We start from the raw sequence: 57,671 nt of genomic DNA on the forward strand, positions 1-57,671 counted from the left end.
CTACCTGGCCGAGATCGGGCGGGTCCCGTTGCTCAGTGCCGAAGAGGAGGTAGACCTGGCCAAGCGCATCGAGGCAGGGCTCTTCGCCGAGCAGATACTCGACAGCGGGGGCAGCGAGCCGCGCATCGGGGACGCCCTCGACGAGGAGCTCAACGCGCTGGCGGTGTCGGGGCAGCGGGCCAAGGACGAGTTCATCCAGGCCAACCTCCGGCTGGTGGTGGCGGTGGCGCGCAAGTACTCCGGGCGTGGCATGCCGCTGATCGACCTGGTCCAGGAGGGGAACCTGGGCCTGGTGCGCGCGGTGGAGAAGTTCGACTACCGGCGTGGGTACAAGTTCTCGACCTACGCCACGTGGTGGATCAGGCAGTCGGTGGGGCGGGCGATCCACGAGCAGGCGCGGCCGGTGCGCCTACCCACGCACGCCGGCGAGCAGATGACCCGGTTGATGCGGGTGCGGCGCGACATGCTGGCCGAGTTCGACGTGGAGCCGACCGACGACGATCTGGCCTCGGTGCTCGAGCTGCCGATCGAGCGGGTGCGCGAGCTGCGCCGCTGGGCCTCCGACCCGGTGTCGCTGCAGCTGGGCGTGGGTGACGAGGACGAGACCGAGCTGGGCGACATGATCGCCGACGAGACGTGGGCGGACCCGGAGCAGCAGGCGATCGACATCCTGGAGCGCGAGCGCCTCGACGAGTGGCTGCACGGGCTTGAGGGCGACACGAGCGAGATGCTGCGCTGGCGTTACGGGCTGGTCGACGGGCGCGAGCACACGCTGACGGAGGTCGGCGAGCGTTACGGCATCGGCCGTGACCGCGCGCGGCGCATCGAGCGCGACGCGCTGGCCAGGCTCAGGAAGATGGCCTCCTCGGCCGCCTGAGCATCACGACGCTCGAATACGCGGAGAGCCCCGCCCGATCCCGGGCGGGGCTCTCCGCGTTTCTCCGGCCTATCGGCTCGGCGTCGGGCTCACCTGGAAGAAGGCGGCCCTCCACTCCCCGTCCCTGCGCACCAGCACGGTCGTGGCGTACAGCCGCATGGTCATCGGACCGGCGCCTTCGGCCAGGACGTCGATCTCGACGGTGCTGCTGTGCACGAGGCTGTCGTCCGTCAGCTTCACGATCTTGTGGTCGGACTGCTCGGTGCGCGTGTACGGGTTCCGGTTCTCGGCGAACCCGCGCAGGATCGCCTCGCGGTCGGTGACCACGCCCCAGTGCGAGACGCTGATCGCGTCGTCGGTGAGGAACTTGTCGTAGAAGACCGCGTCGCCCTCGCGGTTGGCCTGCCATGCGCGATCGGTGAGTTCGATGATCTCGTTGTCCATGACACCAGTTTAACCGGTGTCATAGGATGGTGTCCATGGAGATGGTGCTGACGGGCCGCGACGGCCAGAGCTTCCGCTTCGACGCGGGTGCGTTGTGCCTGGAGTTCCTGCTGTCGGGCGTGCTGGAGCCGTGGGAGCGACTGCACGAGGCCGCGGACCTGGCGGACTGGATCCCGCGCTCGCGCCTGGGCGTCGAGGGACCGGTCGAGGTGGGCGGGCACGAGATCGACGGGGCCAAGCGGCTGCGGGCGGCGATCTGGCGGCTGGCCGTGGCCGTGACCGGCGACAAGGAGATCACGCCGCCGCTCTCGGGGGAGGCGTATCGGACGGGGGAGCGCTCGGCGGACCTGGAGACGCTCAACGAGTTCGCCGCCGCGCCGCCGCCGGTGCCGGTGATCGACGGGGAGCTGCGGCGGTCGTGGGCGGCGCCGGTGACGGGTACGCAGTTCCTGTCGGCGGTCGCGCGTGATGCCGTGGAACTGTTCGGCGGTGATCGGCTGGAGCGGTTGCGGATGTGCGGCGGCGACCGCTGTGTCCTGATATTTCTGGACACGTCACGGCCGGGGGCGCGCCGCTGGTGCTCCATGGACCGCTGCGGCAACCGCCACAAGATGCGAACCCGCCGCACCAGGGCCTGAGGCGGCGATCAGAGCCCCAGGTCGTCCAGCTCCTTGCGCAACGCCGCGCGGGAGTCGGCGGGCGGCGCGGCGGACGCCCGCGGGCGGTCGCGGAACAGCCAGCCGCCCGCCACACCGGCCACGAACCCGAACACGTGGGCCTGCCACCCGATCCCCTCCTGCGGCAGCAGCCCGGTGAAGGTGTAGGCGAAACACAGCGCCATGACCACGCCCACCACGATGTCGATCAGATGCCGGTCGAAGACGCCGCGCACCAGGATGTAGCCGAAATACCCGAAGACCACGCCGCTGGCGCCCGCGCCGATGCTCATCGGGTCACTGGTGAACCACGCCCCGAGGCCGCTGACCAGGATGATCATCCCGGTCACCCAGAGGAACCTGCCGACCCCCCGGTAGGCGGCGAGGAAGCCGAAGATGAACAGCGGTCCCGAGTTGCCGTGGATGTGCCCCCAGCCCCAGTGCAGGAACGGCGCCGTGGCGATGTCGGGCAGGCTGGCGGGGTTCCACGCCTGGACGCCGAACTCGTCGCTCAGGGTGTAGCCGGTCATCCAGTTGACGATCTGCACCGCCCAGATGAAGGCCAGGAATCCGACCATCACCCAGAAGGCCTTTCGTGCCTCCGCGACCATGATCTCCGCTGTCACGCGGTCGAGTATCAGGCCCCTGAGTCACGATCAGGGCTCAGCCCAGGTACTTCTGCAAGTCGTCGAGGATCTTCCCCGCGGCCGTGACGCCGATTCCGGTCATCCAGATCTCGTCGTCGACGTTGTGCTTGGCCGCCTTGAGGTTGCTCCAGAGCGGTCCCGCCGTGATCGAGGCCTGCTGGTCCTGGGCGGCCTTGCCGTACGCGGTGTAGAAGAGCACGTCGGCGTCCGCCTGCGCCAGGTTCTCGGGGGACAGCTTGCCGAACCGCTTGTCGTCCTGGCCGGCGAGCAGCTGGGCCTCGGGCCTGGCCACCGCGGCGTCGCCGAGCACGATGCCGCTGAACGACTCGGGACCGTAGACGCGGATCTCGGTGGGCATGAACCGGACGATGCTCACCTTCTTGTCGGTCTTGATGGTCTTGGCGCGCGCCTCGTAGTCGGACAGGAGCTTGGCCGCCTGCTCCTTCTTGCCCAGTGCCTCGGCGTCGAGCAGGAAGTTCTCCTTCCACGTGATGCCGACCTTCTCGGTGAAGACCGTGGGCGCGATCTTGGCGAGCTTGTCGTAGAGGGCGGCCTGGCGGAACTTGCTGCCGAGGATGAGGTCGGGCTTGAGCGCCGCGATGGCCTCCAGGCTGGGCGCCTGCAGTGTGCCGACGGGCTTGGTGTCGTTCAGCGCGGCGCCGAGGTAGGCGGGCCACTTCTGGTTCTCGCCCGCCTGGGCGGCGCCGACCGGGCTCAGCCCGAGCGAGACCATCGTGTCGAGCTTGTCGGTGTCGAGGACGACCACGCGCTGGGGCGTCCTGGGCACCGTGGTCTGGCCCATGGCGTGCTTGACGGTGGGTCCGTCGGCGGTGCTCGCCGGGCCGGACGAGCCGCAGGCGGACAGGGCCAGGACGGGGAGCACGGCCAGAGCGGCCAGGCGCAGACGCATTTCTGTGAATCCTCTGTCGGTTAGTTAGGTGACCCTAAGTATCCCATAAAGGCCCCTGTGAGCTGTCCGAAACATCCGCGAAACACCCTTCCTCCGAGATTCACGAATGCGAAACACACCTGGTCGTGCCCTGAAACGGCGGAAGAACACAGTTCGGTTCAGCGTCAGTGCGCAGCCGGTCAACGAGGTCCTGGAGGCGTCCACTGCGACTCGTGAACAACCGGCCACAGCCAATCTCTGAAGGAGGGTCGCGTCGATGATCGATGGCGGCACTACCACCTGGATGCTGGTTTGCACCGCCCTGGTGCTGCTGATGACTCCAGGCCTCGCACTCTTCTACGGGGGCATGACCCGCGCCAAGAGCGTCCTGAACATGATGATGATGTCGTTCGCGAGCATCATCGTGGTCACGATCGCCTGGGTGATCTACGGCTTCTCCCTCTTCTTCGACCCCGCGGGCGACGGCAGCGGAATCGTCAACAAGCTGGTCGGCGGCCTCGACTACCTCGGTCTGACCGGCGTGTTCAACGCCGTGTACGAGAACCTCATCGTCGAGGACGCGGCCAAGCAGATCACCGCGGAAGCCGCGGCGGCCGACAACTTCCCGCTGATGGTCTTCTCGGCCTTCCAGCTGACCTTCGCGATCATCACGGTCGCGCTGATCAGCGGTGCGATCGCCGACCGCGCCAAGTTCGGCGCCTGGGTGCTGTTCGCCGGCGTCTGGGTCACCCTCGTCTACTTCCCGGTCGCGCACTGGGTCTGGGGCGGCGGCTGGCTCGGCCAGCTCGGCATCGAGGACTTCGCGGGCGGCACGGTCGTCCACATCAACGCCGGAGCCGCGGCCCTGGCCCTCGCCCTGGTGCTGGGCAAGCGCAAGGGCTGGGGCAAGGAGCCGATGCGCCCGCACAACCTGACCCTGGTCCTGCTCGGCACGGGCATCCTGTGGTTCGGCTGGTTCGGCTTCAACGCCGGCTCCGAGCTGGCTCCCGACCAGACCGCCGGTCTGGCCTTCATGAACACCCAGATCGCCACCGCCGTCGCCGCGGGCACCTGGATCGTCGTGGAGAAGCTGCGCGACAAGCACTCGACCACCCTGGGTGTGGCCTCCGGCGCGGTCGCCGGTCTGGTCGCCATCACCCCCGCCTGCGGCTTCGTCGACCCGTGGGCGGCCGCGGTCATCGGCCTGCTGGCCGGCGCCGCCTGCTGCTACGCGGTGGGCTGGAAGAACAAGCTCGGCTACGACGACTCGCTCGACGTGGTCGGCGTGCACCTGGTCGGCGGTGTCGTCGGCGCCGTCTCCCTGGGCTTCGTCGCCAACTACCCGTTCCTGCCCGGCCAGAACAAGGGTGTCCTGATGGAGGGCGGCCAGTGGAGCCAGGTGGGTCTGCAGATCCTCGGCCCGGTCGCGGTCGGTCTCTACTCGTTCGTGGTTTCCTGGGTCCTCGGCAAGATCATTGACAAGACCATGGGCTTCCGCATCAGCGAGGAGGCCGAGGTCGCCGGCATCGACATCACGTCGCACGCCGAGACCGGCTACGACCTCGGCAGCGTTCACGCCTCCGGCGTGATCTCCTCCAACGGTCCCGTGAGCACAGTTAAGAAGGTGGACGCATGAGGCTCATCACCGCGGTCATCAAGCCCTTCAAGCTCGATGACGTGAAGGCCGCCCTGGAGCAGTTCGGGGTCAAGGGCATGACGGTCAGCGAGGCCAGCGGCTATGGCCGGCAGAAGGGCCACACCGAGGTCTACCGCGGCGCGGAGTACCAGGTCGACCTGGTGCCGAAGGTCCGCCTGGAGGTGCTGGCCGAGGAGGACGACGCCGAGGACGTCATCGACGTCATCGTCAAGGCGGCGCAGACCGGCAAGATCGGCGACGGCAAGGTCTGGTCCGTCCCGGTCGACACGGTCATCCGTGTCCGCACCGGTGAGCGCGGGCCCGAGGCGCTGTAGTGCGGAAGCTTCCGATGCTCGACGAAGCGCTCGGTCGGTAGCACGGTGCGAGGAGAAGCCCGCTCGTTCGCCGCGGCCCGCAAGGAGCGGGCCGCGGACATCGACCGCTGGCTGAAGGATCTGGCCCGTACGGCAGGCGCGATCGGCAAGGTCGCGCTTGTCGCGGTCGGCTCACTGGGCCGCTCGGAGCTGGCTCCCGGCAGCGACCTGGACCTGGTCCTGCTGCATGACGGGAGCCAGGACATCGGCCGGGTGGCCGACCGGATCTGGTACCCGATCTGGGATTCGGGGGTCGGCCTCGACCACTCGGTCCGCACGGTCGACGAGGCCGTCAAGGTGGCCCGCCAGGACCTGAAGGCGGTTCTCGGCCTGATCCAGGCCAGGCACGTGGCGGGCGATCCCGAGCTGACCAGGAGCGTGCGCGAGGCGGTGCTGGCCGAATGGCGTGTCGACTCCCGCCGCCGCCTCGGCGAGCTGCGCGAGGCCGCCGACAAACGCGCCGAGAGCGCCGGGGAGCTGGCCTTCCTCCTCGAACCCGATCTGAAAGACTGCCGGGGCGGGCTGCGTGACGTGCAGGCGATGCAGGCCGTGGCCGCCGCCTGGGTGGCCTCCGCCCCCGGCCCGCGGGTCCGCGAGGCCTACGAGTTCGTCCTGGATGTACGGCACGCGCTGCACGTGGTGACCACCCGCGGCGCCGACCGGCTGGTGTTGCAGGAGCAGGACGCCGTCGCGGGCACTCTGGGGCTGCTCGACGCCGACGCGCTGATGCGCCGCCTGGCCGAGGCCGGCCGTACGGTCTCCCATGCTTTCGACGGCACCTGGCGCACGGTCGACCGCCTGCTGTCCGGCCCGACGCCGCGCGGGCGCAGGCCGGTCGCCGACGGCGTGGTCGAGCACGGCGGCGAGGTCGTGCTGGCCCGCGGGGTCGACCCGCGCAAGGACCCGGTGCTCGTGTTGCGCGCCGCGGCCGCGGCCGCCGAGGCCGGGCTGCCGCTGGCCCCCGCCACCGTCTCCACGCTGGCCGCCCAGTCGCCGCCCATGCCGGTGCCCTGGCCCACGGAGGCCCGCGACGCGCTGGTGGCGCTGCTGGGCGCGGGCCGCGCTGCGGTCCCCGTGTGGGAGGAGCTCGACCAGGCGGGCGTGCTGGTGAAGCTGCTGCCCGACTGGGAGCGGGTGCGGCACCGGCCGCAGCGCAATCCCATCCACCGATTCACCGTCGACCGGCATCTGATCGAGGCCGCGGCCAACGCCGCCGCCTACACGCGCGAGGTGTCGCGCCCCGACCTGCTGCTGATCGCGGCGCTCCTCCACGACATCGGCAAGGGCTGGCCGGGCGACCATTCGGAGACCGGCGAGGTGGTCGTGCGCGACATCGGCTCCCGGCTGGGGTTGCCGGCGGCCGACGTGGACACGCTCGCCGCGGTCGTACGCCACCATCTGCTGTTGCCGGAGACCGCGACCCGGCGCGACCTCGACGATCCGATGACGATCGAGAAGGTGGCCAAGGCGGTCGGTTCTCGCGAGGTGCTGGAGTTGTTGTCGGCGCTGGCGGTGGCGGACGGCCACGCGACCGGCCCTGCGGCGTGGAACAGCTGGAAGGCCGGGCTGGTCGCCGACCTGGTGCGGCGGGTGCGCTCGATGCTGGCGGGGTCGCCGCCGCCCAAGGCGCCCACGCTGTCGATCGAGCAGACCGCGCTCGCCCGTCACGGGGGAGGGGCGGTGCGAGTGCAGGGTCCCAAGGTCACCGTGGTCGCCCCGGACCGTCCCGGCCTGCTCTGGCGTGCGGCGGGCGTGCTGGCCGCGCACCACCTGGTGATCCGCTCGGCGTCGTCGGCCGCCGCGGGCGACACCGCCGTGATCGAGTTCTCGGTGGTTCCTGAGTACGGCTCGCCGCCCGACCCGGCGACGCTGGAAGCCGATCTGCGCCTGGTGCTGGCCGGGCGGCTCGACATCGAGCAGCGACTGGCCCGCAGGGCCCGGTCGATCAGGCCCGCGCGCGTGCCGGTGGCGCCTCCGCGCGTCTCGCTTGTTGACGACGCGTCTGCCACTGCGACAGTTGTCGAAGTCAGAGCGCACGACCGACCAGGGCTTTTGTGGCGGATTGGTCGGGCTTTCGGGGAATGTGGGCTTGACGTGAAAGCTGCGCGTGTGGAGACTCTGGGCGCGGAGGCGGTAGACGTCTTCTACGTGGTTGACCGCGCCGGTCGCCCCCTCAGCGACGACGCGCATCGCAGCGAAGTCCGTGACCAGGTGCTTGCCGCACTGCGATAACCGGACATGCACGGTCTGTGGTCACATTTGTAACAATTGTGTCGGTTTTGCCTGGTCATGCATGTGCTGCGGATACCTTGTGGACGACTTAATACCCGTTTTACTGCGGGATGATCGAGGGGTAGCGAGCAGCGGTGACAACGCGTAACAACGTGCCGGACCCGGGCACAGGGGGTGCCTGGCCGGACCAAGGTGGGGCCCCCAAGGGCAGGCGCGACCGCCAGAAGCGGTCGATGCCCAAGTTCGCGCTGCGTAACTGGCGCGTGAGATGGCGGCTCACGGCGCTCATCCTGGTTCCCACCATCGCCGGCGTCACCCTCGCCGGCGCGCGCGTGGTCACCTCCATCGAGAGCGTCGGCAGCTACACCCGCGTGGCCACGGCCGCCGAGACGGCCGGACGCCTGCGCGAGACGCTCCAGGCCATCGGGCTGGAGCGTGACACCGTCGGCTGGTACGTGATTTCCGGCAACAACAAGTCACTCCGCGAGCACTCGGAAGCCCGCGTCAAGGACACCGACCGCGCCATCGCCCGGGTCCTGGACGACCTGGCCACCATCGACGACTCCTACGGCACCCGCGCCGCCGAGCGCGCCAAGAGCGCCGCCGCCTCACTGCGCGGCCTGCCCAGCGTGCGCAAGGAGAAGAACCCCGCCCGCTACTCCGGCGTCATCGACAACCTGCTGCGTCTGCACGAAGAGCTCAGCCTCACCACCAACGACCCGCAGATCGTCGGCCAGCTGCGTGGCCTGAGCGCGCTCGCCCGCGCCAAGGAAGCCATCTCCCAGCAGCGCATCATGCTGCTGCAGGCCTCCTACCAGGACGGTGCGACCACCGCCCAGCAGGTCGAGGACTTCATCGCGATGCGCGACCGGCAGAAGAGCGCCGTCAGCGCCTTCGGCTCCGAGGCCGGCTCCAAGGCGGCGCTCGACCTCAGCTCCGCGCTGAACCAGGAGAAGTTCTACAAGACCGAGCTCACCAAGGCCCGCGCCATCGTGCTCGCCGGCAGCAAGGGCGCCTCGGGCGTGACGCTCCAGAAGCGCCTGATCGCCGACGACGCCAAGGGCATCACCGCCTGGTTCAACGACAACTCGTGGGTCGTCGAGCAGATCCGCACCCAGGTCGAGAACAAGTACGCCGAGCAGGCCCTCCTGCGCGCCGAGGAGCTGCGCGAGGCCGAGGTCCGCAACGCGATCCTCGCCGGTGTCGCGATCCTCGTGCTCCTGCTGCTGGTCCTGCTCCTGACCGTCGCGATCGCCCGCTCCATGGTCAGCCCGCTGCGCCGCCTGCGCTCCGAGGCCCTGGAGATCGCCGGTATCCGGCTTCCCGACGTGGTGCGCAACCTGCGCGTCTCCGGCGAGACCACCCCGCCCGACGTGCTGCCCATCCCGATCGACGGCAAGGACGAGATCGGCGAAGTGGCCCAGGCCTTCGACGAGGTCCACCGCCAGGCCGTACGGCTCGCGGCCGAGGAGGCCGAGCTGCGCGGCAACATCAGCGCGATGTTCGTCAACCTCTCCCGCCGCACCCAGACCCTGGTGGAGCGTCAGATCTCCCTGATCGACGGTCTGGAGAAGGGCGAGCAGGACGGCGGCCGACTGGCCGACCTGTTCAAGCTCGACCACCTGGCCACCCGCATGCGCCGCAACTCCGAGAACCTCCTGGTCCTCGCCGGTCACGAGCCCGCGCGGCGCCGCAGCCAGCCCGCCCGCCTCGTCGACGTCGTGCGCGCCGCCCTGTCGGAGGTCGAGGACTACGAGCGCGTCCAGGTCCGCGTGCACCGCGCCACCATGGTGGTCGGCAGCGCCGCCAACGACCTCGTCCACCTCGTCGCCGAGCTGGTCGAGAACGCCGTGCAGTTCTCGCCGAAGAACTCCCAGGTCGGCGTCTCCAGCAGCGTCATCGAGGGCGGTGGAGCGCTGCTGTCGGTGAGCGACTCCGGCATCTCGATGACCGACGAGGAGATCGCCGAGGCCAACCGGCGCCTGGCCGAGCCGCCCGTCGTCGACGTGTCGGTCTCCCGGCGCATGGGTCTGTTCGTGGTCGGCCGCCTGGCCCTGCGCCACGGCATCCGCGTGCAGCTGCGCAAGGGCGAGGGCAGCGGTCTGATCGCGATGATCCTGCTCCCGCAGTCGCTCATCCCCGACAGCGGCCAGCAGCCCGCGCCCCAGCGCCCCGCGTTCGGCGGCAACCAGAACTACCAGCCCCAGCCCAACGGCGCCTTCCCCTCCTACGGGGACAGCTGGGACACCACCGGCGGCGCTTCCGCGCAGCGCCAGGGCCTGGGCTCCTTCACCGCCGACACGACCGGCTCCTTCTCCCAGCCCAGCGCTTTCACGCCTGGCTCGCATCCGAGCTTCCCGAGCAACCCGGGCAGCTACCCGAGCCTGGAGAACGCCGCCTTCCCGAGCCTCGACAACGCGAACTTCCCGAGCTTCCCCAGCGGTGACAATCCGCTTCCCCAGCGGGAGCCGCGCCCCCACGGTGACGAAGCCCAGGGACAGCCGGCATTCGGCGATCAGCGCCCCGGCTCCGCCTTCCCGTCGTTCGGATCCAACGACCAGCCGTCCCACAACCCGTACCCGTCGTTCGGATCCAACGACCAGGGCGGCGGATCCTTCCCGTCGTTCGGGCAGAACGAGCCGCAGACGGGTGCCTTCAGCCGGCCCACCGGGGGTTTCCCGAACCCGATGCCCGCGCCGCACTCCGCCGGAGAGCTGCGCAGGCCGCCGCACCAGCCCCCGTCGGTCGAGGTCTCGCCGATGGAGCCGGAGCGCGAGGAGTTCCTGCCGATCTTCGCCGCGGTGGAGTCGGCCTGGTTCCGCAGGCCCGACGCGACCAGCGACACGCAGCGCCCGGCCGCGCCCGCCGCGTCCGGGCCGCCCGCCGGTTCCGCTGCACCCGAGGAGCGGGACTCTCCCGCGCCTGCCGTACCCTCTGGCGAGGACGCCTGGCGTACGGCGGCCGACGCCGGTTGGCGCGCGGCCCAGGCCGCCAGCGACCCCAGCCTCGGTGGCATCACCCAGGCTGGACTGCCCCGCCGTACCCCGAAGGCCAACCTGGTTCCGGGCACGGTCAGCCAGTCGGCCCAGCCGCAGCCGCAACCGGCGGCCCCCGCCCCGCCGCCCTCGGCGGACCGGGTCCGCAGCCGGTTGTCCAGCTTCCAGCAGGGTGTCCGGCGTGGCCGCGCCGAGCTCAACGAGCAGGAGGACTGAGCGTGAGCGAGCTTAAGAATCTGCGCACGCTTGCGATCAAGGAGGAAGTAGCGTGACGACCCTCAGTCATGAGGCTCATCGGTTCGACTGGTTGATCACCGACTTCGTGCGCAACACCCCCGGTGTCGCCCACGCCGTCGTGGTCTCCGCCGACGGACTGTGCCTGGCCGCCTCCGAGGGCTTCCCCCCGGACCGCGCCGACCAGCTCGCCGCGGTCTCGGCCGGGCTGCTCTCGCTCACCGTGGGCGCCTCCCGGGTGTTCGAGGGTGGCGCCGTGACGCAGACAGTCGTGGAGATGCAGCGTGGACTGCTGCTGGTCATGGCGATCAGCGACGGCTCCGTGCTCACCGTCCTGGCCGCTCCCGACTGCGACATGGGACTGGTGGCCTACCAGATGACCCTGCTGGTCGACCGGGCCGGACAGGCGCTGACGCCGTCGCTCCGGGCCGAGCTGCAGGCCGCGCGGATCCGGTGATGTGATGGTGTACGGCGCCGACGGCGCGGGGGAGGACGAACCCCTGTTCCGCCCGTATGCGGTGACGGGCGGCCGGTCGGAACCTCGCTATCACCTCGCGATGGAGACCCTGGTCTCCTCCATGTCGATCCCGGACGACGAGCTCGCCCTGCTCACCCCCGAGCAGGAGGCCATCATGCAGTTGTGCAGGACCTTCCGCTCCGTGGCGGAGATCTCGGCTCTGCTGCGTGTCCCGCTGGGGGTGGCCCGCGTGCTGGTCGCGGACATGTCCGACGAAGGACTCGTCCGCCTGCACCAGCCGCAGCTGAAGCAGGGACAGCCAGACCTCACTATGCTCGAAAGGGTGCTCAGTGGACTTCGCAGGCTCTAGCCCCGGGCTGACTTCCACGAAGATCGTGGTAGCCGGTGGCTTCGGCGTCGGCAAGACGACGTTCGTGGGCGCCGTGTCCGAGATCCTCCCGCTGACGACCGAGGCGGTCATGACCGACGCCTCGGCGAGCGTGGACGACCTGTCGCTCACGCCGACCAAGCAGACCACCACGGTCGCGATGGACTTCGGCCGGCTCTCGCTCGACCGTGACCTGATCCTGTACCTGTTCGGCACGCCCGGACAGCACCGGTTCTGGTTCATGTGGGACGACCTGGTGCGCGGCGCCATCGGCGCCGTGGTCCTGGTCGACACCCGCCGCCTGGCCGACAGCTTCCCGGCGATCGACTACTTCGAAGAGGCCAAGCTGCCCTTCGTGATCGCGATCAACGGCTGGGACGGCTCCTTCCTGCACGGCGAGGACGAGGTACGCGAGGCTCTCGCGCTCTCGCCGCACGTGCCGATCGTGCGCACCGACGCGCGCCACCGCGAGGCGGTCAAGCAGACGCTGATCACGCTCGTTGAGCACGTCGTGCGCATCCGCGCCGCCTACGGGGCGCCGGCCTAGGCACGCACACCCCTCTCACCGGTTCCGGCGCCCGCCGGAACCGGTTTTCGGGTTTTCCGGCCGTCGGTCCCGGCTACCGGCCTGGATAGGGTGAAGGGGCTGATCGAGAGGGGATCGACGTGCCGCGGGGCAGGTTGAGGGTCTATCTGGGCGCCGCGCCCGGGGTGGGCAAGACCTTCGCCATGCTCGGGGAGGGGCGCCGGGCCAGGGATCGCGGGCGCGACGTGGTCGTCGGCTTCGTCGAGACCCACGGCAGGGCGCACACCGCCGAGCTGCTCGACGGCCTGGAGGTCGTCCCGCGCGCGCTGGTCCAGCATCGGGGCAGGAGCTTCACCGAGCTCGACGTGGAGGCGGTGCTGGCCCGCGCACCCAGGCTGGTGCTGATCGACGAGCTGGCCCACACCAACGTGCCGGGCTCGCGCAACGCCAAGCGCTGGCAGGACGTCGAGGAGATCCTCGAGGCGGGCGTCAACGTCATCTCGACGCTCAACGTGCAGCACCTGGAGTCGCTCAACGACGTGGTGCACGAGATCACCGGGGTGCAGCAGCGCGAGACCGTCCCCGACGAGGTCGTACGGCGGGCCGACCAGGTCGAGCTCGTCGACATGGCGCCGGAGGCGCTGCGGCGGCGCCTGGCGCACGGCAACGTCTACCCTCCCGAGAAGGTCGACGCCGCGCTGTCCAACTACTTCCGCGAGGGCAACCTCACGGCGCTGCGCGAACTGGCGCTGCTGTGGGTGGCGGGCAAGGTCGACGAGCAGCTCGACCGCTACCGCGCCGACCACGGCATCCGCGGCACCTGGGAGGCTCGCGAGCGGGTGGTGGTCGCCCTGACCGGCGGGCCCGAGGGCGACACGCTCATCAGGCGGGCGGCCAGGGTCGCCGACCGCAGCAAGGGCGCCGATCTGCTGGCCGTCCACGTGACCAGTGCCGACGGGCTGGCGACAGGCGATCCCGCCCAGCTGGCACGCCAGCGCGGTCTGGTCGAGTCGCTCGGCGGCACCTACCACCAGGTGGTCGGCGACGACATTCCCAAGGCGCTGCTGGAGTTCGCCTCCGCGGTGAACGCCACCCAGCTCGTGCTCGGGGCCTCGCGGCGCGGGCGCCTGGCCCAGCTGCTGTCGCGAGGCGTCGGCGTGGAGACGATCGCCCAGTCGGGCTCCATCGACGTCCACATGATCACGCACGCGGAGGCCAAGCGGGGCAGGCGGCGCCGCCAGCGTTCCAGGGCCGCGCTGACCCGGCGGCGGCGGCTGACCGGCTGGGCGATGGCGCTGCTGGGCATGCCGGGCCTGGCCGCCGTCCTGATCCCGGCCCGCGACGAGCTGTCGCTGCCCAGCCAGATCCTCTTCTTCCTGGTGCTGACCGTGGCGGTCGCGCTGGTCGGCGGCATGTGGCCGGCGGTCACCGCGGCGGTGGCGGGCTCGGTGCTGCTCAACTACTACTTCACCTCGCCGCTGCACGAGTTCATGATCAGCAGTCCCGACAACTTCTTCGCCCTGGTCGTGTTCGTGCTGGTGGCGGTCGCGGTGAGCAGCATCGTCGACACCGCCGCCCGCCGCACCAGAGAGGCGGCCCAGGCCGGCGCCGACGCCGAGATCCTGGCCACGCTGGCCGGACACGTGCTGCGCGGGGAGTCGGCCCTGCCGTCGCTGCTGGCGCGCCTGCGCGAGACCTTCGGCCTGGGCGCCGCGACCCTGCTCGAACGCTCCGCCGACCAGGAGTGGCGGATCGTCGCCACCTCGGGCGGGCCGCCCTGCGCCACCCCCGCGCAGGGCGACACCGACGTGGTGATCGACGAGAACCTGGTGCTCGCCGCCAGGGGCGAGCCGCTGGAGGCCGCCGATCGCCGGGTCCTGGAGGCCTTCGCCGCCGAGATCGCGGTGGCGCTGCGCCACCAGCGGCTGGCCGAGGCCGCGTCGCGCGCCCAGCCGCTGGCCGAGGCCGATCGTATGCGGACCGCGCTGCTCGCGGCCGTCAGCCACGACCTGCGCACCCCGCTGGCCTCGGCCAAGGCGGCGGTCGACTCGCTGCTGTCGACGGAGGTCGACTGGTCGCCCGGCGACCGCCGCGAGCTGCTGGTCACCGCGGAGGAGTCGCTGGTCAAGCTGAACCGGCTGGTCGTCAACCTGCTCGACATGAGCAGGCTGCAGGCGGGTGTGCTCGGCGTGGCCGCGCAGCCGGTGGCGCTGGAGGAGATCGTGCCCCGCGCGGTCGACGAGCTGGGCCCGCTGGCCGACCGGGTCGAGGGCGACATCTCCTTCGAGCTGCCGGAGGTCGTGGCCGACCCGGCGCTGCTCGAACGGGTCCTGGTCAACCTGATGGCCAACGCGGTCCGATACAGTCCGGCCGACCGCACCGTGCTGGTGAGCGCCAGCCGGCACGGAGGCCAGGTGGAGATCCGCGTGGCCGACCGCGGCCCCGGCATCCCGCCGGAGGCGCACGAGCGGGTCTTCCAGCCCTTCCAGCGGCTGGGCGACCGCGACAACCACAGCGGCGTCGGGCTGGGCCTGGCCCTGTCGCGTGGCCTGACCGAGGCCATGGGTGGCACCCTGACACCGGAGGAGACACCCGGGGGAGGCCTCACCATGACCCTGACACTGCCGATCAAGGAAAGACCATGACCCGCGTCCTCGTCGTCGACGACGAACCGCAGATCCTGCGCGCGTTGCGCATCAACCTGGCCGCCAGGCACTACGAGGTGGCCGAGGCCGCCGACGGCGGCGAGGCGCTGCGGCTGGCCGCGGAGTTCCGGCCCGACGTGGTCGTCCTCGACCTCGGCCTGCCCGACATCGACGGGGTCGACGTGATCCACGGCATCAGGGGCTGGAGCTCGATGCCGATCCTGGTGCTGTCGGGCCGGGCGGGCAACCAGGACAAGGTGGAGGCCCTCGACGCGGGCGCCGACGACTACGTCACCAAGCCGTTCAACATCGAGGAGCTGCTGGCGCGCCTGCGGGCGGTGACCCGGCGCAGCGTGCTGCACGAGGAGGGCCTGTCGAAGATCAAGATCGGCGACCACCTGGTCGACCTGACCAGCAAGACGGTCTCGGGCGACGTACGGCTGACGCCGACCGAGTGGCACATCCTGCAGATCCTCCTGCACAACCCCGGCAAACTGGTCAGCCAGCGGCAGTTGCTGACCGAGGTCTGGGGGACCAAGTACCTCAGGGAGACCCACTACCTGCGTCAGTACCTGGGCCAGCTGCGGCGCAAGCTGGAGCGTGACCCCGCGCACCCGGTCCACCTGATCACCGAGCCGGGCATGGGTTACCGCTTCCAGCCCTGAGCTACCGCTGCCAGTCCTGAGCTACCGCTGCCAGCCCTGAGCTACCGCTTCCGGCCCTGAGCCGCGAGAGTCGGCCTCAGTCGCGCACCAGCGCCTCGACGCCGTCGAGGATACGTTCCAGGCCGAACTCGAAGGCGTGGTCCGGGTCGTAGGCCGACTGGTGGGCCTCGCCCGCCGCCTGGCCGACGCGGGTGGCGACGGGGTAGCGGGTGGTGTCGGCGATGCGCGCGAGGAACGGCGCGTGCGCGGCCCACCACTGCTCGTCCGAGAGCCCGGTGGCCTGCTCGGCGCGGGCCACGTCGACGGCACCGCGCGCGCTGCCGTGCACGAAGTCGGTGACGAGGGTCAGCACGGAGTCCATCTCGATGTCGGTCAGGCCGATGCCGTCGATGGCGCGCAGCTCGTATTCGTACTTGGCGGTCACGTTGGGCCCGAGCACCGGCCGGTTGCTGGCCACCTGGAGCAGCCAGGGATGGCGCAGGTAGAGCGCCCAGTTCTCGCGGGCGATGTGGCGCAGCCGGTCGCGCCAGCCGCCGGTCACGTCCGCGGGCCGGTCGGTCTCGCCGTAGACGGTGTCGAGCATGACGTCGAGCAGTTCGGGCTTGCCCGGCACGTAGGTGTACAGGGACATGGTGCCGACGCCGAGTCTCTCGGCGACCCTGCGCATCGACAACGCCTGCAGGCCCTCCTCGTCGGCGACGGCGATGGCCGCGCGGACGATGCGGTCGACGTTGAGCTCCGGCTTGCCCTTGCGGCTGGGCTTCTCGCTGGTGCGCCAGAGCAGCGCCAGGCTGCGGGCGGGGTCGCCCTTGCCTGAGTACTCGGTGGTCATGATTCGTACGGTACACCGTACGCTTGCCTTCAATGAACCGTATGCTGTACGGTACGCCGTATGATTAACGCGCAGGGCTTGAGAAAGGTCTACGGAGACCGGGCCGCGCTCGACGGGTTCGACCTCGAGGTGCGCGAAGGCACCGTCTGCGGCCTGCTCGGGCCGAACGGAGCGGGCAAGACGACGGCGGTGCGCATCCTGACCACGCTCCTGCGGCCCGACGGCGGCAGGGCCGAGGTCGCCGGATTCGACGTGACCCGCCAGGGCGGCCAGGTGCGGCGGAGCATCGGCCTGGTCGGCCAGAACGCGGCGCTCGACGAACTGCTCAGCGGCCGTCAGAACCTGGAGCTGTTCGGCCGCCTCTACCACCTGGGCGCCAGGCGGGCGCGAGTCAGGGCGCAGGAGCTCCTGGAGCGCTTCGGCCTCGACGACACCGGCGGCAAACCGGTCAGGACCTACTCGGGCGGCATGCGCCGCCGCCTCGACCTGGCCGCGGGGATGATCCTCTCGCCGCCGGTGCTCTTCCTCGACGAGCCCACGACCGGCCTGGACCCGCGCAGCCGCAGCGAGGTCTGGAAGGCCGTGCGCGACCTGGTCGCGGAGGGCGCCACGGTGCTGCTGACCACGCAGTACCTGGAGGAGGCCGACCAGCTCGCCGACCGCATCTCGGTGATCGACGCCGGTCGTGTGGTCGCCGAGGGCACGGCCGACGAGCTCAAGTCGGGGATCGGCGGCGACCGCCTCGACGTGGTCGTCCGGCACGCCGGGGACCTGGGCGAGGCGGCGGCGGTGCTGGAGCGGATCGCGGGAGGCGCCGCGGAACACGACCCCGACACCCGCCACGTCAGCGTCCCGGTGCGCGACCGCATCGCCGCGCTGACCGAGGCGGCCGCGGCGCTGAAGTCCATCGAGATCGAGGACCTGGCGGTGCGGCGCCCGACCCTCGACGAGGTGTTCCTCGACCTGACCCAGAAGGCGGAGAAATGATCACGGACGCACGCTGGGCGCTGGCCGACGGATGGACGGTGGCCAGGCGCGACCTGCTCCACTGGGTGGTGCAACCGGCCTCCGCGATCTTCGGGCTGATCTTCCCCGTCATGATCACGCTGGTCTTCGGCTATCTGTTCGGCGGGGCCGTGGCCGTACCGGAGGGCGCGAACTACTTCGACTTCCTCATGCCCGGCATGTACGGCATGACGATGCTCTTCGGGCTGTCGGCCACGATGGTCGCGGTGACCACCGACGCCTCCAAGGGCGTGACCGACCGCTTCCGCTCGATGCCCATGTCGCCCTCGGCCGTGCTGCTCGGCCGCAGCATCGCCGACCTGCTGCACTCGGCGCTGCTGCTGGTCCTCATGCTCGGCACCGGCCTGGCCGTCGGCTGGCGGCCGGTCAACGGCCCCGGCCAGGCGATGGCCGCCGTCGGCCTGCTCCTGCTGCTGCGCCTTGCGCTGTTGTGGGCGGGCATCTACCTGGGCCTGCTGGTCAGGGATCCGGGCGCGGTCGTCGCGGTCCAGACCCTGGAGTTCCCGATCGGCTTCCTGTCGAACGCCTTCGTCGCGCCCGGCAGCATGCCGGGCTGGCTGGGCGCGATAGCGGAGTGGAACCCGCTGTCGTCCACGGTCGCCGCCACGCGGGAGCTGTTCGGCAACCCGTCGTGGGGCGGCGAGTCATGGGTCGCCCAGCACCCGGTGCTCATGGCGCTCGTGTGGCCGTTGGCGCTGCTGGCGATCTTCTTCCCGCTGTCGGTGCGCGCCTACCGTCAGCTGGAACGCCGGTAGAACTCCAGCGGCTCGGGAGGCAGCGGGGTGTTGCCCAGGATGAGGTCGGCCGACTTCTCCGCCAGCATCATCACCGGCGCGTAGATGTTGCCGTTCGTCACGTACGGCATGGCCGAGGCGTCGACCACCCGCAGTCCCTCCAGGCCGTGCACCCGCATGGTCTCCGGGTCGAGCACCGACAGCTCGTCCACGCCCATGCGTGCCGTACAGGAGGGGTGCAGGGCGGTCTCGCCGTCACGGCGCACCCAGTCGAGGATCTCCTCGTCGGTCTCCACGCCGGGGCCCGGGCTGATCTCGCCGCCGTTGAGATCGGCCCAGGCGGGTTGCGACAGGATGCGCCTGGCGTGGTGGACGGCCTCGATCCACTCGCGGCGGTCCTGGTCGGTGGAGAGGTAGTTGAAGCGCAGCTCCGGCTTGACGGCGACATCGCCTGACGTGATACGGACCGAACCCCTCGCATCGCTGTACATCGGTCCGATGTGGAGCTGGTAGCCGTGCCCTCCGGCCGGAGCCGAGCCGTCGTAGCGCACCGCGATCGGCAGGAAGTGGATCATCAGGTTCGGATACGCCACCTCGTCGTTCGAGCACAGGAAGCCGCCCGCCTCGAAGTGGTTGGTCGCCCCTGGACCCTTGCGCCTGAACAGCCAGTCGGCCCCGATGAAGGGCCGCCGCCACATGGCCAGCGACGGTTGCTGCGAGACCGGCTTGAGGCAGGCGTGCTGCACGTAGACCTCCAGGTGGTCCTGGAGGTTCTCGCCCACGCCGGGCAGGTCGTGCACCACCCGCACGCCGGCCGCCTCCAGCACCGCGCGTGGTCCCACACCGGAGACCTGGAGCAACTGGGGCGTGTTGATCGCCCCGCCGCACAGGATGATCTCCTCGCCGCGGATCACCGACCCGCCGACCTCGACGCCGACCGCCCGCGTGCCCTCGAACACGATGCGCGAGACCATCGCGCGGGTGCGCACGGTGAGGTTCTTCCTGCCGCGCACGGGGTGCAGGTAGGCGCGGGCGGCGCTGAGCCGTCGCCCCCGGTGCAGGTTGCGGTCGAAGGCGGCGAAGCCTTCCTGGCGGAAGCCGTTCACGTCGTCGGTCAGTTCGTGCCCCGCCTCGCGCACGGCGGCGAAGAACGCGTCGAACAGCGGGCCCTGCGCGGGCCCGCGCTCCAGCTTGAGCGGCCCCGACGACCCGCGGAAGGGCGAGTCCGGGTCGGCCAGGCAGTTCTCCATCTTCCTGAAGTACGGCAGGCAGTGGGCGTAGTCCCAGCTCTTCATCCCGGGATCGGCGGCCCAGCGCTCGTAGTCGAGGGGGTTGCCGCGCTGGAAGATCATGCCGTTGATGCTGCTGGAGCCGCCGAGCACCTTGCCGCGCGCGTGGTAGACGCGCCGCTCGCCCATGTGCGGCTCGGGCTCGGACTCGTACTTCCAGTCGTAGAAGCGGCTGCCGATCGGGAACATCAGCGCGGCGGGCATGTGGATGAAGACGTCCCACGGGTAGTCGGGCCGCCCGGCCTCCAGCACCAGGACGCGCGCCGAGGCGCTCAGCCGGTTGGCCAGGGCGCTCCCGGCGGACCCTCCGCCGACGACGATGTAATCCCACGTGGTCACCGGGGCATCCAGTCCTTCCAGACGATCTTGTTTTCCTCGACCCACTTCTTGGCCGCCTGGTCGGCCGTCATGCCGCCGTTGACGATGTCGCTGGCCACCTTGTTCTGGTGATCGTTGCTCCAGGAGAAGTTGCGCACCAGCTCGTAGGCGCGCCCGCCCTCGCGGGCGAACTTGGCGCTGACGACCTTGTCGAGCAGGTAGGGCGGGTAGTCGCAGGCGACCTTGACCGCGTCGGCGTCGCAGCCGATGGCGTAGGGCGGCAGCGTCACCTTGGCCAGTTTGACCTTGGTGAACAGCCATTGCGGCTCGTAGAAGTACATGAGCAGCGGTGTGCGGTTCTTGGTGGCGTCCTGGGCCGCCTTGATCAGCGCGTCCTCGCTGCCCGCGTAAACGACCTTGAAATCGAGGCCGAGATTGGTCACCAGGGCCTTGTCGTTGGTGACGAAGCTCGGATCGCCATCAAGCAGCTGACCGAAATTCCCGGATTTGTTGGTCCGGAATAGAGCGGCGCGCTTTTTGAGGTTCCGCCAATCGGTGATCCCCGGGTATTGCTCCGCCATCCATTGAGGGACGTACCACCCGATGATCCCTTTGTTGCCGTTCAGTCCGGCCGAAAGTGCGACCCTCTTGTCCTCGATGTAGATCTTCTTGAGATCGTCGTGCCCCCAGTTCTCGACGATCACATCGGTCTGCCCGTTCTCGAATCCGGGCCACGACTTCTTCTCGTCGGCCACCGGGCGGCGCACCACCTTGTAGCCGAGCTCGTGTTGCAGCAGGTAGGCCATGACGGCCGCGGTGGCCTCGTAGCCCAGCCAGCCGTGTACGTCGATGCGCACCGTGTAGTCGGCCGCCTCCGCCGTGGTCGGCGTCTGCTCGGCGCTGCACGCCGCCAGCAGGACGACCGCCAGGGGGACGGCAAGCAGTCTGCGATTCATAGGGGAGCTCCATGCCCGGGGCCGGAAGAGGCCCCGGGCGGTCAGCGGAAGATCACTTGGGGATCCAGGCCTGCCACTTGGTGGCGTTGGCCTCGACCCACTTCTTGGCGGCTTCCTCCGGCGTCATGCCGTCGTTGATGTCCATGGCGACCTGGTTCTGGTCCGCGTTGGTCCAGCTGAAGTTCTTGACCAGGTCGTAGGCCTTGCCGCCGGTGTCGGCGAACTTCTTGCTCACGATCTTGTCGAGGTCCAGCTCGGCGTAGTCGCAGGCGACCTTCTTGGGGTCGGCGTCGCAGCCCTCGGTGTAGGCGGGCAGGTTCACGCGCACCAGCTCGGTCTTGCTGAACAGCCAGTGCGGGTCCCAGAAGTAGAACAGCAGCGGCTTCTGCTGCTCCTGCGCCTGCTGGGCGCCCTTGATGAGGGCCGCCTCCGAGCCGCCGGTGACGACCTTGAAGTTCAGCTTGAGGTTCTTGATCAGCGCTTCCTCGTTGCTGACGTAGGACGGGTCGCCGAACAGCAGCGCGCCCTTGCCGCCGGACTCCGAGGTCTTGAACAGGTCGGCGTACTTGTTGAGGTTCTTCCAGTCGGTGATGTCCGGGTACTTGTCGGCCATCCACTTGGGCACGTACCAGCCGATGACGCCCTTGTTCCCGGTCGAGCCCGCCTCGACGGCGACGCCGTCCGTCTCGATGTACTTCTTCTTGAGGTCGTCGTGACCCCAGTTCTCGATGATGACGTCGACCTGGCCGTTGGCGAAGCCCTCCCAGGCGAGCTGCTCCTTGATCTCGGGCAGCTCCACGGTGTAGCCGAGCTCGTTCTTCATCAGGTAGGCCACGACGGCCGCGCTGGCCTCGTAACCCACCCACGGGTTGATGGCGATCTTCACGGTGCCGCCGGCCGACGGCTGCGCGCTGGCACTGGCCGAACCCGAGGGGGCCGGCGCGGCGCTCGGAGTGTCCTCCACCTTGGCGCCGCCGCACCCCGCGAGGGCGACACCGAGCATGAGGACGCCCGCGAGCAGGCGAATCTTCATAGCGATTTCCTTCTCAAGGGGGGAGGGCGCCTGTCGGCGCCCTGCGTGATCCGGTCGAGCATGATTCCGAGCAGCACGATCGCGACACCGGCGGCGAAGCCCATGCCGAAGTCCGTGCGCTGGGAGAAGCCCGACACGACGTCGTAGCCGAGCGCGCCGCCACCGACCAGCGCGCCCAGCACGACCATGGCGAGTGTCATGACGATGCCCTGGTTGGCCGCCAGCAGGATGGCCTTGCGCGCCATCGGCAGCTGCACCTTCCACAACATCTGGCGAGGGGTCGACCCCGCCGACAGCGCCGCCTCCACCACGGTGGGCGGCACGTTACGAATGCCCTCCTCGACCAGGCGCACCACCGGCGGCACGGCGTAGATCACCGAGGCGAAGATCGCGGTGAACCTGGTCGCGCCGAACAGCGCCAGCGCGGGCAGCAGGTAGACGAAGGCGGGCAGCGTCTGCGCGGCGTCGAGAAGTGGCCGCTGGAAGGCCGAGAACCGGGCGGAGCGGGCGCCCAGGATGCCGAGCGAGACGCCGATGGCCAGGGTGGCGGCCACCGCCACGATCACCATGGCCAGGGTGACCATGCTGTGCTCCCACAGGGCCAGCAGCACGATCGCCGCGACGCACACGGCCACCGTCACCGCCGGCCGTACGCCGCCGATCCGCCACGCGAGGGCCAGCAGCGCCAGTGCCACCAGCCACCACGGGGCCGAGGTCAGCACCCCTTCCAGCGGGTTGAGCAGGAAGAGGCTGACGGCTTCCTTGATCGCGTCGGTGACCTCGAACCACGAACGCTCGGCCCAGCGCACTGCCTCGTTGACCGGCTGCGCCGTACGCAGCACCCACGGCCACTCGGCGGGCAGCACGAAGGTCAGGCCGGCCCCGGCCAGGCCGGCCGCCACGGCGTACGGCACCCGCGAGGGCCGGAAGCGTTGCCGCGAGGCGGCCATGGTGGTGCGGTCGAGGGCGATGCCGATCAGCACGATGGCCAGGCCCGCGGGCAGCATGAGCCCGACGTTCTCGCGCGACAGGCCCTTGATGATGTCGGAGCCGAGGCCGGGGGAGTTGATCAGGTTGGCGATGACGACCATCGACAGCGCCATCATGATCGTCTGGTTGATCGCCAGCCCCATCGTCGAGCGCGCCAGCGGCAGGTAGACCTTGGTGAGGGTCTGCCGTGGCGTGGCGCCCAGCGACGCCGAGGCCTCCACGGCGGTGGGGGAGACCTGCTCGATGGCCAGCGCGGTGATGCGGATCGCGGGCGGGATGGAATAGATCATCGTGGCCGCCACCCCCGCCGGTGCGCCGATCTGGAAGAACAGCACCATCGGCGCGAGGTAGGCGAAGGTCGGCATGATCTGCATGAAGTCGAGCACCGGGCCGAGCGCCCTGCGCAGGCGCGGTGAACGTCCCGCCCACACGCCGAGCGGCAACCCGATCGCCAGCGACAGCAGCACCGACGCGCCCACCAGGGCGAGGGTGTCGACGGTGAGGGTCCACACGCCCAGCACGCCGCAGGCGGCCAGGCTCGCCATCGCCAGCAGGCCGGTCCTCCAGCCGCCGGCCAGCCAGCCGAGGGCGCCCATGACGCCGATGAGGCCGGGCCAGCCCAGGCCGTGCAGCGAAGTCTGGAGCAGGGCGAACAGGCCGCCGATGAAGAGCCGGACATAGTTGACGAAGTAGAGGAAGAGCGGGCTGTCGTTCTTGTGCGCGTCGACCCACTCGCGCAGCTCGGTGATCGCGGTGAACTGGGGCGCGTCGTCGTCGTGGGGCAGCGTTCCCGAGCCGCGCAGCAGCAGGTAGGCCAGGACGAGGACGAGCGTGAACGCGGCGGGCGCCGCCCAGCGCGGTAAGCGGAAGGCGGGCGGCGGTGCGAGGCCGGGCTCAGCGGCCATGACACCTCCACCGCGTGGAGCTCCGGCGTGCGCGAGGCCGGGCGCTCATGCCGTCACCGGCTGACGGGGCGCCATGGCGGCCAGGATGTCGACCCGGTCGACCACGCCCACGAGCCGCTCGCCGTCGGTCACCCTGATGGGCAGCGCGGTGGCGGTGGCGACCTGCACGGCGTCCTTGATGAGGGTCGAGGCGGGTAACGGCGGACCCTCCATCGAGTCGTGCTCGTCGGGCTCGCGGCAGATCCAGCGCAGCGAGAGCACGTCGCTGCGCGGTACGTCGCGCACGAAGTCGGCCACGTAGTCGTCGGCGGGCGCGCCCACGAGCTCCTCCGGCGTGCCGAGCTGGACGATCGAGCCGTCGCGCATGATCGCGATGCGCTCGCCCAGCTTCAGCGCCTCGGCCAGGTCGTGGGTGATGAAGACCATGGTCTTGCCCACCTCGCGGTGCAGCCGGATGATCTCGGCCTGCATGTCGCGGCGGATGAGCGGGTCGAGCGCGCTGAACGGCTCGTCGAAGAGCATCACCTGCGGCTCGACCGCCAGCGCCCTGGCCAGGCCGACCCGCTGCTGCATGCCGCCGGAGAGCTGGTCCGGGTAGGAGCCGGCATGTCCGTCGAGGCCGACCAGGGTGAGGATCTCGCGCGCACGCGCGTGCCGTGCGGCCTTGGCGACGCCCTGCACCTCCAGCCCGTAGGCGACGTTGTCGATGACGCGGCGGTGGGGGAGCAGGCCGAAGTGCTGGAAGACCATGCTGACCCGGTGCCGGCGCAGCTCGCGCAGGCCGGCGGGGGTGGCGCGCAGGACGTCGTCGCCGCCGATGGCGATCTCGCCCGCGGTCGGTTCGATGAGCCGGGTCAGGCAGCGGACGAGCGTGGACTTGCCGCTGCCCGACAGGCCCATGACGACGAACACCTCGCCGGGCCGTACCTCGAAGCTCACGTCGCGGACGGCGGCGGTGCAGCCGGTCCTCTCGCGGAGGGCGGCGGGTTCCAGGAGGCGGTCATCGCTCGTCAGGACACGTTCGGCCTTCGGGCCGAAGATCTTCCACAGTCCCTTGACCTCGATGCCAGCACTTTCTGGACCAATCCGCACAATTCCCTCCAGAAGGTCGCAGCATGCTGGGGCACAACATATGACCTGAATAGAGGCTTCCTCAACGTCGTGACCTGCTGGAGCCCTGACTGTTACGTAATGGAACGCGCCAATCGCCCATGGTCGGACAGTAAACGTATTAAGTGAATAAGAGGGACGGAAGTGGGGGCTCCAGCTTTCTTCTCGCCTGCCCCATAGCTCGACTTTTGTCGCGTAATGTGTGCTTGGCCGAGCTGGTAGTGATTGTTGAATATTCTCCCAAGGACATTGAGATGGGTGACAGACGGCCTCGAGCGAGGGATGTCGGTGGATGGCGCTTACGCAACTGGCGGGTGCGAGCCCGCCTGGTGGCCCTCATCCTGGTTCCGACAGCGGCGGCCGTCCTGCTGGGCGGCGTGCAACTCCTCAGCTCCAGCAGCGCTGCGGCTGACTACGCGAGGACCAGCAGGCTGGCCCAGCTGTCGTCGCAGACGGGACTGCTGGTCCACCGGCTCGCCGAGGAACGCGCCCGGGTGGCCTGGTTCATCGCGCTGGGCCGCCCCTCCGGCTCCCGCGAGGCCGTCGAGCGGCAGCGGAGTGAGACCGACGCGGCCGTCCTCGACGTGCGCGACGCCATCGCCGAGCTCGGCGGCGACGTCACGGGCCGCACCGCCGACGAGGTCGAGGCCATGACGGCCCGCCTCGACGACCTGACGGGACTGCGCCGCCAGGCCTTCGACGGCGATCTGCTGCCCGCCGCCGCGATCGACTCCTACGGCACGATCGTCAAGGACCTGCTCACCATCCACGACGAGGTCAGCAAGGGCGCCACCGACGACGCGCTGTTCCGTCAGACCCGCGTGCTGCACTCCCTGGCCCTGGCCAAGGAGAGCTTCTCGATCCAGCAGGCGCTGATCACCACCGCCGTGGTCGCGGGCAGGATCGACGACGACCAGCTCAAGCGCCTGCTCGGCGAGCTGGCCACCGAGCAGAACGAGCGCAGGGCCTTCGCCGCCGAGGCGACCGCCGACGAGCGCCGCGTGTTCGACGAGAAGGTCAGCACGCGCGCCGCCGACCAGGCGCTGTTCCTGCGCGAGCTGGTGCTCACGCGGGCCACCGCCGGCGTCCCGCTCGACGACCTCGACCTGACCCAGAACGACGACCCGCGCCAGTGGTTCGAAGCAAGCAAGGTGATCGTCGACTCCCTGCGCGAGGTCGAGACCGCCCACGCGGCCGGGATCGTCCTGCGCAGCGAGCAGCTCAGCTCCACGGAACGCGGGCGCGCCATGGTCGTGGCCGTCGCCGTGCTCGCCCTCCTCGTCGCGGTCCTGCTGATCACCACCGGGGTGGCGCGCTCGCTCGTGCGCCCGCTGCGCCGCCTGCGCCGCGACGCCCTGGAGGTCGCCGGGCGCCGCCTGCCGGACTTCGTCCAGCGGCTGCGCGAGGGCGCCGCCTTCGACCCGGCCATGCTGCCCGCGGGCGGCCACTACGCCCAGGACGAGGTCGGCGAGGTCGCGCGGGCCTTCGACGAGGTGCACAGGGAGGCCGTACGGCTGGCGGGCGAGGAGGCGCGCCTGCGCTCCAACGTCAACGCCATGTTCGTCAACCTCTCCCGGCGCTCCCAGACCCTGGTCGAGCGCCAGCTCACCCTCATCGAGCGGCTGGAGCGCGGCGAGCGCGACGACACCCGTCTGGGCGACCTGTTCAAGCTCGACCACCTGGCCACCCGCATGCGCCGCAACAGCGAGAACCTCCTGGTCCTGGCCGGGCAGGAGACCTCGCGCAAGTGGAGCGAACCCGTCGAGCTGCTCGACGTCGTGCGCGCCGCTCTGGGTGAGGTCGACGGCTACGACCGGGTCAGCGTGCAGATCCAGTCGGACGTGGCGATCGCCGGTCAGGCGGTCAACGACGTGGTGCACCTGCTGGCCGAGCTGATCGAGAACGCCGTCTCCTTCTCCCGGCACGACAGCCGGGTCAGCGTCACCAGCAACCGCGTCGACGGCGGCTCGCTCATGCTCTCGGTCACCGACCACGGCATCGGCATGAGCGCGGAGGAGCTCGCCCAGGCCAACTGGCGGCTGGCCAACCCGCCCGTCGTGGACGTCTCCATCGCCCGGCGCATGGGTCTGTTCGTGGTCGGCCGGCTGGCGCTGCGCCACCAGATCCGGGTCCAGCTGCGCCAGCAGGACGTGGGCGGCCTGGCGGCGATGGTGCTGCTGCCCGATCGCATGCTCACCGAGGTGTCGGCGCACGTGCCGCCCGCGCCGCCGATCAGCATGCTGCCGCCCGACCCCTTCGGCCGCGGGCATCCGTCCTTCGACCACGGGCACCCGTCCTTCGACCGCGGCCAGCCGTCCTTCGGCCACGGCCATCCCTCCTTCGACCCGATGCCTACGGTCGACACCCTCGACAGGGTCGAGTCGGCGGCCTCCTGGTTCACCAAGACGCCGAGCCCGAGCGACTACTCGCTGGCCGAGATGACCGGGCCGCTGGAGCGCGTGGAGACCGGCGCCGCCGCCGCGACGCCCGAGCTGCCCGAGGTCGTCGACGTACCGGTGATCTCCCAGGCCCAGGCGCTGTCGATGGAGCCGCCACCCACGGCTCAGGAGGAGCCTCCCAGCAGCTGGTTCGTCAAGTCCGGCCGCCCGAGCGAGCCGCAGCCCCAGGACGGCTGGCGCACGCCGGAGCCCGGTGGCGCGATGCGCACGGCCGAGGTCGCCAGTCAGCCGCTCCTGGGAGGAACCACGTCCGCGGGCTTGCCGAGACGCACACCGAAGGCGAATCTGGTTCCGGGAACCGCCGCGCCGGAGCCGGCCTCCCGGCCGTCCGCCGGGCCCGTCCCGCCCGTCTCGCCCGACGAGCTGCGTGACCGGTTCTCCAACTTCCAGCAGGGCGTCAGGAAAGGCCGTGCGGAGATTGAGGAGGAGCCCCAATGAGAGAGATGAGCCAGGCTGCCCGCGATGTGAACTGGCTGGTGACGGGATTCGTCGATGACGTGCCCGGCGTGGCGCACGCCGTGGTGGTCTCCTCCGACGGCTTGCCGATGGCCTTCTCCCGCGGATTTCCCAAGGACCGGGCCGACCAGCTGGCGGCGATCGCCGCGGGATTGATCAGTCTGACCCAGGGCGCCGCGCGGGTCTTCGAAGGCGGCCCGGTCAACCAGACCCTGGTGGAGATGCAGCGTGGCCTGCTGCTGGTCATGTCGATCAGCGACGGATCCTGCCTGGCGGTGCTGGCCGCGCCCGACTGCGACATGGGCCTGGTGGCCTACCAGATGACCGTGCTGGTGGAGCGGGCGGGACAGGTGCTCACCCCGGCTGTGCGGGCGGAACTGTCGGCCTCGCGCCCTTGGTGATGGGAGGAGGCCGATGACCTCGTGGAATGAGGAACGCAGCTCGCTGGTGCGCATGTACGCCGTCACCGGCGGGCGCACCACGCCGCGGACCAACCTGGCCATGGAGGCCCTCGTCTCCTCGGCCACGTCGGCCCAGCTCGGCCCCACCTACTCGCGCGAGTATCGTGCGATCAGCGAGTTGTGCCGCCAGGTGCGCTCGGTGGCCGAGGTCTCGGCGCTGCTGGCCGTCCCGATCGGGGTGGCCAGGGTGCTGATCGCCGACATGGAGGCCGAGGGGCTGGTGCGGATCTACCAGCCGCAGCTGGAGGCCGGAGCGCCGCAGCTGAACCTGCTGGAAAGGGTGCTCAGTGGACTACGCAGGCTCTAGCCCCGGGCTCACCTCGACCAAGATCGTGGTCGCGGGGGGCTTCGGGGTCGGCAAGACCACCTTCGTCGGCGCGGTCTCGGAGATCATGCCGCTGACGACGGAGGCGGTCATGACCGACGCGTCGGTCGGCGTCGACGATCTGGGCATGACACCGCTGAAGTCGACCACGACGGTGGCGATGGACTTCGGGCGTGTCTCGCTCGACCGCGACCTGATCCTGTACCTGTTCGGCACGCCGGGCCAGCACCGGTTCTGGTTCATGTGGGACGACCTGGTCAGGGGTGCGATCGGCGCGGTCGTGCTGGTCGACACCCGCCGCCTGGCCGACAGCTTCCCGGCGATCGACTACTTCGAGGAGGCCCGCCTGCCGTTCGTGGTCGGCATCAACGGCTGGGACGGGCAGTTCGCCTACGGGGAGAACGACGTCAGGGACGCGCTCGCGTTGCCGCCGCACGTCCCCGTGGTCCGCACCGACGCCAGGCGGCGCGACGCGGTCAAGGGCGTGCTCATCACCCTGGTCGAGCACGCCCTGCGCATCCGCGCCGCGCAGCAGGTCTACTGATTCCACCAGGTGGCGGCCACCAGCTCCGCCACCAGCGTCTCCGTCAGCAGGGCGACGTCGGGATCGTCGTCGTGACGGTAGCGCAGGTCCCTGCCCACGGTGAGCACGGTCGAGCCGCGCTGCCGTACCCACTCCATGGCCTGCTCGTCGTAGGCGCTGCCGGGGAACAGGATCGCCCGGTAGTCGAGCGTCTTGGTCAGGTAGACGTCGACGTGTGACCAGTCGCCGCTCTCGCAGGCGTCGGCCGGGCGGCGCGGTCCCTCGCGGAACATCAGCGCCGACTGCTGCGCCGACGACAGGCGCTCGGCCGGGGCGATCGTGTAGACGCCGTGGGGGCCGTCGAGCAGCTCGCAGGTCTTGGGCAGCCACTCGTCCCGGCGCTCCAGCAGGTCGGAAGCGGCCTCGGCGGCCTTCCTGACCAGGGCGGGCAGGTCGCGTCCCCCGCCGGTCAGCCGCTCCTCCAGCGCCATCAGCTGGACCAGCGTGTGCTGGAAGGTACGGCAGGCGACGCCGCCGCGCTCCTCACCCGCCTCCATCAGGACCACCTCGCGCGCGGCGCCGGCGATCGCGGAGCCCGGGTTGTTGGTCAGCGCCACGACGTCGTCGTAGTGCGCGAGGACGTCGAGGGTCTCGCGGCTGCCGCCGGTGGCCGAGATCGCCACCACCAGCAGGTCGTCGGCCGGCGGGAGCGGCCGGGCGGCGGAGGCGTACTCCGCGTGAGCGTCGACGCCCAGGGCCCGCAGGCGGCGCGCCGCCACCCCCGCGGCGTACCTGGAGCTGCCCATGCCGAGGAACAGGACCCTGCGGAAGCCGCCGCGCCACGGGTTGCCCCGCTCCAGACCGGCGGCCAGCGCCTTCAGGGCCCGGGGCTTGGCCTCCAGGTCGGCGAGGAAGAGGTCGGGATGCACTCAGTATCGTCCTTTCAGCACGCCCATCGGGGCGTAGCGCCAGCGGGGCAGGTGGCGGGCGGCGTAGATGAGCTCGCGGCACTCCTGCTCGACTTCGTACGGCTTGAGCAGGCTCTCATCCAGGGGCAGCCGCTCGCGGTAGGCGGCCAGGAATTGCTCGCGCGCCTCGGCCGCCCAGGCGTGGGCCCGCCCGGTGGGCGTCTGCCTGCGCTTGATCGCCACCTGGGCGACATGCTCCAGGCTCGTCGTCATCTGGGCGACGTCGCGTTCCCTGGGCTGGTACGGCTCGGCGCCGTCGAGGGTGGGGTTGCCGTCGAAGTCGATCACCGCGTAGCCGCCGTCCCACTGGAGGATCTGGCCCACGTGGAAGTCGCCGTGGATGCGGATCGGGCCGGTGACCCGGCCGGGCATGGCCAGGTCGGCCTTCATGCGGTGGGCCACGCTCGCCAGCCACTCGCCGTCTTCCCCCTCCGTCAGCCTCAACGCCTCGCTGAGTGCTTGCTCAGCCCTGGCGGCGGCGCGCTCCGGTTCAGGCGCTCGCATCGGGGCGGCGGGCGTGGGCGAAGGGAGGGTGGCCAGGGCGACGTGAAGATCCGCCGCGAGGGTGCCGAGACGGCCCGCGAAGGTCACCTCACCGGTCTCGCAGAAGTCGATGCACCACTCCCATCCGTCACGCGCCCCCGGCAGGAAGCCGGTCACCAGCGCCACCAGGTGGGAGTCCGTCGTCACCGCGGCGTACGGCGGCGCGGTGTCGGTGAACCCGGCCCTGACCAGGTGTCCCAGCACGGCTGGAGCCGGATGGGGCAGGGCGGCGGGGGGCGTCAGCCACTTGACCACGACCCGCTCGTCCACCACGACGGAGAGGTTCGTCTGGTCAACGGTGATGGCCCGCTCGGAGGGGCCGGCGGCGGGCAGGGGCGCGAACCGCTCGACGGCGAAAGGCGCCGGGACCTCACCGGACAGGGCGGCGAGAAGTGCGGAGGAGAGCCCGTGCTCGCTTGTGGTAATCGGATTCTCACCTACGGCGAGCAAGCGGGACCAAACTGAAGCTGACTTCAAGAACTGACCAAACTTCCAGGCAGCACAACGTTCGTTAGTGTTGCTCAAGTTTAAAAGTTCTGCAAAAGTCCTACCCTGGCCTGATCTATCAGCACTTGCATCGAGGAGTACCGGTCGTGTTCCGTACCCGATTCACCCGTCGTCTCCCGGCCGCTGTAGCGGTCGCCGGACTCGCGCTGGCCGCAGCGGCGTGCGGCGGTGAGTCGTCGAACAACAGCGCGGCGAGCGCGCCCGCCACCACCGCGGCCCAGCTCAACCCGCAGGCGGACCTGTCCAAGCAGAGCGTCACCATCACGGTCTGGGACGGCTACACGCCCAAGGAACTGCCGGAGAAGGCCAAGGCGGCCCTCAAGATCTCCAACATCGAGATCGGCCTGCACGACACCAACGAGAAGGCCATGGCCAAGCTGACCGCCTCCGGTGACAGCGGTGTCGACGTGGCGTTCGTCTCCGGCCAGTACGCCCAGGCGCTCAACGACGCCGGCCTGCTGGAGCCGATCCACCCCGAGCTGATCCCGAACCTGGCCAACCTCTACCCCGAGGCCACCCAGCTGTCCTACGACAAGGGCAACAAGTTCTCCGTGCCCTACACCTGGGGCACGACAGGCCTGTGCTACCGCAAGGACCTGCTGAAGGCCACGCCGACGAGCTGGAACGACCTGCTCAACCCGCCGGCCGAGGCGGTCAAGAAGGTCACCATGATGACCACCGAGCGCTGGCTGGCGCTGCCCGCGATCAAGGCGCTGGGCCTGAGCGTCAACACCGACAAGGACGAGGACATCGCCAAGGTCAAAGAGCTGCTGCTCAAGGCCAAGCCGAACCTCCTGGGCTACGACGACCTGACCTTCGGCGAGAAGCTGAAGAGCGGCGAGGCCGTCATGGTCGAGGCGTGGGACGGCTGGTGCCCGACCTCCGAGAAGAACATCGGCTGGGTCGTGCCCAAGGAGGGCTCCGACCTGTGGGTGGACACCATGGTGATCATGAAGTCGTCCAAGAACAAGGAAGCCGCCCACGCACTGATCAACTACATCCTCGACCCGGAGATCCACAGCTGGGCCGCGGCCAACATCGGCTACAAGGTGCCGAACAAGGCCGCCATGGACAAGGTCGAGATCCCCGCGGGCTCCCTGCTCGGCATCACCCCGGCCGAGCTGCTGCAGGGCGAGTCCATCATCGACCTCGGTGAGGCCGCCACCAAGTACACCCGCCTGGCCAGCGAGGTCGCGGCGCAGCAATGACACGCACGTCCAGGCCGCGCCGGACAGCCACGCGGTGGCTGTCCGGCGCGGCTTTCCTGGGACCAGGGCTGATCTACCTGATCGTGCTCATGCTGATCCCGCTGGCCCTGGTCCTGGGTTACACGGTTTTCCAGCGCGGCCGCTTCGGCGGGATCGTCTACGAGTTCACCACCGAGAACTTCGCCAGGCTGATCGATCCGCTCTACCTCGACGTCGTCCTGGATTCGCTTAAGCTGGCCACGATCACCACGGTGATCGCGCTGCTGCTGGGCTACCCCACGGCCTATGTGATTGCGAACCTGCCGCGCAAGTGGAAGACGATCGCGCTGGTCGCGGTCGTGCTGCCGTTCTGGACCAGCTTCATCATCCGCATGTACGCCCTGACGATCCTCATGAGCGGGCCCGGCCTGATCAACTCGCTGCTGGGCACCGAGTTCGAGCTGCTCTACAACGAGGGCGCCATCGTGGTCGGCCTGCTCTACTCCTACCTGCCGCTGATGGTGCTGCCGCTCTACAGCTCGATCGAGCGGCTCGACCCCCAGCTGCTGGAGGCCTCGGCCAACCTGGGCGCCTCCAGGGCGACGACGTTCCGGCGCGTGACGCTGCCGCTGACGCTTCCGGGCGCCATGACCGGCGCGCTGTTCGTGTTCGTCCCGAGCTTCGGCAACTTCGTCATCCCCGAGCTGCTGGGCGGCGGCAAGAGCCTCATGGTCGGCAACCTGATCCAGACCGAGTTCCTCAAGGCTCGCGACTGGCCCTTCGGTTCCACGCTGGCGCTCGCGCTGATCGCGGTGCTGCTGGTGCTCCTGCTCGTCCAGGCGAGGGTGGCCCGCCGTGCTTAGGGTTCCGTTCTGGCTGACCTACGTCTTCCTCTACCTGCCCATCGCGGTGCTGGTGTGGATGTCGTTCAACGCGGGTGACTCGCCCTACGTCTTCGAGGGCTTCAGCCTGAAGTGGTACGGCGAGTTCCTCGCCAACGACCGCATCGCCGAGGGCCTGGTCAACACCCTCTTCGTGGCGGTGGGCTCGACGGTGCTCGCCACCGTCCTGGGCACGCTGCTGGCGGTGGGGCTGGCCAGGCACACCCGCTCCAAGGTGCTCGACGCGGTCGCGCTCATGCCCGCGATCCTGCCCGACCTGGTGCTGGCGATCGGCCTGCTGGCCTTCTACGCGCTGGTCCAGGTCACGCTGGGCCTGTGGTCGGTGATGCTCTCGCACGCCGTCTTCTCGATGGCCTTCGTGGCCGCGGTCGTGCGCACCCGGCTCACCCACGCTGACCCCTCCCTGGAGGAGGCCTCGCGCGACCTGGGCGCGGGAGCCGTGCGGACCTTCGTGAAGATCACGCTGCCGCAGCTGGCGCCGGGCATCGTGGCCGGCGCGCTGCTGGCCTTCACGCTGTCGCTCGACGAGTTCGTGATCGCCTTCTTCACCATCGGGCCGACGGAGCAGACGTTGCCCATCGTGATCTATTCGATGCTCCGGTTCGGCGTGAAGCCGGAGGCCAACGCGCTGGCGACGGTCCTGCTGCTCATCAGCTTCACCGCGGTGATCGCGGGCCAGCGCCTCACCAAGATCGGAGAACGTGGTGCTCACGATTGACCGGGTCAGCCGTCGCTTCGGTGAGGTCACCGCGCTCGACGAGGTCAGCCTCACCATCGGCCAGGGCGAGTTCTTCGCCCTGCTCGGGCCGAGCGGCTGCGGCAAGACGACGCTGCTGCGCATCCTGGCGGGCTTCGAGACCCCCGACAGCGGCGACGTCACGCTCGACGGCGGCGACCTGCTGGCCCTGAAGCCGGAGCGCCGGCCGATCAACCTGATGTTCCAGTCGTACGCGCTGTTCCCGCACATGAACGTCGCCAAGAACGTCGCCTACGGCCTGGAGCAGGAGCGGCTCGGCAAGGACGAGATCCGCCGGCGGGTCGGCGAGGTCCTGGAGACCGTGGGCCTGTCGGCGATGGCGGGGCGCAAGCCGCAGCAGTTGTCCGGCGGCCAGCGCCAGCGGGTGGCCCTGGCCCGCGCCATCGTCAAGCGCCCCCGCCTGCTGCTGCTCGACGAGCCGCTGTCGGCGCTCGACAAGAAGGTCCGCGCGGACATGCAGCTGGAGCTCAAGCGGCTGCAGAACGAGGTCGGCATCACCTTCGTCGTGGTCACCCACGACCAGGAGGAGGCCATGTCGCTGGCCGACCGGATCGCGGTGTTCGAGTCGGGCAGGGTCTGCCAGGTCGACGCGCCCATCGCGTTGTACGAGCGGCCCGCCTCGCGGTTCGTGGCCGACTTCGTCGGCGCCAACAACCTCTTCGAGGGAACCGCGAGCGCCAGGGGCCTGAGCAACGGCCACTTCGGCACGCTCCCGGCCGAGGGGGAGCTGCCCGAGGGCGCTCCCGCGTTGCTGGCCGTACGGCCCGAGAAGATCAGCCTGGCCGCCGACCGCGGGCTGGCGGGCACGGTCGCGGACGTGAGCTTCTACGGCGGCGTCTCGCACGTCTCGGTGGACGTGACCGGCCATCCCAAGCCCGTGCTCGTCGCGGTTCAGGGAGCCAGCCAGGTCCGGCCCGGCGAGCGGGTCAGGCTGGGCTGGCGCCCGGAGGACGCGGTGCTCATCAGTGGATGAGCTCGCAGCCCGTCGCCGTGCGGGCGTACGACATGATCAGCTCGGCCGCCTCGGCCGGGCCGATCGCCGGGTGCCTGGCGGTGATGCGGTAGCCGTAGGCGTCCTCCAGAGCCACCAGGTTGCGCGCGATCGTGATCGGCTCGGCGGTGAGCGTGAAGACGCCCAGGGCGGCTCCGGTGTCGAGAATGGCTTGATACATCGCCACCTGACGGTCGTACAGGGCGGTGAGCATCAGGCCGTACATCCGGTTGCGCCCGGCCGCTCCTCCGCATTCGTTGAGCAGCCGGACATCCGGGTCCTCCGGGCCGGTCGGAAGGCCGGCGCGGATGGTGGTGACGAGCTTTTCCACCGGGTCGGTGAGATCGGCGATGCGCTTGACCCGCTGTTCGTAGAAACGCTCCAATCCCGCCTGCTGGGCGTCGATCAGCAATTCGGACAGCTCGGGGTAGTGGTAGAGCACCGCACCGGAGGTCAGTCCGGCCTCTTCGGCGACGTGAGCGAGCTGCACGCGATCGATGCCGTGTCGCACGATGGCGCGACGGGCGGCCTCGATGAGGTCGATTCGTCGGTCAGATCGACTTTTACGCTGCGTCACGGGTGCCATAGTGCCGCGAAGATGACCTTTCCGCCAGATGATGTTGTGAAGCGAAATTCAAGCCCCCGGAGATGACTATGTCGCTAACCATCCTTTTCATGCCCGAGAGTGCCTACGGGCCCACGAACAATTGCATCGGCATCGGCGACATTCTGCGCAAGCGCGGACACCGGGTGGTCTTCGCGGCCGAGGCCTCCTGGAAGGGCAAGCTGGAGGCCCTGGGCTTCGAGGAGGACCTGGTCGACCTCGCTCCTCCGGCCGACGACGCCGAGGAGCAGGACCCGGGCCAGTTCTGGAAGGACTTCATCCGCGAGACCGCGCCCGAGTACCGCAAGACCACGCTGGAGCAGCTCTCCACGGTCACCAAGCCGATCTGGGACTCCCTCATCGACGGCGCCAAGTACTGCGAGCCGCAGCTCAAGGCGATCATCGAGCGCGTACGGCCCGACGTCATCGTCGAGGACAACGTCATCACCTTCCCGGCGCTGCTGACCGCGGGCAAGCCGTTCGTGCGCATCGTCTCGTGCAACCCGCTGGAGGTACGCGGCCCGCAGATCGCCCCGGTCTTCTCCGGCCTGCCCGCCGGCGACCGCTCCGAGTGGGAGGCCTTCCGCGCGGAGTACGACCGCACCCACCGCGAGGTCTGGAGCGCCTTCAACGAGTGGAGCGTCGAGCAGGGCACCGAGCCGCTGCCCGACCTGGACTTCATCCACTCCGGCGCCCTCAACCTCTACGTCTACCCGGAGGCGCTCGACTACACCGCCGAGCGCCCGCTCGACGCGAGCTGGCACCGCCTCGACTCCTCGGTGCGCGAGACCGACGAGGAGTTCGAGCTGCCCTTCGAGCGTCGCGAGGGCGCCTCGCTGGTCTACTTCTCGCTCGGCTCGCTGGGCTCCTCCGACGTGGAGCTCATGCAGCGCGTGATCGACGTGCTGGGCACCACGCAGCACCAGTACATCGTCTCCAAGGGCCCGCTGCACGCCGAGATCAAGCTCGCCGACAACATGTGGGGCGCGGAGTTCGTGCCGCAGACGAAGATCATCCCGCTCTGCGACCTGGTCATCACCCACGGCGGCAACAACACCACCACCGAGGCGATGCACTTCGGCAAGCCGATGATCCTGCTGCCCCTGTTCTGGGACCAGTACGACAACGCCCAGCGGGTGCACGAGCTCGGCTACGGCGTGCGCCTGTCCACCTACACCTTCACCGACGAGGAGCTGACCGGCGCGGTCGCCACGCTCCTGGGCGACAGCGAGCTGCGTGCTCGCCTGGCCGCCACGGGTGAGGAGATCCGTCGTCGCGACGGCCTGCGCAAGGCCGCCGACCTCATCGAACAGCTCGGAGCCTAGGTCCTGTCATGCCCCAACTGATCAACCCCGCCACCGGCCTGCCGATCGAGCATGTCGCCGACACCCAGGTCGAGGCCGTGGCCCAGGCCGTACAGCGGGCCCGCCAGGCCTTCGGCGAATGGTCGCAGGCGACTCCCGGCGAGCGCGCCAGGGTGCTGCTGCGCCTGGCCGACCTGGTGGAGGCCGACGCCGATGAGCTGACCAGGCTCGAGGTCGAGGAGACCGGCAAGCCCGCGGCCGTCTTCCGCGACGGCGAGCTGCCCTTCGCCGTCGACAACCTGCGCTTCTTCGCCGGCGCCGCCCGCTCGCTGGAGGGCTCGGGGGCGGGGGTGTTCAGTCAGGGCTACACCTCGGTCATGCTGCGCCGCCCCGTCGGCGTGGTCGGCTCGATCGCACCGTGGAACTTCCCGTTCATCATGGCGGTCTGGAAGATCGCCCCCGCTCTCGCCGCGGGCAACGCCGTGGTGATCAAGCCGGCGCCGATGACCCCGCGCAGCACGCTGCGCCTTCGCGAGTTGTGCGTGCGGGCGGGCGCTCCCGTCGAGGTCGTGCTCGGCGGCGGTGAGGTCGGCCAGGCCCTGGTCACCGACCCCGGCGTCGACATGGTCAGCGTCACCGGCTCCACCGAGACCGGGCGCGCGGTCATGACCGGGGCGGCCGCCTCCTTGAAGCGGGTGCACCTGGAGCTCGGCGGCAAGGCTCCGGCGCTGGTGTTCGCCGACGCCGACCTGGCCGAGATGGCCAGGGGCGTGGCGATGGGCGCGACCTACAACACCGGCCAGGACTGCACGGCCGCGACGCGCGTCTACGTGGACCGGCAGGTGTACGGCGAGGCGGTCGAGGCCATGCGCTCGGTGATGTCGAAGATCGTCTATGGCGACCCCTGGGACTCCTCGACCGACATCGGGCCGCTCATCTCCGCCGGGCACCGCGACCGGGTGCACGGCTTCGTCTCGGGCACCGTGGCTCACGGCGGGTTCGTCCCCGAGGGACCCGGCTTCTACTACCCGCCCACCCTGATCACCGACGTGGCGCAGTCGAGCGAGGTGGTCCAGGGCGAGATCTTCGGTCCGGTGCTGGTCGTGCTCCCCTTCGACGGGGAGGACGAGGCGGTGCGGCTGGCCAACGACACCAGGTACGGCCTGGCCTCGTCGGTCTGGTCGCGCGACGTCTCCCGGGCGATGCGCGTGTCGCACCGCCTAGACGTCGGCGTGACCTGGATCAACGACCACCTGCCGATCGCCAGCGAAGCCCCGCACGGCGGGGTCAAGGGAAGCGGGTTCGGCAAGGACATGAGCCAGGAGGCGGTCCAGGAGTACTCGGTGACCCGTCACCTCATGATCAAGCACGCGGCGCCGGCCGAACGAGACTCGTTCCGGCCTGCCTAAAAAGCACGTTTTGGGCGTTTTCTAGGGAAAAGGTCGGTTCGCCGATGTGGTAGGGGTTGTGTTCCAATTGCCCTGCCCAAATCTTCCCCCATGCGCCCCACACGTGTCAGTTTCGAGCACACGTTACGGCGAGAGGTTGCGTACAAAGTGAGGAAGGAAAACCCCAAGCGCGTCGCGCCAGGGGAGCACACCGGCGGACGGTTCCAGCTGGGGAACTGGCGCGTGCGCTCACGGCTCGTGGCGCTGATCCTCATCCCCACGGTCGTGGGCGTGCTCCTCGCCGCCATCCAGCTGACCAACGCCATCGGCACCAGCGCCGAGTACCGGCGGCTGACCCAGGTGGCCGAGCTCGTGCAGCGCCTGTCCACGCTCTCCCACGAGCTGGGCAAGGAACGTTCGCTGACCGCCTGGCTGGTGGCCGACCATCGGGCCAGTGCCCACCTGGTCAAGCTGCGCGACCAGCAGAAGGTCGTCGACGCCGCCAGAGCCAAGGTGATCGACGCCACGGCCGCCATCGACGCCGAGCACCAGCCGCGTGTGCGCCAGGCCACCGACGAGATCCGCCGCTGGCTCAACGGCCTGCCGTCGCTGCGCTCCTCGGTCGTCGGCCAGAGCGCGCCGCCGCGTGCCGCCATCCGCACCTACACCAGCCTCATCCAGGTGCTGCGCGGCCTGCAGGGTGAACTGGGCACCGTGGGCGACGACGACCAGCTCGTCGGCGACTCCGCCGCCTTCGGAGCTCTGCACCAGGCCAAGGAGGAGGTCTCCCGGCAGCAGGCCATCCTCGTGGTGGCCCTGGTCGAGCGCCGCCTCGACTACGACGACCTTTCCGACTTCCTCGGTTCCTGGGACCGCCAGCAGGCCGAGCTCGACACCTTCACGGCCGAGGCGGCCGCCACCGAGGCGGCGCTGTACAAGAAGAACGTGCGCGGCCAGTCCGTCGACCGCGCCGACGCCATGCGCCAGCGGGCCCTGTCCCAGCTGCGTGAGTACCGCACCATCCGCGACCTCGACATCACCACCAAGCGTGACCTCAACGTCTGGCACGCCAGCACCACCGTGACGGTGGACGCGATGCGCAAGGTCGAGATGGTCCTGGCCGACAAGATCGTGAAGCGGACCGAGGAGCTGAGCGACACCGAGCTCCGCTACGCGATCATCTCCGCCGCGGTCATCCTGGTCCTGCTCCTCCTCGTGCTGCTCATCACCGCCTGGGTGGCCGGCTCGCTGGTCCGCCCGCTGCGCACCCTGCGCTCGGAGGCGCTGGAGATCGCCGGCTTCCGCCTGCCCGACACCGTGCGCACCCTGCGCGAGAGCGGCGAGACCGCGACGCCGAAGATCACCTCGATCGGCGTGGGCACCCGCGACGAGATCGGTGAAGTGGCCCGGGCCTTCGACGAGGTCCACCGCGAGGCGGTACGGCTCGCCGGCGACGAGGCCAAGCTGCGCGCCAACGTCAACGCGATGTTCGTCAACCTCTCCCGGCGTTCGCAGACCCTGGTCGAGCGTCAGCTGCAGCTGATCGAGGACCTGGAGCACGGCGAGGAGGACGAGTCCAGGCTCGGGAACCTGTTCCGCCTCGACCACCTGGCCACCCGCATGCGGCGTAACAGCGAGAACCTCCTGGTCCTCGCCGGCCACGAGAGCGCGCGCCGCTGGAGCGAGCCGGTCGCTCTCGTCGACGTCGCCCGCGCCTCCCTGTCCGAGGTCGAGAACTACGAGCGGGTCAGCATCCAGATCCCCTCCGACGTCGAGATCGTCGGCCCGGCCGTCACCGACACCGTTCACCTGCTGGCCGAGCTGATCGAGAACGCCATCTCCTTCTCGCCCCGCGAGACCAAGGTCGTGGTGACCACCGCCTCCGCCCCCGGCGGCGTGGTCGTCTCGGTCACCGACCAGGGCATCGGCCTGACCGCCGAGGAGCTCACCGAGCTCAACTGGCGCCTGGCCAACCCTCCGGTCGTGGACGTCTCCGTCGCCCGCCGCATGGGCCTGTTCGTGGTCGGCCGGCTGGCCCTGCGCCACGGCGTCCAGGTCCAGCTGCGCTCGCGGCAGGAGGGCCCTGGACTGATCGCGATGGTGCTGCTCCCGGCGGTGCTCATCGCCCCGTCCAACGCCCCCACCCAGCAGATCCCGGCGATGGCCGCCGCCTTCCAGGGCGAGGGCCCGGCCTCCCTGGCCGGCGGCCCGTCGCGCGGCGCCTTCGCCGAGGCGCCCTCGTCCGACCTGTTCTCCTCGGGCACGCCCTTCCCGCGCGCCGAGCCCGGTCAGCCGACCGGCGCTCCCGCGGGCGCCGGGGTCATGCACACCCCGTGGCCCGACACCCTGCCGCCGCCCGGAGGCGGCTGGCCCTCGGTGTCGGGGGAGGAGCCCGAGCTGTTCACCGAGCGGCCCGCGCGCCTGGCCGACGAGCCCGCGAACGACGACCCCTGGTCGGCGCTGCCTCCGGCCGAGGACGCCTGGTCGACGCGCCCCGGCGCGCCGTCCGCGCGTGCCGCGGCGCCCGACACCGCCTCGCGCCCCGGCGACTTGTGGACGCCGCGCTCGGCCGACTCCTGGTCGACCGGCTCGCAGGGTTCCGACTGGTCCACCGGCTCGCAGGGTTCGGACTGGTCCACCGGCTCGCAGGGCTCGGACACCACCTGGTCCGCCGGCTCCCAGCGGGGTTCCGACACCGCCTGGCCCGCCTTCGACCAGCCCAACCCCAGCGAGCTGACCGGACCGCTGCCCGTCTTCCGCGACTCGCCCCTGGAGGAGCAGGACGAGGAGTTCCTGCCGATCTTCGAGCAGGTGCAGACCTCGGACTGGTTCACCAAGCCGGCGGTCCTGGCCCAGCCCGGCCCGCCGGAGCCCGCTCCGCAGGCCTTCCAGACGCCGGAGGTCTCCGCCCCGGCGGCGATGCCTCCCGGACAGGGCCTGCCCCAGCGCCAGCCGTCGCCGGTCACCGCCTCCGGCCTGCCGCAGCGTGACCCCTCCGGCGGTGGCCAGCCCCCGTACGAGGGACTGCCCCAGCGGGACCCGGGCCGGGGCGCCCTGCCCCAGCGCGACCCGGCCTCGGGTGGCGGCCTGCCGCAGCGCGACCCCAGCGGGGGCGGCGGCCTGCCGCAGCGCCAGCCTGCCGGAGGCGGCTTCCCGCCGGGCGCACCTCTGAGCCCCGGCGGCCCGCTGACCGGCGGACCGTCCGAGCAGGCCTCGTCGGGACAGACCCAGAACGGGCTGCCCCGCCGCGTGCCCAAGGCCAACCTGGTGCCGGGATCGGTGCCGACCTCCGGTTCGTTGTTCGGCGAGCCGGCCGAGCCGGTCTCCCCCGACCGGCTGCGCAGCCGGTTGTCCAGCTACCAGCAAGGTGTACGGCAGGGCCGTGAAGAAATTGGAGAGGAATGACCATGAGAGAACTGAGCCAGGGTGCGCGCGGGATCAGCTGGTTGATCACTGATTTCGTCAACAACGTGCCGGGCGTGGCGCACACCGTGGTGGTCTCCGCCGACGGACTGCCGCTCGCCTACTCGGAGGGCTTCCCGAAGGACCGGGCCGACCAGCTGGCCGCGGTGGCCTCCGGCGTGGTCAGCCTCACGGCGGGCGCGGCCCGGGTGTTCGAGGGCGGCGCGGTCAGCCAGACGGTGATCGAGATGCAGCGCGGCCTTTTGATGATCATGTCGATCAGCGATGGGTCCAGCCTGGCCGTGCTCGCTTCGGCCGACTGTGACATGGGCCTGGTCGCCTACCAGATGACGCTGCTCGTGGAGCGCGCCGGGCAGGTGCTCACGCCTGCCGTACGAGCCGAATTGCAGGCCTCGCGGCCGCACTAGTCGGCGCCGACGGGAGACAAGACAGTGTCAGATCAGGGTTGGACGGGTGATAACAGCCCCACCTCGGACGGCGCGCGGCGCAAGTCGAGCTCGCTGGTGCGGCCGTATGCCGTGACCGGCGGGCGCACCGCTCCGCGCATCAAGTTCGCGATGGAGGCGTTGGTATCGCTTCCGGCTGAATTGACAGCCGCGCATCAAGACATTTCACTAGTCAGTCCGGAGTATCAGACGATCATCCAGCTGGCTCGCCAGGTGCGGTCGGTCGCCGAGATCTCCGCACTTTTACGACAGCCGCTCGGCGTGGTCCGAGTTCTGATCGCTGACATGGCGGCAGAGGGTCTGATCCGTGTCCACCAGCCTGCGCTGGAATCGGGTAGCCCGGACCTCAACCTGCTCGAAAGGGTGCTCAGTGGACTTCGCAGGCTCTAGGGGCCTCTCCTCGACGAAGATCGTCGTCGCGGGAGGCTTCGGCGTGGGCAAGACGACCTTCGTGGGGGCGGTGTCGGAGATCCTTCCGCTCACCACCGAGGCCGTGATGACCGACGCCTCGGCGGGCGTGGACGACCTGTCGCTCACGCCCACCAAGACGACGACCACCGTCGCGATGGACTTCGGCCGTGTCTCCCTCGACCAGGACCTGATCCTCTACCTGTTCGGCACGCCCGGGCAGCACCGGTTCTGGTTCATGTGGGACGACCTGGTGCGCGGCGCCATCGGCGCCGTGGTCCTGGTCGACACCCGCCGCCTGGCCGACAGCTTCCCTGCGATCGACTACTTCGAGGAGGCGGGCCTGCCGTTCGTCATCGGCATCAACGGGTGGGACGGCGCCTTCCCTCACCAGAGCGAGGAGGTGCGCGAGGCCCTGTCGCTCTCGCCGCACGTGCCGATCGTGACGCTGGACGCGCGTTCGCGTGACGCGGTCAAGCAGACCCTCATCACGCTCGTCGAGCACGCCCTCACCCGGCACATGACGGCCAGCGCCTGAGGCCCGCCCGGCTGCGGGCGATCACCCCGCCCGCAGCTGCGGTGGTTGCTGCGCCATCAGCGGAGCCACGTCCAGCCTCGCCTTCAGGTGCCCGAACTCCGCCATGAAGTCGGCGACCCGCTGGACCCGCTTGACGTCGAGAGTGATCGGGTAGGCGGGCAGGACCATCGCGGCCGCCGTCGCGGCGTCGATCCGCGTGTAGGTGGGGAGCACGTCCTGCACGGCCCTGCGGTCGCCCGCGGCCAGCTTCTGCGCCTTCAGGAGGGCACGCTGGAAGGCCGCCATCGTCCTCGGATGCTGCGCGGCCCAGTCGTCGGAGGCCACCCAGCCGGCGACCGGGAAGTCCGCGGTGGGCCCGGCGACGGTGTCGGCGAGCTTGATCCCGCCCGCCTTCTCCACGGCCGTCACGTAGGGCTCCCAGGCGTTGGAGGCGTCGGCCCGGCCCTCGCTCAGGGCTCGTGGATGGTCCGGGTACGGCACGCGCACCATGGTCACGTCGTCCGGCTCCATCCCGTTGGCCTTCAGCGTCACCTCCACCAGCAACGTGCTGATCCCGGCGGGAGCGGCGACCTTCATGCCGCGCAGTTCCCGGATCGTGGTGACGCCCGAGTCCTTCTGGGCCATGAGCGCGGCCGTACCGGTGCCGGCCTGGGAGGCGTCGGCGACGACCCTGAGCCTGGCGCCCTTGTCGACGAGGTCGAAGACGGTCATGTAGTCGGCGATGGCCAGGTCGAGCTCGCCCGCGGCGAGCCTGGGCACGGCGCGTGTGCCGTCATCGACGATCTCGGCCTTGACGGTGAGCCCTTCTTCCTCGAAGAAGCTCCTCTGGAGGGCGATGTAGAGCGGGGCCGCGTCGGGGGTCGGCAGGACGGCGACGCGAAGCTCGGTCCTCTCCGGCCCGCTGCCGGAATCCGGGCCGGCGCAGGCGGACACCACCAGCGTCAGGCCGGCCAGGACGGCGCCCCATCTCATGGCGGATCACCCTAGTCCGCGGCGATCCGGCCCGGAAGCGTCCCAGGCGGCCGGCGCACCCCTGCCGGGGCCCGTCGACCCCCTTTACCAGCCAATATGTGCAGCTCTAACGGAAAATCCCGCTTTCCAGGTATATGCTCTGGTTGCTCTCACCCCTCCGGCGTTTCGGTGCATGCATGCGATTAGCCCTGCGGAATTGGCGCGTGCGCTGGCGACTCATCGCGATCATCATCGTGCCCGCGGTCGCCGCGCTCGTCATGGGCGGGTTGCAGGTGGCCGGCTCCATGAGGCAGGCCGATCAGTACCAGCTCGTCATGGACCGTGCCCAGCTCGGCGAGACGATCTACGAGCTGATCCACAATCTGTCGGCCGAGCGCGACCAGGCGGTGCGCTACATCTCCGCCTCACGCGCCGAGACCAGGCTCGCCTCGCTCCAGCGGGCCTTCGGCCGGGTGGACACGATCGTCGCCACGGTGACCACGCAGGCCGCCCGCCTCGATCCTCCCTCGGAGCCCGCCGGTCGCATCGTGGCCAGACTGGAGCAGCTCCCGCTCGTCCGCGACCTCGTGCTGACCAGCGAGCTCCCCGCCCTGTCGGCGATGGCACGCTACGACGATCTCGTCACCGTGCTGCAGGAGTTCAACCAGGAGATCGCCCGCGACAGCCCCGAAGGCCAGATCAAGAACACCACCCTCGCCCTGGCCGCGTTGTCACGGGCCAAGGACCAGGCGGCCAGGCTGCGCTCGGTCATGACCGGGGTCCTGCTGGCGGGAGAGCTGCGCCCGGCCCAGCTGAACGTCCTCATCGGCGCCCAGGCACGCGTGGAGGGCGAGGTCGCCACCTACCGGCAGCTGGCCACCGTCGAGCAGCGCCAGCTCTACCACGACACCGTGACGGGCCAGAAGATCGACCAGGCCGAGCTGTACCGGATGGTGGCGCTGACCCAGGCGGAGAACGGGCGGACCATCCTCGACCTGGTCCCCGGCAGCAGTCGCGACGCCGAGCTGTGGTCGGAGGCCGCCTGCGCCAAGGTCGACGCGATGCGCCTGCTGGAACAGCGCCTGATGCAGTCGATCCACGTGCACACCCTGGCGTTGCGCTCCCAGGCCCACCGCGACGGCGGCATCGCCGCGCTCGCCACCGGCGCCATGATCCTGCTCGTCCTCCTGGTCGCCCTGGCCATGGCCCGGTCGCTGGTGCGGCCGCTGCGGCGGCTGCGCAGCGAGGCCCTGCAGATCGCCAACGAGCGGCTGCCCGAGACCGTCCGGATGCTGCGCGAGCACGGCGAGCACGCCGCGCCGCCGGTGGAGCCCATCGGCGTGCACGGCGACGACGAGGTCGGCGATCTCGCGCGGGCCTTCGACGAGGTCCACCGCGAGGCCGTACGGCTGGCGCAGGAGGAAGCCGGCGTGCGGGCCAACGTCAACGCCATGTTCGTCAACCTCTCCCGCCGCTCCCAGGCACTGGTCGAGCGGCAGATCACCCTCATCGACAGCCTCGAACAGGGGGAGTGGCAGCCCGACACGCTCACCAAGCTCGACCTGCTGGCCACCCGCATGCGACGCAACGGCGACAACCTGCTGGTGCTGGCCGGGCAGGATCCGGTCAGGCGCTGGACGCAGCCGGTCAGGCTGAGCGACATCGCCGTGGCCGTCCTGGAGGAGCTGGAGGACTCGGAGCGGGTGTCGGCGCATATGCCCGACGGGGTCGCGGTCAGCGGCGAGGCCGCCAACGACCTCGTGCACCTGCTGGCCGAGCTCGCCGAGAACGCGCTGGCCTACTCCCCGCTGGCCAGCCCGGTGACGATGGCGGGCAGCCGCTTCGACGGTGGGGGGATCATGGTGGCGCTGTCGGACGTGGGCATCGGCATGACGCCCGACGAGGTGCTGCAGGCCAACCAGCGCCTGGCGCACGCCGCGGCGATGGACGTGACGGCGTCGCGGCGCATGGGGCACTTCGTGGTCGCCCGCCTGGCCAGGCGGCACCGCATCCGCGTCCAGGTGCGGGCCAACGAGGAGGGCGGGCTGACGGCGCTGGTCCTGCTGCCCTCCGCGCTGCTCACCAGCCCCGTGGAGGGCGGCCTGCGGGTCAGGCTCAGGCCGCGGGTGAGGCCGGTGACGCCGCCGTGGCCTCCCGACACCACAGCGGGGCTCGCGGACCTGTCGCTGCCGCTGGGCGCCCACCCGCTGGTGCCCGAGCCGGGGGGATCGGAGGACGACTTCCTGCCGATCTTCGCCTCCGTGCAGTCCGCGTGGTTCGGCGCGGACGGCGAGTGGGGTTCGGCCAAGACCGACGAGGGCTGGAACGCCGCGGCGGTCGTGGGCAACCCGGTGAAGGACCCTCCGACCGCGGCGGGACTGCCCAAGCGGGTGCCCAAGGCCAACCTGGTGCCCGGCTCCGCGCCCAGCGGGGCGATGCCCAGAGGTGTGACGCCCACGCCGACGCACGCGCCCGCCTCGCTGGTGCGCAGCAGGCTGAACAGCTTCCAGGAGGGCGTGCGGGCCGCCAAGGCGGACATCAGCGAGGGACGGCTCTGACAGGGCGCCTGACAGCGGAGGGCGCCCGGCACCCGCCGCGGGGATCAGGTGCGGGGATCAGGCGTGGGTGCGCTCGACGCCGCGCACCAGGCGGCCCACCTCGGCGCGCAGGTGCACGAAGTCGGGGTGCTCGCGCGTGGTGATCTGGTCGCGCGGCGCGGGCAGGTCCACCTTCAGGTCGCCGACCACGTGGGCCGGGGCCTTCGACAACACCACGACCCGGTCACCGACGTAGACGCTCTCGTCGATGTCGTGGGTGATGAGCACGATGGTCATCGTGTGGTGCCCGCGCACCTGCAGGACCAGGTCCTCCAGGTCCTCGCGGGTCTGCGCGTCGACCGAGCCGAAGGGCTCGTCCATGAGCATCAGGGTGGGGCGGTAGGCCAGCGCCCGGGCGATGGAGACCCGCTGCTGCATGCCTCCCGACAGCTGGAAGGGGTACTTCTTGCCCGCCCCGGCCAGGCCCACGGACTCCAGGGCCTCCTCGGCGGCGGCTCTGCGCCGGGCCTTGTCCATGGTGCGCCGCCGCAGGGGCATGGCGACGTTGTCGGCCACCGTCATCCAGGGGAACAACGAGCGGCTGTAGTCCTGGAAGACCACCGCGAGGTCGTCGGGGGTCTTGGTAACGGTGCGCCCCCCGATGGCGATCTGGCCGCCGGTGGGCTTGATGAGCCCGGCGATCGAGCGCAGGAGGGTGGACTTCCCGCAGCCGGAAGGGCCCACGATGCACAGCAGTTCGCCCTCGGCCACGCTGAGGCTCAGCCCGTCGATGGCGTGGTGGGCGGAGGGGCCGCTGCCGTATGTGTGCGTGAGGTTCGAAATCTCGAGCAAGCTGGATTCCTTGAGGCGCGAGCTACCTGAGCATGGGGACTCTATCCGACCATTGGTCCGGGAGCCACGCGAGCGCACCAATTACCGACAAAATGGGTCAAATGCACTTTTCGGGAGGCTTGCAACTTTAGTTAACTACGCCGGGATATCATCTCACCTGCCTCGTTGACATCGCTTCGCTGAAGATGGTCGGATTTTCCAGCCGCTTCACCCCTCCCCTCACTGGAGATTCGATGAACAAGCGTTTAGCCACGTCAATCGCGATGTGCGTGGTGATGCTCGCCTCCACGGGCACCGCCGCCGTGGCGGAGGAGACCTCCGACCCCACCCACCCGGGACCGGTCTACATCCAGGTCACCGACCAGGCCGGCAAGCTCGCCCTGCAGACGTACGGCCGGCCCGACGGGGAGGACATGGTCTTCCGCATCTCCGGTTCGGTCTACGCCAACGTCGAGGGCAACGCCCTGGCGCCCGGCATCGTCCACGGGCAGAAGCTCTTCAACATCGAGGGCTACAACATCAGGCAGCTGTACCGGGTGCCCAACACCAACCAGCTCTACCAGCTCTCGCGCGAGATCGTCTTCTACACCGACCCCAACAACCCCACGCAGATCCTGACGCAGTGGACCAACCCGATCGACGGCAAGACCTACCCGGTCGTCCCGATCAACAACGCCAACGTGAACTTCGGTCCCTTCAACGTCACCTCCAGCTTCGTCGGCCCCACCCTGCGCACGATGCACGACGAGGTCGAGTGGACCAGCGACATCCCGGTGCGCACGAACTTCGGCACCACCCTGGGGGAGAGCTTCGGGCTGAAGAACGGCACCTACTCGGCGATGGAGATGTTCGACTTCTACGTCGACCTCGACGAGGTGTACGCCAGGGCCACCGGCAACGGCTGGTACCCCGCCGGGCACATGAAGACCAAGATCAGCTGGGCGCGCACGAGCCCGTGGGCGCCGTTCATGTGCCTGCCCGAGACGAGTGTCCAGGGGCAGCTCACCTACCACGCCCGCAGCTGGTCGCTGGCGGGCTACTCCAGCCTGGAGCCGTGGATCCGCACCGCCGTCGACGCCAACTGGCCGCTGTACAAGACCAGCCCCAGCGCCCCCGGTACGAGCGAGAACTCCTGGACCTCCTTCTACAACAAGCAGCTGGGCGGTGGCACCTCCACCTGGGCCCAGTGGTGCGCGACCAACGGAGCGTAGCTGTATGACACAGGTCAGGAACCCGCTGACCGGGAAGCCCGACCACGTGCTGTGCCCGCCGTCCGCCGCGCACCTCGCGTCGGCGGCGGCGGGACTGCGCGAGGCGGCCGCGGCCTGGCGGGCGACGGACAGGGGTCCTGCCCTGACCCGGCTGGCACAGGCCATCGCGACCGACGATGCCCTGCTGGAGGCGCTGGTCGCCGACACCGGGCGGACGGGCGAGTCGCTGCTGGAACGGCAGATCGTGGCCGGGCTGATCCACCGCTGGGTGGCCCAGGCTCCCGCCCTGCTCGCCGCGCCCGACGACGCCCCGGCCTCGCTGCCGGGGATCGTCGTCGGCGGCGAGGCCGTGCCGTACGAGCTGGTCGGGGTGATCAGCCCGTGGAACCTGCCGCTGCTGCTCGGCATGATCGACGCGGTTCCCGCCCTGGCCGCGGGGTGCGCCGTGATCGTCAAGCCGAGCGAGGTCACCCCCCGCTTCATCGAGCCGCTGATGCGGCTGGTGCCGGAGGAGGTGCCGCTGCTGCTGGTCGAGGGCGACGGCACCACAGGCGCCGAGATGGTGCCGCTGGTCGACGCGCTGGTCTTCACCGGCAGCGTCCCCACCGGCAGGAAGGTCGCACAAGCCGCCGCCCGCGCCTTCGTCCCGGCCTTCCTCGAACTCGGCGGCAAGGACCCGGCGATCGTGCTGGAGGGCGCCGACCTGGACAGGACCGCCTCGGCGATCCTGTGGGGCGCCACGGCCAACGCCGGGCAGTCGTGCCAGTCGATCGAGCGGATCTACGTCGAGCGGTCGGTCCACGACGAGTTCGTGGACCTGCTCGCCGCCAAGGCCGGCGCGGTCGGGCTCACCTGCGAGGGCGGGCCGATCGGCCCGATCATCGCGGCCGACCAGGTCGAGGTCATCGAGCGGCACCTGGCCGACGCCGTCGAACGCGGCGCGCGCGTGCACACCGGCGGCGTGGTCGAGGAGCACGGCGGCGGCCTGTGGTGCCGCCCGACCGTCCTGTCCGGCGTCGACCACTCGATGCTCGTCATGACCGAGGAGACGTTCGGCCCGCTGTTGCCGGTGATGCCGGTGGCCGACGCCGACGAGGCGGTGGCCATGGCCAACGACTCCGCCTACGGCCTGTCGGCGGCGGTCTTCGCCGCCGACGAGACCGGCGCCAGGGCCGTCGCGGCGCGTCTGCAGGTGGGCGCGGTGAGCGTCAACGACGCCTCGCTGACCGCCCTGGTCCACGAGGGCGAGAAGAACTCCTTCAAGCTGTCCGGCCTGGGCGGCTCACGCATGGGCAAGGCCTCGATCCAGCGCTTCGTGCGACGCCGGTCCTACCTGGTCAACCGTTCCCAAGGTGCGGATCCTTGGTGGCACAACACTGAGAAGGGCGAAAACTGATGGGACTGCGCGAGGACATGCCGCTGCTGGCACGGCACGAGGGCGAGTGGGAGGGCACCTACACCCACCTCGACGGCGAGGGCAACCTCATCGACCGGCACCGCTCGCACCTGACCTGCCGGATCGTCGACGACGTGACCTACCACCAGACCAACCGTTACACCTGGGACGACGGCCGTACGGAGGTCCTGGAGTTCCCGGGCACGTATCTGGGCGAGGGCCGCTGCGGTTTCGACACCGAGCGCATCAGGGGCACGTTCTGGGAGCTCGACGACTCGACGATCTACCTGCACTGGATCTACAAGGCCGAGGGCGAGGACATGCGGCTGTTCGAGCTGATCGTGCTGAGCGACGACGGCAAGAGCAAGAGCCGGGTGTGGCAGTGGATCAGGAACGGGGAGTGCGTCAAGCGCACCCTCATCGACGAGAAGCGTGTGGCCTAGACAGCAGAAAAGGGGAGGCGGGTGTTCGCCCGCCTCCCCTTTCTCTTTGCCTGCCTACAGGTCGGAGGCGGCCTTCCTGGACTGGTGGTGCCACGAGAGCACCACCCGCTCCACGGCGATGAAGGCCGAGTTGAGCACGATGCCCAGCACGCCGAGCAGGACGATGCCCGCCCACATGGCCGGGATGTCGAACTCGCTCTGGGCCTCCAGCAGCCGGTGTCCGATGCCCTCGCTGCTGCCCACCAGCTCGGAGACGACCATCATGATCAGCGCCAGGGAGACGCTGAGCCGCAGTCCCGCGAAGATCTTGGGCGCGGCGGCGGGCAGGATGATACGGAGAATGCGCTGCGTCGTGCTGACCCGGAAGACCGTGCCCGTCTCGATGTACTGGCGGTCGACGTAGCGCGCGCCGTCCATCGAGTTGATCAGCACCGGCCAGATGACGCCGTAGACGATCGACGCCACCTGCATCGGGGTGCCGATCTTGAACAGCAGCAGGAAGACCGGCAGCAACGTGGAGGGCGGCACCGAGCGTCCGAAGTGCAGCAGCGGCTCCACGAGCGCCGCCAGCCTGGCCGATCGGCCCAGCATCAGCCCCACGACCACCCCGGCGGCCGCCGCGGCGGCCCAGCCCACGAAGAGCCTGGTCAGGCTGGGCACCAGGTCGTCGAGCGCCTCGTCGGTCAGGAAGGCCTGCGACAGGGGCCCGGAGAACCACATCTCGTGCAGGCGCACCACGATCACCGACGGCGGCGGGAAGTAGACGGCCTCCAGCTGCCTGGTGCTCACCTCCCAGACGACCGCCGTCACCGGGATCAGCCAGTACCACAGCAGGCCGGTGCCGAAGCGGCCGACACGGCCGCGTCGTGCCGCGAGCGTCATCCTGCCACCCCCGCCCTGGCCTGGTGCCAGCGGAAGACCCTGCGCTCGCCCATGGTGAACAGCAGGTTGACGGCCAGGCCGATGAAGCCCGCCCACACCGTGGCCGCGAGCATGCGGTCGACGCGGTTGGCCCCGCCGGCCAGGGAGATGAAGGTGCCCAGGCCGCCGTCGCCCGCGGCGATGAGCTCCACGCTGACCGCGACGATGAGCGTCACCGAGACGGCGATGCGGATGCCGGTGGCGATGAACGGGGCCGCGCTCGGCAGGTTCACCCGCAGGACGACCGCCAGCGGGCCGAAGCCGAAGCTGCGCAGCGTCTCCTTGGCGAGCGGGTCGACGTCCGCCAGGCCGTACATGGTGTTGATCAGCAGGGGCCAGGCGCAGGTGTAGGCCACCAGGGCCGTCTTGGCGTCCTGGCTGGCCGGGAAGAGGAACATGGCCAGCGGGATGAGCGAGACCGACGGGATCGGCCGCAGGAACTCCACCAGGGGCCGCACCGAGCGTTCGACCATCGGCACCGTCCCCAGGAGCAGACCCGCGGGAACGGCCGTGACCAGGGCGATCAGCAGGCCCAGCGCGCAGGCCTCCAGCGTGGCCAGCACGTCGATCAGGAACTTCTCTTCGAAGGGAAGGCCGGCGGCCGCGACCAGCACGTCCGACACATACGGGAGCAGGCCGGGATCGATCAGCCCGACCCGGCCCGCCAGCTCAACGAGGACGAGGAACCCCAGGACACCGCAGGCGCCCAGGATTCCTCGTCTGTAACGCGAAGGGGTCATCCGGAAATGTTGGCGACGTACGTCGAGACGTCCGGCTTGGCCTTGATGTAGCCCAGGCCGGTCAGCAGGTCGGCCAGCGCCTGGAACTTGGTCTTGTCGACCTCGGCGGAGAAGACGCCGAGCTTCATGGCCTTGGCGGCCTCGGCCGGGATCTGGGTGTAGGTCGGGACGACCTCGTCGATGGCGGCGCGGTCACTGCCGGCCAGCGCCTGCGCCTTGGCCAGCGCGCGCTGGAAGGCGGCGGCGGTCTTCGGGTTCTTGGCGACCCACTCCTCGGTGACGCCCCAGCCGTCGATCGGGAAGGAGGCGGTCGGACCGGACATCGTGTCGATCACCTGGGTCGCGCCGAGCTGCTGCTGGGCGGCGGTCAGGAACGGCTCCACCAGCCAGGCGGCGTCGACCTTGCCCGAGGCCAGCGCGCCGAGCTGGTCGGCGAACTGCACCGCGACGTACTTGACGTCCTGGTCGGGGGTGAGACCGGCGGCCTGCAGGTGGGCGTTGGTGACGGCCTGGCCCATGGCCTTGAGGGCGTTGACCGCGATGGTCTTGCCCTTCAGGTCCGCGGCGGTCTTGACCGCCGAGCCCTTCGGCACCACGACCCCGGCGACGCCGGGCGCGCCCTCCTGGACGTGCTGGATCAGGCGGACCTTGGCCGCGCCCGAGTCGTTGATCGCGATGAGCGACACGTAGCTGGTGAGGAAGGCGTCCATGCTGCCGTTGAGGATCTTCGGCATCACCGCCTGCGGAGCCTGGATGATCTCCGTCTTGACGGTCAGGCCCTCCTCCTTGAAGAAACCGCGCTTCTCGGCGATGAAGAGCGGGGCCGACGACGGCACCGGTACGACACCGACGAGCAACTCCGTCTTCTCGAGGCCCCCACCGGCCGGGGCGGCGGAGGCCGAGCCGGCGGGCGAAGCCGTCGAGGTGGCGGTCTGGTTGCCACCGGACCCACAGGCGGTCATGGTCAGCGCGGTGGCCAACCCCGCGACGAATATCTGAGTCAGCCTTCTCATTGCGCTGCTCCCTGGAAAATCATGGATTCGACGTCGATCTTGTTCTTCAGATAGCCGAAGTCGTACATGAGGTCGGCCACCCGCTGGATCCGGCTCGCGTTGAGCGAGGTCGGGAAGGTCCCCATGGCCATCGTCATGACGGCCACCTTGGGGATCTGGGTGTACTCGGGGACCACGTCCGCGAGCGCGGAGCGGTCCGTCGCCGCCAGTCGCTGGGCCTTGGTGACGGCCCGCTGGAAGGCGGCGGCGGTCTTGGGGTGCTTGGCCGCCCAGTCCTCTGTGGTGCCCCAGCCGTCGATCGGCAGGGCGTCGGTCGGCCCGGAGTTGGTGTCGAGCAGAAGCCGCGCACCCTCCTGCTGGGCGGCGGTGAGGAAGGGCTCCACGAGCCAGGCGGCGTCCACCTGGCCGCCGAACAGAGCCGGGAGCTGCTTGTCGAAGTTGAAGACGACGAACTTCACGTCCGTCGGGGTCAGGCTGTTGATCTGCAAATGGGCGGAGACCGACAGCTCGCCGAGATTCTTCAGCGAGTTGACCGCGATCGTCTTGCCCTTGAGGTCTTCGGCGGTCTGGATCCGTGAGCCCTTGGCCACCACGACGCCGGCGATGCCGGGGGCGCCCTGCAAGGTGTCGGAGAGGATCTTGAGCTTCTGGCCCGCGTCCTGGATGTTCAGCATCGAGACGTAGCTGCCCTTGAAGATGTCCATGCTGCCGTTGGCGACCAGGGGCATCGCGGCCTGCGGGGCCTGGATGACCGTCGTCTTGACGGTCAGCCCCTCTTCCTTGAAGAAGTTCCGCTTCATGGCGATGAAGACCGGGGCGGAGGAGGGGGTGGGGGTGATCCCGATGTTCAGCGTGGTCTTCTCCAGCGGACCGCTGGCCGCGCCTGCGGACTCACTCGGCGCGCTGTTGCTGCAGGCAGCGAGGGTTAACGCCACCAATCCGATAACGGACGCACGTGCGAGAGGCCCGAAAATCATGACTCTCCTTGGGGGAGGGGAAGTTGTACGCGCGCGGGGCCCGAGGGGTAGGGGGGCAGAGCCGTGCGGACAGGACGGAGATCGTACAGGACCTTATCCGTCAATGGCCATGAATCATTTCGTTCTGGACACACCACTTGTTGGGAATTGGAGAGGTATGTCCGCTTTATAGCTTCTTGACACCCGATGTCGGATGAATTGAGGCGTATGAGGCTAATGTTCTGTTGGCCTGACAGGTCAGGATGTGCTCAAATTACTTCTTGCCTCAAGAGGAACGTCGTGGATCCCCATTTACCCGAGGCTGCTCGTGGGACGGGCACCGGTCCTGTCAGGCCAGTCAGAGCGAGACCTGGATCAGGCGACAGAAGGGCGAAAGGCGTGAAGAGCGGCAGGTTCGCACTGCGCAACTGGCGAGTTCGATGGCGTCTCATCGCCCTCATCGCGGTGCCGACGGCGGTAAGTGTCCTGGTGGGCGCCTTACAGATCGTCGACTCCATCTCGCGGGTCAACGAATACCAGCGCAGCTTGGAGAAGGCCGAGCTCAGTGCCGCCATCGCGGAACTGGCCGACGCGCTCGAGCTCGAACGCGACAGGGCGGTCGCCTTCGTGGCCGACGGCCGCACGGAGAAGCTGCGGGAGCTGTACAGCAACGCCTTCCCGGCGGTCGACGAGGCCATGGCGAAGGTGACGACGAGAGCCGCGGTCATCGACACCTCGCACGGTGAGACCGCCGACACCCTGGCCGCGACCGCCGTGGGCCGCCTCGCGGAAGTCAAGATCGTCCGCGACCAGGCGACCAAGAACAGCTTCCTCGCGCTCCCGACGCTGAACAAGTACTCCCAGATCATCGACGTCCTGGAAGCCTTCCACGAAGAGGTCGACCAGGGAGCCCTGGACGAGTCGCTCAGCAAGTCCATCCAGGCCATGGCGGCACTCAACCGCGCCAAGGACCACGCCTCCGCCATGCGCGCCCTGCTGTCGGCCGCGGTCCTCAGCGGCAGCTTCAAGACCGAGGAGTTCAACGCCTTCACCGCCGCCTACGCCCAGCGGGAAAGCGAGGTCAACTCCTTCAAGTCCCTGGCCTCCATCGACCACAGGCAGGCCTACGACGACACCGTCACCGGCGCCAAGGTCGACCGCGCCGAGCTGTACCGTCTCGTCGCCCAGGCCCAGCAGCTCAAGGGAGTCAGGACACTCGACCTGGACCCGAAGATCCGCCAGGACGCCGACCGCTGGTTCGACGTCATCAGCTTCACCGTCAGCAGCATGCGCACGGTGGAGAAGCAACTGTCGGACTCGATCATCCAGCAGATCCAGACCCTCCAGGACTCCGCGCAGCGCTCGGCGCTGCTGGCCGCCGGCGGCAGTGGCCTGCTCCTGCTGCTGGTGCTGCTCGTCACCACCCTCATGGCCCGCTCGCTGGTCCGCCCGCTGCGCAGGCTGCGCAGCGAAGCGCTCCAGATCGCCGGCACCGGCCTGCCGGAGACCGTCCGCGTCCTGCGCGAGACGGGCGAGCCCGCCACGGGCTCGGTCATGCCGATCGGCGTCGACTCGGAAGACGAGATCGGTGAAGTGGCGCGGGCCTTCGACGAGGTCCACCGCGAGGCGGTACGGCTCGCCGGCGAGGAAGCCCGCCTGCGCGCCAACGTCAACGCGATGTTCGTCAACCTCTCCCGGCGCTCCCAGACCCTGGTCGAGCGCCAGATCACCCTCATCGACGGCCTGGAGCAGGGCGAGCAGGACGAGCAGCGGCTCGGCAACCTGTTCAAGCTCGACCACCTGGCCACCCGCATGCGCCGCAACAGCGAGAACCTCCTGGTCCTCGCCGGCCAGGAGCCGCCGCGCCGCTGGAGCCAGCCGGTGCAGCTGGTCGACGTGGCCCGCGCCTCGCTGTCCGAGGTCGAGAACTACGAGCGGGTCGTCCTGCAGGTTCCCGGCGGCGTCGCCGTCGCGGGCCAGGCGGTCAACGACATCATCCACCTGCTCGCCGAGCTGGTGGAGAACGCGCTGTCGTTCTCCCCGCGCGAGACCCGCGTCACCGTGTCGGGCAGCAGGATCGACGGCGGCGGCATGATGGTCGCGATCACCGACCAGGGCATCGGCATGACCCAGGAGGAGCTGGCCCACGCCAACGAGCGGCTGGAGCACAGCCCCGACGTCGACGTGTCGGTCTCCCGGCGCATGGGCCTGTTCGTGGTCGCCAGGCTGGCCCACCGCCACGGCGTGCGCGTACAGCTGCGCCCGCACGGCGCGGGCGGCCTGACCGCGATGGTGCTGCTTCCCGAATCGCTGCTGGGCGCGCCGCTCGCCACCGGCGCACCCTCCACCGGCTTCGAGACCGACTCCTTCGCCGCCGTGCAGGCGCCGATCAACCGCTTCGCCGGCGGGCCCGCCGACCCGTTCCCCTCGCAGGACCCCTTCGCCGGGGGCGCGCAGGCGCCGGGCTGGGGCACGCCTGCCGTACCCGAGCAGCTGGCCGGGTCGTGGCCGAGCGCTCCGCAGTGGCCCTCCGACCCCGGACCCTCGTGGCCGTCGGAGCCGCAGGTCGCCACCGGCGGATTCGACACCCAGGACCCGTGGTTGTCGTCACGTGGCTGGAACGCCCCCGCGCAGGCGCCGGAGGAGCCCGCTCCCTCATCCTCGTGGTCGTTCGGTGAGCCCCCGCCCGCCCGGCGACAGCGCTACGACTTCCCCGACCCCGACGAGGCCGCGCCGCTCCCACGCCGTTCCTTCGGCTTCCCCGAGACGGAGTCGGCCGCGACAGGCCCCATCCCGGTGGTCAAGCCGGCCGCGGGCGACGAGTTCCTGCCGATCTTCGCCTCGGTCGAGTCCGCCTGGTTCGAGCAGGGCGGCGGCAACAGCGCCTCCTGGGGATCGACCAAGGCCGACGCCGGATGGACCGCCGCCGCCGCGGCACGCGAGCCGGTCGCCGACGCGCCGACCTCCGCGGGCCTGCCCAAACGTGTGCCGAAGGCGAACCTGGTGCCCGGCTCGGCCGGCGCGTCCGCCGCTCCGGCCGCGGCCCCCGTCGCGGCGCCCAAGACGCCCATGCCGATGCCGGCGCCGACCTACGCACCCGATCGGGTCAGGAGCCGGTTGTCCAGTTTCCAGCAGGGATTCCGCGCGGCCCGCGCGGATCTCAACGAGGGCCGGGCGTATCCCGCGGGCCCCGGCCACGTTGAAAGCAGGGAGGAGGGCCAATGAACGATCTGAGTCACGCGGCTCGCGGAGTCGACTGGTTGATCACCGACTTCGTCTCCGGCGTGCCAGGTGTCGCGCACGCCGTGGTCGTCTCCTCTGACGGCCTGCCACTGGCCTCGTCGGCGGGCTTCCCGCCCGACCGCGCCGACCAGCTCGCCGCGATCGCCTCCGGTCTGATCAGCCTCACCCAGGGCGCCGCAAGGGTCTTCGAGGGAGGCGCGGTCAACCAGACGATCGTGGAGATGCAGCGCGGGCTGATGCTGATCATGGCGATCAGCGACGGCTCCTGCATGGCGGTGCTGGCCGCACCGGACTGCGACATGGGACTGGTGGCCTACCAGATGACGTTGATGGTCGAGCGGGCGGGCCAGGTGCTGACG

The 57,671-nt window shown here is 70.0% G+C and carries 51 protein-coding genes (2 of these 51 only partly in view); 33 read left to right on the forward strand and 18 right to left on the reverse strand.

Annotated features, from left to right (window positions below; all coding sequences use genetic code 11):
- Nucleotides 1–877 carry the 3' portion of a sigma-70 family RNA polymerase sigma factor gene (locus HNR30_RS22695; protein WP_181611945.1) on the forward strand. 65 nt of this gene lie to the left of the window's left edge, so only the last 877 of its 942 coding nucleotides appear in the window; its start codon lies off the left edge, out of view; its stop codon occupies nt 875–877.
- 69 nt (nt 878–946) lie between these two features.
- Here the strand turns inward: HNR30_RS22695 and HNR30_RS22700 are convergent, their stop codons facing one another.
- A complete protein-coding gene (locus HNR30_RS22700; RefSeq protein ID WP_181611946.1) occupies nt 947–1,321 on the reverse strand; it encodes a nuclear transport factor 2 family protein in 375 nt (124 codons plus the stop codon).
- A 35-nt stretch (nt 1,322–1,356) separates the two neighbouring features.
- Here HNR30_RS22700 and HNR30_RS22705 point away from each other — a divergent pair, with 35 nt between their 5' ends.
- The gene (locus tag HNR30_RS22705) at nt 1,357–1,959 is read left to right on the forward strand and encodes a CGNR zinc finger domain-containing protein (RefSeq protein WP_246378906.1); all 603 of its coding nucleotides are present in this window, start codon (nt 1,357–1,359) and stop codon (nt 1,957–1,959) included.
- 8 nt (nt 1,960–1,967) lie between these two features.
- Here the strand turns inward: HNR30_RS22705 and HNR30_RS22710 are convergent, their stop codons facing one another.
- On the reverse strand, nt 1,968–2,603 hold the full coding sequence (locus tag HNR30_RS22710) for a rhomboid family intramembrane serine protease (RefSeq protein WP_220133819.1): 636 nt from the start codon (nt 2,601–2,603) through the stop codon (nt 1,968–1,970).
- Between the two features lie 37 nt (nt 2,604–2,640).
- The gene (locus HNR30_RS22715; protein ID WP_181611947.1) at nt 2,641–3,534 is read right to left on the reverse strand and encodes an ABC transporter substrate-binding protein; all 894 of its coding nucleotides are present in this window, start codon (nt 3,532–3,534) and stop codon (nt 2,641–2,643) included.
- A 256-nt stretch (nt 3,535–3,790) separates the two neighbouring features.
- Here HNR30_RS22715 and HNR30_RS22720 point away from each other — a divergent pair, with 256 nt between their 5' ends.
- The 9 genes from HNR30_RS22720 to HNR30_RS22760 all read left to right on the forward strand — a co-directional run bounded on the left by HNR30_RS22720 (nt 3,791) and on the right by HNR30_RS22760 (nt 15,666).
- Nucleotides 3,791–5,149: an ammonium transporter gene (locus HNR30_RS22720; protein ID WP_181611948.1), complete on the forward strand. Its 1,359-nt coding sequence runs from the start codon at nt 3,791–3,793 to the stop codon at nt 5,147–5,149.
- A complete protein-coding gene (locus HNR30_RS22725) occupies nt 5,146–5,484 on the forward strand; it encodes a P-II family nitrogen regulator (RefSeq protein ID WP_181611949.1) in 339 nt (112 codons plus the stop codon). The genes HNR30_RS22720 and HNR30_RS22725 overlap by 4 nt, the downstream gene beginning before the upstream one ends.
- Nucleotides 5,485–5,529: 45 nt before the next feature.
- On the forward strand, nt 5,530–7,755 hold the full coding sequence (locus HNR30_RS22730) for a [protein-PII] uridylyltransferase (protein WP_181611950.1): 2,226 nt from the start codon (nt 5,530–5,532) through the stop codon (nt 7,753–7,755).
- Between the two features lie 233 nt (nt 7,756–7,988).
- Complete coding sequence (locus tag HNR30_RS22735) at nt 7,989–10,967, forward strand: sensor histidine kinase (RefSeq protein ID WP_181611951.1); 2,979 nt, start codon at nt 7,989–7,991, stop codon at nt 10,965–10,967.
- Between the two features lie 52 nt (nt 10,968–11,019).
- Nucleotides 11,020–11,442 (forward strand): roadblock/LC7 domain-containing protein, encoded by a 423-nt coding sequence (locus HNR30_RS22740; protein WP_181611952.1) that lies wholly within the window; start codon nt 11,020–11,022, stop codon nt 11,440–11,442.
- Between the two features lie 4 nt (nt 11,443–11,446).
- A complete protein-coding gene (locus HNR30_RS22745) occupies nt 11,447–11,812 on the forward strand; it encodes a DUF742 domain-containing protein (protein ID WP_220133820.1) in 366 nt (121 codons plus the stop codon).
- 7 nt (nt 11,813–11,819) lie between these two features.
- The gene (locus tag HNR30_RS22750) at nt 11,820–12,377 is read left to right on the forward strand and encodes a GTP-binding protein (protein WP_181612183.1); all 558 of its coding nucleotides are present in this window, start codon (nt 11,820–11,822) and stop codon (nt 12,375–12,377) included.
- Nucleotides 12,378–12,496: 119 nt separating this feature from the next.
- Complete coding sequence (locus HNR30_RS22755; RefSeq protein ID WP_181611953.1) at nt 12,497–15,001, forward strand: ATP-binding protein; 2,505 nt, start codon at nt 12,497–12,499, stop codon at nt 14,999–15,001.
- Entirely contained in the window at nt 14,998–15,666 is a 669-nt protein-coding gene (locus HNR30_RS22760) for a response regulator (RefSeq protein ID WP_181611954.1), read from the forward strand. Before HNR30_RS22755 ends, HNR30_RS22760 begins: the two co-directional genes overlap by 4 nt.
- Nucleotides 15,667–15,742: 76 nt before the next feature.
- On the opposite strand, the gene HNR30_RS22765 is transcribed toward HNR30_RS22760, so the two are convergent.
- Nucleotides 15,743–16,498, reverse strand: a complete 756-nt coding sequence (locus HNR30_RS22765) for a TetR/AcrR family transcriptional regulator (RefSeq protein WP_181611955.1) — start codon at nt 16,496–16,498, stop codon at nt 15,743–15,745.
- Nucleotides 16,499–16,558: 60 nt separating this feature from the next.
- Between HNR30_RS22765 and HNR30_RS22770 the strand changes: the two genes are divergently transcribed.
- Complete coding sequence (locus HNR30_RS22770; protein ID WP_181611956.1) at nt 16,559–17,485, forward strand: ATP-binding cassette domain-containing protein; 927 nt, start codon at nt 16,559–16,561, stop codon at nt 17,483–17,485.
- Nucleotides 17,482–18,279 (forward strand): ABC transporter permease, encoded by a 798-nt coding sequence (locus HNR30_RS22775; RefSeq protein WP_181611957.1) that lies wholly within the window; start codon nt 17,482–17,484, stop codon nt 18,277–18,279. The genes HNR30_RS22770 and HNR30_RS22775 overlap by 4 nt, the downstream gene beginning before the upstream one ends.
- Here HNR30_RS22775 and betA read toward each other — a convergent pair.
- Genes betA through HNR30_RS22800 form a run of 5 tightly spaced genes read right to left on the reverse strand, consistent with a single transcriptional unit; the run spans nt 18,261 to nt 24,841 of the window.
- Nucleotides 18,261–19,886 carry a choline dehydrogenase gene (gene betA, locus HNR30_RS22780; RefSeq protein WP_181611958.1) on the reverse strand — a complete coding sequence of 542 codons (1,626 nt, stop codon included), beginning with the start codon at nt 19,884–19,886 and terminating at the stop codon, nt 18,261–18,263. The genes HNR30_RS22775 and betA overlap by 19 nt on opposite strands.
- Nucleotides 19,883–20,821 carry an ABC transporter substrate-binding protein gene (locus HNR30_RS22785; RefSeq protein WP_181611959.1) on the reverse strand — a complete coding sequence of 313 codons (939 nt, stop codon included), beginning with the start codon at nt 20,819–20,821 and terminating at the stop codon, nt 19,883–19,885. The genes betA and HNR30_RS22785 overlap by 4 nt, the downstream gene beginning before the upstream one ends.
- A 52-nt stretch (nt 20,822–20,873) precedes the next feature.
- Complete coding sequence (locus HNR30_RS22790) at nt 20,874–21,854, reverse strand: ABC transporter substrate-binding protein (protein ID WP_220133821.1); 981 nt, start codon at nt 21,852–21,854, stop codon at nt 20,874–20,876.
- A complete protein-coding gene (locus HNR30_RS22795) occupies nt 21,851–23,749 on the reverse strand; it encodes an ABC transporter permease (protein ID WP_181611960.1) in 1,899 nt (632 codons plus the stop codon). Before HNR30_RS22795 ends, HNR30_RS22790 begins: the two co-directional genes overlap by 4 nt.
- A gap of 45 nt (nt 23,750–23,794) precedes the next feature.
- On the reverse strand, nt 23,795–24,841 hold the full coding sequence (locus HNR30_RS22800; protein WP_376771753.1) for a quaternary amine ABC transporter ATP-binding protein: 1,047 nt from the start codon (nt 24,839–24,841) through the stop codon (nt 23,795–23,797).
- Nucleotides 24,842–25,173: 332 nt separating this feature from the next.
- Between HNR30_RS22800 and HNR30_RS22805 the strand changes: the two genes are divergently transcribed.
- The 4 genes from HNR30_RS22805 to HNR30_RS22820 are packed head-to-tail and all read left to right on the forward strand — an operon-like array spanning nt 25,174 to nt 29,104.
- Complete coding sequence (locus HNR30_RS22805; RefSeq protein ID WP_312894565.1) at nt 25,174–27,756, forward strand: sensor histidine kinase; 2,583 nt, start codon at nt 25,174–25,176, stop codon at nt 27,754–27,756.
- A complete protein-coding gene (locus HNR30_RS22810) occupies nt 27,753–28,175 on the forward strand; it encodes a roadblock/LC7 domain-containing protein (RefSeq protein WP_181611962.1) in 423 nt (140 codons plus the stop codon). The genes HNR30_RS22805 and HNR30_RS22810 overlap by 4 nt, the downstream gene beginning before the upstream one ends.
- Nucleotides 28,176–28,188: 13 nt before the next feature.
- The gene (locus tag HNR30_RS22815) at nt 28,189–28,542 is read left to right on the forward strand and encodes a DUF742 domain-containing protein (protein ID WP_181611963.1); all 354 of its coding nucleotides are present in this window, start codon (nt 28,189–28,191) and stop codon (nt 28,540–28,542) included.
- On the forward strand, nt 28,523–29,104 hold the full coding sequence (locus tag HNR30_RS22820; RefSeq protein ID WP_181611964.1) for a GTP-binding protein: 582 nt from the start codon (nt 28,523–28,525) through the stop codon (nt 29,102–29,104). Before HNR30_RS22815 ends, HNR30_RS22820 begins: the two co-directional genes overlap by 20 nt.
- On the opposite strand, the gene HNR30_RS22825 is transcribed toward HNR30_RS22820, so the two are convergent.
- Both HNR30_RS22825 and HNR30_RS22830 read right to left on the reverse strand, forming a co-directional pair.
- Nucleotides 29,098–30,012 carry an SIS domain-containing protein gene (locus tag HNR30_RS22825; RefSeq protein ID WP_181611965.1) on the reverse strand — a complete coding sequence of 305 codons (915 nt, stop codon included), beginning with the start codon at nt 30,010–30,012 and terminating at the stop codon, nt 29,098–29,100. The genes HNR30_RS22820 and HNR30_RS22825 overlap by 7 nt on opposite strands.
- The gene (locus tag HNR30_RS22830) at nt 30,013–31,044 is read right to left on the reverse strand and encodes a phosphotransferase (protein ID WP_181611966.1); all 1,032 of its coding nucleotides are present in this window, start codon (nt 31,042–31,044) and stop codon (nt 30,013–30,015) included. It lies immediately after the preceding gene.
- Nucleotides 31,045–31,187: 143 nt separating this feature from the next.
- Between HNR30_RS22830 and HNR30_RS22835 the strand changes: the two genes are divergently transcribed.
- From HNR30_RS22835 to HNR30_RS50245, 4 genes are read left to right on the forward strand one after another with little or no spacing between them, the layout of a single operon-like run.
- On the forward strand, nt 31,188–32,309 hold the full coding sequence (locus HNR30_RS22835) for a polyamine ABC transporter substrate-binding protein (protein WP_181611967.1): 1,122 nt from the start codon (nt 31,188–31,190) through the stop codon (nt 32,307–32,309).
- Nucleotides 32,306–33,151, forward strand: coding sequence for an ABC transporter permease (locus HNR30_RS22840; protein WP_181611968.1), 846 nt, complete (start codon nt 32,306–32,308; stop codon nt 33,149–33,151). The genes HNR30_RS22835 and HNR30_RS22840 overlap by 4 nt, the downstream gene beginning before the upstream one ends.
- Nucleotides 33,144–33,908 carry an ABC transporter permease gene (locus HNR30_RS22845; RefSeq protein WP_312894566.1) on the forward strand — a complete coding sequence of 255 codons (765 nt, stop codon included), beginning with the start codon at nt 33,144–33,146 and terminating at the stop codon, nt 33,906–33,908. Before HNR30_RS22840 ends, HNR30_RS22845 begins: the two co-directional genes overlap by 8 nt.
- Nucleotides 33,892–34,920 (forward strand): ABC transporter ATP-binding protein, encoded by a 1,029-nt coding sequence (locus tag HNR30_RS50245; RefSeq protein WP_312894567.1) that lies wholly within the window; start codon nt 33,892–33,894, stop codon nt 34,918–34,920. Before HNR30_RS22845 ends, HNR30_RS50245 begins: the two co-directional genes overlap by 17 nt.
- Here the strand turns inward: HNR30_RS50245 and HNR30_RS22855 are convergent.
- Complete coding sequence (locus HNR30_RS22855; protein WP_181611969.1) at nt 34,910–35,524, reverse strand: TetR/AcrR family transcriptional regulator; 615 nt, start codon at nt 35,522–35,524, stop codon at nt 34,910–34,912. The genes HNR30_RS50245 and HNR30_RS22855 overlap by 11 nt on opposite strands.
- A gap of 89 nt (nt 35,525–35,613) precedes the next feature.
- Here HNR30_RS22855 and HNR30_RS22860 point away from each other — a divergent pair, with 89 nt between their 5' ends.
- The 6 genes from HNR30_RS22860 to HNR30_RS22885 all read left to right on the forward strand — a co-directional run bounded on the left by HNR30_RS22860 (nt 35,614) and on the right by HNR30_RS22885 (nt 43,049).
- On the forward strand, nt 35,614–36,867 hold the full coding sequence (locus HNR30_RS22860; RefSeq protein WP_246378907.1) for a glycosyltransferase: 1,254 nt from the start codon (nt 35,614–35,616) through the stop codon (nt 36,865–36,867).
- Between the two features lie 8 nt (nt 36,868–36,875).
- Nucleotides 36,876–38,255, forward strand: a complete 1,380-nt coding sequence (locus tag HNR30_RS22865) for an aldehyde dehydrogenase family protein (protein WP_181611971.1) — start codon at nt 36,876–36,878, stop codon at nt 38,253–38,255.
- 147 nt (nt 38,256–38,402) lie between these two features.
- Nucleotides 38,403–41,639 carry a sensor histidine kinase gene (locus HNR30_RS22870; RefSeq protein WP_181611972.1) on the forward strand — a complete coding sequence of 1,079 codons (3,237 nt, stop codon included), beginning with the start codon at nt 38,403–38,405 and terminating at the stop codon, nt 41,637–41,639.
- Nucleotides 41,640–41,641: 2 nt separating this feature from the next.
- Nucleotides 41,642–42,064: a roadblock/LC7 domain-containing protein gene (locus tag HNR30_RS22875; protein WP_181611973.1), complete on the forward strand. Its 423-nt coding sequence runs from the start codon at nt 41,642–41,644 to the stop codon at nt 42,062–42,064.
- Between the two features lie 24 nt (nt 42,065–42,088).
- Nucleotides 42,089–42,493, forward strand: coding sequence for a DUF742 domain-containing protein (locus tag HNR30_RS22880; protein WP_181611974.1), 405 nt, complete (start codon nt 42,089–42,091; stop codon nt 42,491–42,493).
- A complete protein-coding gene (locus HNR30_RS22885) occupies nt 42,474–43,049 on the forward strand; it encodes a GTP-binding protein (RefSeq protein ID WP_181611975.1) in 576 nt (191 codons plus the stop codon). The genes HNR30_RS22880 and HNR30_RS22885 overlap by 20 nt, the downstream gene beginning before the upstream one ends.
- Nucleotides 43,050–43,070: 21 nt before the next feature.
- Here the strand turns inward: HNR30_RS22885 and HNR30_RS22890 are convergent, their stop codons facing one another.
- On the reverse strand, nt 43,071–44,021 hold the full coding sequence (locus HNR30_RS22890; protein WP_181611976.1) for an ABC transporter substrate-binding protein: 951 nt from the start codon (nt 44,019–44,021) through the stop codon (nt 43,071–43,073).
- A 203-nt stretch (nt 44,022–44,224) separates the two neighbouring features.
- Between HNR30_RS22890 and HNR30_RS22895 the strand changes: the two genes are divergently transcribed.
- Complete coding sequence (locus HNR30_RS22895; protein ID WP_181611977.1) at nt 44,225–46,558, forward strand: sensor histidine kinase; 2,334 nt, start codon at nt 44,225–44,227, stop codon at nt 46,556–46,558.
- Nucleotides 46,559–46,615: 57 nt separating this feature from the next.
- Here HNR30_RS22895 and HNR30_RS22900 read toward each other — a convergent pair whose 3' ends face one another.
- Nucleotides 46,616–47,389, reverse strand: coding sequence for an ABC transporter ATP-binding protein (locus HNR30_RS22900; RefSeq protein WP_181611978.1), 774 nt, complete (start codon nt 47,387–47,389; stop codon nt 46,616–46,618).
- A 233-nt stretch (nt 47,390–47,622) separates the two neighbouring features.
- Here HNR30_RS22900 and HNR30_RS22905 point away from each other — a divergent pair, with 233 nt between their 5' ends.
- From HNR30_RS22905 to HNR30_RS22915, 3 genes are read left to right on the forward strand one after another with little or no spacing between them, the layout of a single operon-like run.
- Nucleotides 47,623–48,600 (forward strand): DUF1838 family protein, encoded by a 978-nt coding sequence (locus tag HNR30_RS22905; protein WP_181611979.1) that lies wholly within the window; start codon nt 47,623–47,625, stop codon nt 48,598–48,600.
- A 4-nt stretch (nt 48,601–48,604) separates the two neighbouring features.
- Nucleotides 48,605–49,996, forward strand: coding sequence for an aldehyde dehydrogenase family protein (locus HNR30_RS22910; protein ID WP_181611980.1), 1,392 nt, complete (start codon nt 48,605–48,607; stop codon nt 49,994–49,996).
- Entirely contained in the window at nt 49,996–50,439 is a 444-nt protein-coding gene (locus tag HNR30_RS22915) for a DUF3598 family protein (protein ID WP_220133823.1), read from the forward strand. Before HNR30_RS22910 ends, HNR30_RS22915 begins: the two co-directional genes overlap by 1 nt.
- A gap of 54 nt (nt 50,440–50,493) precedes the next feature.
- On the opposite strand, the gene HNR30_RS22920 is transcribed toward HNR30_RS22915, so the two are convergent.
- Genes HNR30_RS22920 through HNR30_RS22935 form a run of 4 tightly spaced genes read right to left on the reverse strand, consistent with a single transcriptional unit; the run spans nt 50,494 to nt 54,048 of the window.
- A complete protein-coding gene (locus tag HNR30_RS22920; RefSeq protein ID WP_181611981.1) occupies nt 50,494–51,321 on the reverse strand; it encodes an ABC transporter permease in 828 nt (275 codons plus the stop codon).
- Nucleotides 51,318–52,100 (reverse strand): ABC transporter permease, encoded by a 783-nt coding sequence (locus HNR30_RS22925; protein ID WP_181611982.1) that lies wholly within the window; start codon nt 52,098–52,100, stop codon nt 51,318–51,320. The genes HNR30_RS22920 and HNR30_RS22925 overlap by 4 nt, the downstream gene beginning before the upstream one ends.
- Nucleotides 52,097–53,113 carry an ABC transporter substrate-binding protein gene (locus HNR30_RS22930; protein ID WP_181611983.1) on the reverse strand — a complete coding sequence of 339 codons (1,017 nt, stop codon included), beginning with the start codon at nt 53,111–53,113 and terminating at the stop codon, nt 52,097–52,099. Before HNR30_RS22930 ends, HNR30_RS22925 begins: the two co-directional genes overlap by 4 nt.
- Nucleotides 53,110–54,048: an ABC transporter substrate-binding protein gene (locus HNR30_RS22935; RefSeq protein ID WP_181611984.1), complete on the reverse strand. Its 939-nt coding sequence runs from the start codon at nt 54,046–54,048 to the stop codon at nt 53,110–53,112. The genes HNR30_RS22930 and HNR30_RS22935 overlap by 4 nt, the downstream gene beginning before the upstream one ends.
- Nucleotides 54,049–54,468: 420 nt before the next feature.
- Here HNR30_RS22935 and HNR30_RS22940 point away from each other — a divergent pair, with 420 nt between their 5' ends.
- Complete coding sequence (locus HNR30_RS22940) at nt 54,469–57,294, forward strand: sensor histidine kinase (protein WP_181611985.1); 2,826 nt, start codon at nt 54,469–54,471, stop codon at nt 57,292–57,294.
- Nucleotides 57,291–57,671, forward strand: the 5' portion of a protein-coding gene (locus HNR30_RS22945) for a roadblock/LC7 domain-containing protein (RefSeq protein WP_181611986.1). Its footprint extends 42 nt past the window's final position; only the first 381 of its 423 coding nucleotides appear in the window; the start codon lies at nt 57,291–57,293; its stop codon lies beyond the right edge, outside the window. The genes HNR30_RS22940 and HNR30_RS22945 overlap by 4 nt, the downstream gene beginning before the upstream one ends.

It is taken from the genome of Nonomuraea soli, assembly GCF_013761175.1.
GTDB lineage: Bacteria > Actinomycetota > Actinomycetes > Streptosporangiales > Streptosporangiaceae > Nonomuraea > Nonomuraea soli.

Coding starts and splice junctions, on each gene's coding strand:
- HNR30_RS22915 (WP_220133823.1), top strand. CDS start 49,996: ATGGGACTGCGCGAGGACATGCCGCTGCTGGCACGGCACGAGGGCGAG.
- HNR30_RS22930 (WP_181611983.1), bottom strand. CDS start 53,113: ATGAGAAGGCTGACTCAGATATTCGTCGCGGGGTTGGCCACCGCGCTG.
- HNR30_RS22720 (WP_181611948.1), top strand. CDS start 3,791: ATGATCGATGGCGGCACTACCACCTGGATGCTGGTTTGCACCGCCCTG.
- HNR30_RS22910 (WP_181611980.1), top strand. CDS start 48,605: ATGACACAGGTCAGGAACCCGCTGACCGGGAAGCCCGACCACGTGCTG.
- HNR30_RS22810 (WP_181611962.1), top strand. CDS start 27,753: ATGAGAGAGATGAGCCAGGCTGCCCGCGATGTGAACTGGCTGGTGACG.
- HNR30_RS22770 (WP_181611956.1), top strand. CDS start 16,559: ATGATTAACGCGCAGGGCTTGAGAAAGGTCTACGGAGACCGGGCCGCG.
- HNR30_RS22925 (WP_181611982.1), bottom strand. CDS start 52,100: ATGACCCCTTCGCGTTACAGACGAGGAATCCTGGGCGCCTGCGGTGTC.
- HNR30_RS22920 (WP_181611981.1), bottom strand. CDS start 51,321: ATGACGCTCGCGGCACGACGCGGCCGTGTCGGCCGCTTCGGCACCGGC.
- HNR30_RS22890 (WP_181611976.1), bottom strand. CDS start 44,021: ATGAGATGGGGCGCCGTCCTGGCCGGCCTGACGCTGGTGGTGTCCGCC.
- HNR30_RS22795 (WP_181611960.1), bottom strand. CDS start 23,749: ATGGCCGCTGAGCCCGGCCTCGCACCGCCGCCCGCCTTCCGCTTACCG.
- HNR30_RS22860 (WP_246378907.1), top strand. CDS start 35,614: ATGCCCGAGAGTGCCTACGGGCCCACGAACAATTGCATCGGCATCGGC.
- HNR30_RS22705 (WP_246378906.1), top strand. CDS start 1,357: ATGGAGATGGTGCTGACGGGCCGCGACGGCCAGAGCTTCCGCTTCGAC.
- HNR30_RS22725 (WP_181611949.1), top strand. CDS start 5,146: ATGAGGCTCATCACCGCGGTCATCAAGCCCTTCAAGCTCGATGACGTG.
- HNR30_RS22735 (WP_181611951.1), top strand. CDS start 7,989: ATGCCCAAGTTCGCGCTGCGTAACTGGCGCGTGAGATGGCGGCTCACG.
- HNR30_RS22760 (WP_181611954.1), top strand. CDS start 14,998: ATGACCCGCGTCCTCGTCGTCGACGACGAACCGCAGATCCTGCGCGCG.
- HNR30_RS22715 (WP_181611947.1), bottom strand. CDS start 3,534: ATGCGTCTGCGCCTGGCCGCTCTGGCCGTGCTCCCCGTCCTGGCCCTG.
- HNR30_RS22745 (WP_220133820.1), top strand. CDS start 11,447: ATGGTGTACGGCGCCGACGGCGCGGGGGAGGACGAACCCCTGTTCCGC.
- HNR30_RS22865 (WP_181611971.1), top strand. CDS start 36,876: ATGCCCCAACTGATCAACCCCGCCACCGGCCTGCCGATCGAGCATGTC.
- HNR30_RS22785 (WP_181611959.1), bottom strand. CDS start 20,821: ATGAATCGCAGACTGCTTGCCGTCCCCCTGGCGGTCGTCCTGCTGGCG.
- HNR30_RS22765 (WP_181611955.1), bottom strand. CDS start 16,498: ATGACCACCGAGTACTCAGGCAAGGGCGACCCCGCCCGCAGCCTGGCG.
- HNR30_RS22855 (WP_181611969.1), bottom strand. CDS start 35,524: ATGGCACCCGTGACGCAGCGTAAAAGTCGATCTGACCGACGAATCGAC.
- HNR30_RS22815 (WP_181611963.1), top strand. CDS start 28,189: ATGACCTCGTGGAATGAGGAACGCAGCTCGCTGGTGCGCATGTACGCC.
- HNR30_RS22875 (WP_181611973.1), top strand. CDS start 41,642: ATGAGAGAACTGAGCCAGGGTGCGCGCGGGATCAGCTGGTTGATCACT.
- HNR30_RS22700 (WP_181611946.1), bottom strand. CDS start 1,321: ATGGACAACGAGATCATCGAACTCACCGATCGCGCATGGCAGGCCAAC.
- HNR30_RS22905 (WP_181611979.1), top strand. CDS start 47,623: ATGAACAAGCGTTTAGCCACGTCAATCGCGATGTGCGTGGTGATGCTC.
- HNR30_RS22775 (WP_181611957.1), top strand. CDS start 17,482: ATGATCACGGACGCACGCTGGGCGCTGGCCGACGGATGGACGGTGGCC.
- HNR30_RS22840 (WP_181611968.1), top strand. CDS start 32,306: ATGACACGCACGTCCAGGCCGCGCCGGACAGCCACGCGGTGGCTGTCC.
- HNR30_RS22790 (WP_220133821.1), bottom strand. CDS start 21,854: ATGAAGATTCGCCTGCTCGCGGGCGTCCTCATGCTCGGTGTCGCCCTC.